This is a genomic window from Streptomyces sp. A18 (assembly GCF_059026065.1).
Window position 1 is genome coordinate 1 of the sequence record NZ_JBWLKL010000007.1, and the last position, 55088, is coordinate 55088.

51 protein-coding genes and 4 pseudogenes (1 of these 55 running past the window's edge) are annotated in these 55088 nt (G+C 71.6%); 26 read left to right on the forward strand and 29 right to left on the reverse strand.

All coding sequences use genetic code 11. The features are described from left to right. Together AC5P1C_RS13775 and AC5P1C_RS13780 are read left to right on the forward strand one after the other, a co-directional pair. The coding region (locus AC5P1C_RS13775; protein ID WP_493866069.1) for a polysaccharide deacetylase family protein at nt 1–901 on the forward strand (901 nt) is incomplete at its 5' end. Between the two features lie 35 nt (nt 902–936). Beyond that, nucleotides 937–1365 (forward strand): hypothetical protein, encoded by a 429-nt coding sequence (locus tag AC5P1C_RS13780; RefSeq protein ID WP_493866070.1) that lies wholly within the window; start codon nt 937–939, stop codon nt 1363–1365. A 17-nt stretch (nt 1366–1382) separates the two neighbouring features. On the opposite strand, the gene ccrA is transcribed toward AC5P1C_RS13780, so the two are convergent. Continuing rightward, a complete protein-coding gene (gene ccrA / locus AC5P1C_RS13785) occupies nt 1383–2687 on the reverse strand; it encodes a crotonyl-CoA carboxylase/reductase (RefSeq protein WP_493866071.1) in 1305 nt (434 codons plus the stop codon). 243 nt (nt 2688–2930) lie between these two features. On the opposite strand from ccrA, the gene AC5P1C_RS13790 reads away from it, so the two are divergent. After that, on the forward strand, nt 2931–3914 hold the full coding sequence (locus AC5P1C_RS13790; RefSeq protein ID WP_493866072.1) for an acyl-CoA desaturase: 984 nt from the start codon (nt 2931–2933) through the stop codon (nt 3912–3914). On the opposite strand, the gene AC5P1C_RS13795 is transcribed toward AC5P1C_RS13790, so the two are convergent. The 3 genes from AC5P1C_RS13795 to AC5P1C_RS13805 all read right to left on the reverse strand — a co-directional run bounded on the left by AC5P1C_RS13795 (nt 3856) and on the right by AC5P1C_RS13805 (nt 10818). Next, complete coding sequence (locus AC5P1C_RS13795; protein ID WP_493866073.1) at nt 3856–4878, reverse strand: alpha/beta hydrolase; 1023 nt, start codon at nt 4876–4878, stop codon at nt 3856–3858. The genes AC5P1C_RS13790 and AC5P1C_RS13795 overlap by 59 nt on opposite strands. 70 nt (nt 4879–4948) lie before the next feature. Then, nucleotides 4949–9025, reverse strand: coding sequence for an acyltransferase domain-containing protein (locus AC5P1C_RS13800; RefSeq protein WP_493866074.1), 4077 nt, complete (start codon nt 9023–9025; stop codon nt 4949–4951). Then, nucleotides 9022–10818, reverse strand: a complete 1797-nt coding sequence (locus AC5P1C_RS13805) for a fatty acyl-AMP ligase (RefSeq protein WP_493866075.1) — start codon at nt 10816–10818, stop codon at nt 9022–9024. The genes AC5P1C_RS13800 and AC5P1C_RS13805 overlap by 4 nt, the downstream gene beginning before the upstream one ends. A gap of 310 nt (nt 10819–11128) precedes the next feature. Between AC5P1C_RS13805 and AC5P1C_RS13810 the strand changes: the two genes are divergently transcribed. Then, on the forward strand, nt 11129–12568 hold the full coding sequence (locus AC5P1C_RS13810; protein ID WP_493866076.1) for an MFS transporter: 1440 nt from the start codon (nt 11129–11131) through the stop codon (nt 12566–12568). Between the two features lie 45 nt (nt 12569–12613). Next, nucleotides 12614–14071 (forward strand): FG-GAP and VCBS repeat-containing protein, encoded by a 1458-nt coding sequence (locus AC5P1C_RS13815; protein WP_493866077.1) that lies wholly within the window; start codon nt 12614–12616, stop codon nt 14069–14071. Here AC5P1C_RS13815 and AC5P1C_RS13820 read toward each other — a convergent pair. Then, a complete protein-coding gene (locus AC5P1C_RS13820) occupies nt 14068–14811 on the reverse strand; it encodes a MerR family transcriptional regulator (RefSeq protein WP_493866078.1) in 744 nt (247 codons plus the stop codon). The two genes, AC5P1C_RS13815 and AC5P1C_RS13820, sit on opposite strands and share 4 nt — an antisense overlap. Before the next feature lie 124 nt (nt 14812–14935). Here AC5P1C_RS13820 and uvrA point away from each other — a divergent pair, with 124 nt between their 5' ends. Beyond that, the gene (uvrA, locus tag AC5P1C_RS13825; RefSeq protein WP_493866079.1) at nt 14936–17503 is read left to right on the forward strand and encodes an excinuclease ABC subunit UvrA; all 2568 of its coding nucleotides are present in this window, start codon (nt 14936–14938) and stop codon (nt 17501–17503) included. Here the strand turns inward: uvrA and AC5P1C_RS13830 are convergent. Further along, nucleotides 17471–18799: an AMP-binding protein gene (locus AC5P1C_RS13830; RefSeq protein WP_493866080.1), complete on the reverse strand. Its 1329-nt coding sequence runs from the start codon at nt 18797–18799 to the stop codon at nt 17471–17473. The genes uvrA and AC5P1C_RS13830 overlap by 33 nt on opposite strands. A 165-nt stretch (nt 18800–18964) precedes the next feature. On the opposite strand from AC5P1C_RS13830, the gene AC5P1C_RS13835 reads away from it, so the two are divergent. The 5 genes from AC5P1C_RS13835 to AC5P1C_RS13855 all read left to right on the forward strand — a co-directional run bounded on the left by AC5P1C_RS13835 (nt 18965) and on the right by AC5P1C_RS13855 (nt 23275). Continuing rightward, a complete protein-coding gene (locus AC5P1C_RS13835) occupies nt 18965–20278 on the forward strand; it encodes a lipase family protein (RefSeq protein ID WP_493866081.1) in 1314 nt (437 codons plus the stop codon). 138 nt (nt 20279–20416) lie between these two features. Beyond that, nucleotides 20417–21694: a PucR family transcriptional regulator gene (locus tag AC5P1C_RS13840; protein WP_493866082.1), complete on the forward strand. Its 1278-nt coding sequence runs from the start codon at nt 20417–20419 to the stop codon at nt 21692–21694. Nucleotides 21695–21870: 176 nt separating this feature from the next. Further along, nucleotides 21871–22506 carry a hypothetical protein gene (locus tag AC5P1C_RS13845; RefSeq protein WP_493866083.1) on the forward strand — a complete coding sequence of 212 codons (636 nt, stop codon included), beginning with the start codon at nt 21871–21873 and terminating at the stop codon, nt 22504–22506. Between the two features lie 5 nt (nt 22507–22511). Then, nucleotides 22512–22958, forward strand: a complete 447-nt coding sequence (locus AC5P1C_RS13850; RefSeq protein ID WP_493866084.1) for a hypothetical protein — start codon at nt 22512–22514, stop codon at nt 22956–22958. Nucleotides 22959–23083: 125 nt separating this feature from the next. Next, nucleotides 23084–23275 carry a DUF5999 family protein gene (locus AC5P1C_RS13855; RefSeq protein WP_493866085.1) on the forward strand — a complete coding sequence of 64 codons (192 nt, stop codon included), beginning with the start codon at nt 23084–23086 and terminating at the stop codon, nt 23273–23275. Between the two features lie 14 nt (nt 23276–23289). On the opposite strand, the gene AC5P1C_RS13860 is transcribed toward AC5P1C_RS13855, so the two are convergent. The 3 genes from AC5P1C_RS13860 to AC5P1C_RS13870 all read right to left on the reverse strand — a co-directional run bounded on the left by AC5P1C_RS13860 (nt 23290) and on the right by AC5P1C_RS13870 (nt 25271). After that, on the reverse strand, nt 23290–23901 hold the full coding sequence (locus tag AC5P1C_RS13860) for a DUF2867 domain-containing protein (RefSeq protein ID WP_493866086.1): 612 nt from the start codon (nt 23899–23901) through the stop codon (nt 23290–23292). 50 nt (nt 23902–23951) lie between these two features. Then, nucleotides 23952–24563 (reverse strand): TetR/AcrR family transcriptional regulator, encoded by a 612-nt coding sequence (locus AC5P1C_RS13865; RefSeq protein ID WP_493866087.1) that lies wholly within the window; start codon nt 24561–24563, stop codon nt 23952–23954. A 96-nt stretch (nt 24564–24659) separates the two neighbouring features. Further along, nucleotides 24660–25271 (reverse strand): TetR/AcrR family transcriptional regulator, encoded by a 612-nt coding sequence (locus AC5P1C_RS13870; RefSeq protein ID WP_493866088.1) that lies wholly within the window; start codon nt 25269–25271, stop codon nt 24660–24662. Nucleotides 25272–25407: 136 nt separating this feature from the next. Between AC5P1C_RS13870 and AC5P1C_RS13875 the strand changes: the two genes are divergently transcribed. Further along, a complete protein-coding gene (locus AC5P1C_RS13875; protein ID WP_493866337.1) occupies nt 25408–26880 on the forward strand; it encodes a cytochrome P450 in 1473 nt (490 codons plus the stop codon). 90 nt (nt 26881–26970) lie between these two features. Then, a complete protein-coding gene (locus tag AC5P1C_RS13880; RefSeq protein WP_493866089.1) occupies nt 26971–27273 on the forward strand; it encodes a hypothetical protein in 303 nt (100 codons plus the stop codon). 131 nt (nt 27274–27404) lie between these two features. Here the strand turns inward: AC5P1C_RS13880 and AC5P1C_RS13885 are convergent. Both AC5P1C_RS13885 and AC5P1C_RS13890 read right to left on the reverse strand, forming a co-directional pair. Next, nucleotides 27405–27629: pseudogene (locus AC5P1C_RS13885) on the reverse strand (hypothetical protein); the annotation flags it as partial. 65 nt (nt 27630–27694) lie between these two features. Beyond that, nucleotides 27695–28264: a TetR/AcrR family transcriptional regulator gene (locus tag AC5P1C_RS13890; protein ID WP_493866338.1), complete on the reverse strand. Its 570-nt coding sequence runs from the start codon at nt 28262–28264 to the stop codon at nt 27695–27697. Nucleotides 28265–28479: 215 nt separating this feature from the next. Between AC5P1C_RS13890 and AC5P1C_RS13895 the strand changes: the two genes are divergently transcribed. Continuing rightward, the gene (locus AC5P1C_RS13895) at nt 28480–29937 is read left to right on the forward strand and encodes a purine-cytosine permease family protein (RefSeq protein WP_493866090.1); all 1458 of its coding nucleotides are present in this window, start codon (nt 28480–28482) and stop codon (nt 29935–29937) included. A gap of 62 nt (nt 29938–29999) precedes the next feature. Continuing rightward, nucleotides 30000–31652, forward strand: a complete 1653-nt coding sequence (locus tag AC5P1C_RS13900; RefSeq protein WP_493866091.1) for an amidohydrolase — start codon at nt 30000–30002, stop codon at nt 31650–31652. A gap of 21 nt (nt 31653–31673) precedes the next feature. Here the strand turns inward: AC5P1C_RS13900 and AC5P1C_RS13905 are convergent. The 9 genes and pseudogenes from AC5P1C_RS13905 to AC5P1C_RS13945 all read right to left on the reverse strand — a co-directional run. After that, nucleotides 31674–32341 (reverse strand): annotated as a pseudogene (locus AC5P1C_RS13905) (glycosyltransferase); the annotation flags it as partial. Further along, nucleotides 32305–32415, reverse strand: a pseudogene (locus AC5P1C_RS13910) (MerR family DNA-binding transcriptional regulator); the annotation flags it as partial. The pseudogenes AC5P1C_RS13910 and AC5P1C_RS13905, both read right to left, overlap by 37 nt. A 72-nt stretch (nt 32416–32487) precedes the next feature. Then, nucleotides 32488–34377: a DUF2264 domain-containing protein gene (locus tag AC5P1C_RS13915; RefSeq protein WP_493866092.1), complete on the reverse strand. Its 1890-nt coding sequence runs from the start codon at nt 34375–34377 to the stop codon at nt 32488–32490. Then, on the reverse strand, nt 34374–35390 hold the full coding sequence (locus AC5P1C_RS13920; RefSeq protein WP_493866093.1) for a hydroxyacid dehydrogenase: 1017 nt from the start codon (nt 35388–35390) through the stop codon (nt 34374–34376). The genes AC5P1C_RS13915 and AC5P1C_RS13920 overlap by 4 nt, the downstream gene beginning before the upstream one ends. A gap of 104 nt (nt 35391–35494) precedes the next feature. Next, the gene (locus AC5P1C_RS13925; RefSeq protein ID WP_493866094.1) at nt 35495–36358 is read right to left on the reverse strand and encodes a carbohydrate ABC transporter permease; all 864 of its coding nucleotides are present in this window, start codon (nt 36356–36358) and stop codon (nt 35495–35497) included. Further along, nucleotides 36355–37326 carry a carbohydrate ABC transporter permease gene (locus AC5P1C_RS13930; RefSeq protein ID WP_493866095.1) on the reverse strand — a complete coding sequence of 324 codons (972 nt, stop codon included), beginning with the start codon at nt 37324–37326 and terminating at the stop codon, nt 36355–36357. The genes AC5P1C_RS13925 and AC5P1C_RS13930 overlap by 4 nt, the downstream gene beginning before the upstream one ends. A gap of 22 nt (nt 37327–37348) precedes the next feature. Next, the gene (locus tag AC5P1C_RS13935; RefSeq protein WP_493866096.1) at nt 37349–38680 is read right to left on the reverse strand and encodes an ABC transporter substrate-binding protein; all 1332 of its coding nucleotides are present in this window, start codon (nt 38678–38680) and stop codon (nt 37349–37351) included. Nucleotides 38681–38771: 91 nt separating this feature from the next. Then, entirely contained in the window at nt 38772–39866 is a 1095-nt protein-coding gene (locus AC5P1C_RS13940) for a substrate-binding domain-containing protein (protein WP_493866097.1), read from the reverse strand. Between the two features lie 129 nt (nt 39867–39995). Further along, nucleotides 39996–41504 carry a membrane-associated oxidoreductase gene (locus AC5P1C_RS13945; protein ID WP_493866098.1) on the reverse strand — a complete coding sequence of 503 codons (1509 nt, stop codon included), beginning with the start codon at nt 41502–41504 and terminating at the stop codon, nt 39996–39998. A gap of 132 nt (nt 41505–41636) precedes the next feature. Here AC5P1C_RS13945 and rpmF point away from each other — a divergent pair, with 132 nt between their 5' ends. After that, nucleotides 41637–41807 carry a 50S ribosomal protein L32 gene (rpmF, locus tag AC5P1C_RS13950; protein WP_351156907.1) on the forward strand — a complete coding sequence of 57 codons (171 nt, stop codon included), beginning with the start codon at nt 41637–41639 and terminating at the stop codon, nt 41805–41807. A 42-nt stretch (nt 41808–41849) separates the two neighbouring features. Here rpmF and AC5P1C_RS13955 read toward each other — a convergent pair whose 3' ends face one another. From AC5P1C_RS13955 to AC5P1C_RS13965, 3 genes are all read right to left on the reverse strand, one after another. Continuing rightward, nucleotides 41850–42086: a hypothetical protein gene (locus AC5P1C_RS13955; protein WP_493866099.1), complete on the reverse strand. Its 237-nt coding sequence runs from the start codon at nt 42084–42086 to the stop codon at nt 41850–41852. A 7-nt stretch (nt 42087–42093) separates the two neighbouring features. Beyond that, the gene (locus AC5P1C_RS13960; protein WP_493866339.1) at nt 42094–42738 is read right to left on the reverse strand and encodes a TNT domain-containing protein; all 645 of its coding nucleotides are present in this window, start codon (nt 42736–42738) and stop codon (nt 42094–42096) included. Nucleotides 42739–43030: 292 nt separating this feature from the next. Continuing rightward, complete coding sequence (locus AC5P1C_RS13965; protein WP_493866100.1) at nt 43031–43417, reverse strand: STAS domain-containing protein; 387 nt, start codon at nt 43415–43417, stop codon at nt 43031–43033. 410 nt (nt 43418–43827) lie between these two features. Here AC5P1C_RS13965 and AC5P1C_RS13970 point away from each other — a divergent pair, with 410 nt between their 5' ends. The 6 genes and pseudogenes from AC5P1C_RS13970 to AC5P1C_RS13995 all read left to right on the forward strand — a co-directional run bounded on the left by AC5P1C_RS13970 (nt 43828) and on the right by AC5P1C_RS13995 (nt 47844). Beyond that, nucleotides 43828–44331 carry a transporter substrate-binding domain-containing protein gene (locus tag AC5P1C_RS13970; RefSeq protein ID WP_493866101.1) on the forward strand — a complete coding sequence of 168 codons (504 nt, stop codon included), beginning with the start codon at nt 43828–43830 and terminating at the stop codon, nt 44329–44331. Between the two features lie 406 nt (nt 44332–44737). Next, entirely contained in the window at nt 44738–45916 is a 1179-nt protein-coding gene (locus tag AC5P1C_RS13975) for a lactonase family protein (protein ID WP_493866102.1), read from the forward strand. 71 nt (nt 45917–45987) lie between these two features. Then, nucleotides 45988–46154 (forward strand): annotated as a pseudogene (locus tag AC5P1C_RS13980) (alpha-amylase family glycosyl hydrolase); the annotation flags it as partial. After that, nucleotides 46140–46310 carry a hypothetical protein gene (locus tag AC5P1C_RS13985; protein WP_493866355.1) on the forward strand — a complete coding sequence of 57 codons (171 nt, stop codon included), beginning with the start codon at nt 46140–46142 and terminating at the stop codon, nt 46308–46310. The pseudogene AC5P1C_RS13980 and the gene AC5P1C_RS13985, both read left to right, overlap by 15 nt. 53 nt (nt 46311–46363) lie before the next feature. Continuing rightward, entirely contained in the window at nt 46364–47032 is a 669-nt protein-coding gene (locus AC5P1C_RS13990; RefSeq protein ID WP_493866103.1) for a TetR/AcrR family transcriptional regulator, read from the forward strand. Nucleotides 47033–47049: 17 nt separating this feature from the next. Next, entirely contained in the window at nt 47050–47844 is a 795-nt protein-coding gene (locus AC5P1C_RS13995; protein WP_493866104.1) for an SDR family NAD(P)-dependent oxidoreductase, read from the forward strand. Nucleotides 47845–47864: 20 nt separating this feature from the next. On the opposite strand, the gene AC5P1C_RS14000 is transcribed toward AC5P1C_RS13995, so the two are convergent. Together AC5P1C_RS14000 and AC5P1C_RS14005 are read right to left on the reverse strand one after the other, a co-directional pair. Then, the gene (locus AC5P1C_RS14000; protein ID WP_493866105.1) at nt 47865–48446 is read right to left on the reverse strand and encodes an isochorismatase family protein; all 582 of its coding nucleotides are present in this window, start codon (nt 48444–48446) and stop codon (nt 47865–47867) included. Further along, nucleotides 48439–49701, reverse strand: a complete 1263-nt coding sequence (locus AC5P1C_RS14005; protein ID WP_493866106.1) for an amidohydrolase family protein — start codon at nt 49699–49701, stop codon at nt 48439–48441. The genes AC5P1C_RS14000 and AC5P1C_RS14005 overlap by 8 nt, the downstream gene beginning before the upstream one ends. Nucleotides 49702–49820: 119 nt before the next feature. On the opposite strand from AC5P1C_RS14005, the gene AC5P1C_RS14010 reads away from it, so the two are divergent. Further along, a complete protein-coding gene (locus AC5P1C_RS14010; RefSeq protein WP_493866107.1) occupies nt 49821–50111 on the forward strand; it encodes a YkvA family protein in 291 nt (96 codons plus the stop codon). Here AC5P1C_RS14010 and AC5P1C_RS14015 read toward each other — a convergent pair. From AC5P1C_RS14015 to AC5P1C_RS14025, 3 genes are all read right to left on the reverse strand, one after another. Beyond that, nucleotides 50082–50801 carry a DUF2470 domain-containing protein gene (locus AC5P1C_RS14015; RefSeq protein WP_493866108.1) on the reverse strand — a complete coding sequence of 240 codons (720 nt, stop codon included), beginning with the start codon at nt 50799–50801 and terminating at the stop codon, nt 50082–50084. The genes AC5P1C_RS14010 and AC5P1C_RS14015 overlap by 30 nt on opposite strands. A gap of 156 nt (nt 50802–50957) precedes the next feature. Beyond that, nucleotides 50958–51587, reverse strand: a complete 630-nt coding sequence (locus tag AC5P1C_RS14020; RefSeq protein ID WP_493866109.1) for an MBL fold metallo-hydrolase — start codon at nt 51585–51587, stop codon at nt 50958–50960. Further along, the gene (locus AC5P1C_RS14025; protein ID WP_493866110.1) at nt 51587–52672 is read right to left on the reverse strand and encodes an S-(hydroxymethyl)mycothiol dehydrogenase; all 1086 of its coding nucleotides are present in this window, start codon (nt 52670–52672) and stop codon (nt 51587–51589) included. Before AC5P1C_RS14025 ends, AC5P1C_RS14020 begins: the two co-directional genes overlap by 1 nt. 190 nt (nt 52673–52862) lie before the next feature. Between AC5P1C_RS14025 and AC5P1C_RS14030 the strand changes: the two genes are divergently transcribed. Genes AC5P1C_RS14030 through AC5P1C_RS14040 form a run of 3 tightly spaced genes read left to right on the forward strand, consistent with a single transcriptional unit; the run spans nt 52863 to nt 54753 of the window. Next, complete coding sequence (locus tag AC5P1C_RS14030) at nt 52863–53654, forward strand: ABC transporter permease (protein WP_493866111.1); 792 nt, start codon at nt 52863–52865, stop codon at nt 53652–53654. A gap of 12 nt (nt 53655–53666) precedes the next feature. Continuing rightward, entirely contained in the window at nt 53667–54212 is a 546-nt protein-coding gene (locus AC5P1C_RS14035; protein ID WP_493866112.1) for a hypothetical protein, read from the forward strand. 49 nt (nt 54213–54261) lie between these two features. Then, nucleotides 54262–54753: a glutathione peroxidase gene (locus AC5P1C_RS14040; protein WP_493866113.1), complete on the forward strand. Its 492-nt coding sequence runs from the start codon at nt 54262–54264 to the stop codon at nt 54751–54753. 122 nt (nt 54754–54875) lie between these two features. Here AC5P1C_RS14040 and AC5P1C_RS14045 read toward each other — a convergent pair whose 3' ends face one another. Further along, nucleotides 54876–55088, reverse strand: the final stretch of a protein-coding gene (locus AC5P1C_RS14045) for an NAD(P)H-binding protein (protein WP_493866114.1). The gene runs 615 nt beyond the window's last position; the window shows 213 of its 828 coding nt (coding positions 616–828); the start codon falls outside the window, past its right edge — the gene reads right to left on this strand; its stop codon occupies nt 54876–54878.

Here is a 55088-nt window from a genome sequence, read left to right on the forward strand (position 1 = left end):
GAAGATGACGTTCTTCCTGTCCGGGCTCTATCTCCTGCCGGAGTCGAAGAAGCGGCTCTACAAGCCGCCGAACAATAGGGTCGGCGCCTCCGACATCGGCTATCTCACCGACGACCACATCAAGGAGACGCTGAAGTACGTCCGCCAGGCCTGGCTCGAGGGCCATGAGATCGGCACGCACTTCAACGGGCACTTCTGCACCGGCACCGGCAGCGTCGCCAACTGGACGCCCGCGCAATGGCACAGCGAGATCGACCAGGCCGCCTCCTTCGTCAAGGAATGGCGCACGAACACCGGCTGGACCGATCTGCCGTCGCTGCCCTTCGACTACGACAAGGAACTCGTCGGCGGCCGTACGCCCTGCCTCCTCGGCCAGAACAATCTGCTGCCCGTCGCCCGCGAGCGGGGCTGGCGCTACGACTCGTCGTCACCCGGCGGATCACAGCGGTGGCCGGAGAAGCGCCTGGGGGTGTGGGACCTGCCGCTCCAGCAGATCCCGTTCCCCGGGCACTCCTTCGAGGTCCTGTCCATGGACTACAACGTCCTGGCCAACCAGTCGAAGAACTCGACGCGGGCACCCTCGTACAACTATCCCGGCTGGCGCACCCAGGCCACCCAGTCATACCTCGCCGGCTTCCGGCGCGCGTACGAGACGAACCGTGCGCCCTTCTTCATCGGCAACCACTTCGAGGAGTGGAACGGCGGCATCTACATGGACGCCGTCGAGGAAGCCCTCAAGGCGATGGCCGGGAAGAAGGACGTGCGCCTGGTCTCCTTCCGGCAGTTCGTCGACTGGCTCGACGTCCAGGACCCGGCCGTCCTCGCCAGGCTGCGCGGGCTCGAGGTGGGCCAGGCGCCCGCGGGCGGCTGGAAGAGCTTTCTCGGCAAAGCGACTCAGTGACAGGTCAACAGAGAGATGGAGAAAAGAAGTTGAGCGTGAACCGGTTGAACCTGAAGTGCGCATCGGTGAAGTACCTGTCCGTGACGGGCGTCGTGGCCCTCGCCGTCCTTGCGGGCCCCGCGGCGGCAGGCGCCGGCGCCGTGAGCCCGCACGGCCCGCAGACACCCGGGGCCGCCGCGAGCGCGGCCCCGCGTCCGACACTGACGGCGAAGGCGACCGTGGGCAGCGTGCGCGCCTGGCAGCAGTTCCGCGTCTACGGAGTCAGCCACCACATGCGGACCGGCACGCGCGTGACGCTGCAGCAGAAGCAGGGCAAGCGGTGGGTGTCGCTCCCCGCGTCGGTGAACACCACGCGCGCGGCCACGTACAACATGCGGGTCAAGCTCGGCCTCAAGGGCCGCAATTCCCTGCGCATCGTCGGCGGCGGCGCCATCTCGCCCGTCGTCACCGTGACGGTCCGCTGAACCGTGCGGTCACGCCCTCACAGCGCGCGTCGACGCGTCAACGCCTCACCCTGGACGTCCCTCTTCCCCAGTCCGGTACGGGGCGCGAGCGCCAGGACGCCGACCTTCCCGGTGTGCCGGTTGCGCTGGACGAGGCGGGCGGCTTCCGCGGTGTCCTGGAGGTCGTACGTCACCGACAGGGCGGGCCGGATGTGGCCGAGGTCCAGGAGGCGGGCCACCGCGGCCTGTTCCTGGAGGTTGGCTCCGTGGCTGCCGATGACACGCTTGAGGCGCATCCAGAGGTAGCGGTTGTCGAACTCGTGGAGATAGCCGGTGCTCGATCCGCAGGTGACGACGGCGCCACCCCGGCGGACCACGAACACGGAGACGCCGAAGGTCGCCCGGCCGACATGCTCGAACACGATGTGCGGGTCCTCCCCCACCGCGGCGCGGATCCGCTTGCCGAGCTTCTTGCCGACCGCCGCCGGATCGTCCGGGGCGTCGCCGGTCAGACCGACCTCGGCTCGGTTGATCACCGCATGGCAGCCGTAGGCGCGGGCGCGTTCCGCCTTCTCCTCGCTGCCGACCACGCCCACCGCGATGCCGCCGCCGTTGCGCACGAGCTGCGCGGCGTACGCGCCGAGGCCGCCCGCGGCGCCCCAGATCAGCACGATGTCGCCCTGCGTCATGCGCGCGCCGCGGTCGCTGACCAGCATGCGATAGGCGGTGCCCGCGCACAGCGGGTTGCCTGCCGCCTCTTCCCAGGTCAACTGGTCGGACTTGGGAAGCAGTTGACTGGCGCGGGCCACGCAGTAGTGGGCGAGGCCGCCGAAGTTGGTCTCGAAGCCCCAGGCAAGCTGGGAGTCGCCGAGCATGCCGTCGGCGTGGGTCGCCGGTTCCTCGTCGTCGACGTAGGCGGGGGTGACCACGACCTCGTCGCCGATGCTCCAGCGGCGCACCCCGGCACCCGTACGGACGACGACCCCGGCCGCGTCCGAACCGACCACGTGATACGGCTGATCGTGCCGCGCCGCCCATCCGCCTTTCGCACCGAAGTGCCGCAGAAAGGCAAAGGTGGATATCGGCTCGAACATCGCCGACCACACGGTGTTGTAGTTGATCCCGCTCGCCATGACGGCCACCAGGACTTCGTCCGGGGCGAGTTCCGGCATCGGCACGGAACTCACGTGAAGTGTCTTACGGACGTCTTTGTCCGCCACCCCCGTGAAACTCTCCACATCTTCTTTCCTCAGATGCGCGGCGGTGAATTCGGCGGGTACGGGAAGCCGGCGCAACTCGTCCGCGCCGGCTCCCGTGACGACTGCCTCTGCGAGCACATCCATGACGCTCCTCCTTCGGCACAGCTGGACAACGATGTGGGTTCGCGCGGTGCGGATTCGTGCATTGCGGATTCGTACAGTGCGGTCCCATACAGTGCTGCGGAACACCCTCCCCCACAAGCCGATCGGCTCCAATCCACCAGGATCGCCAATCGATCCGTCGTACGGTCATCACTTTCCGAGTAGAGGCCTTTCCCTTTCCCTCGCTAATGTCCGGCTCATCCGCACGGAAAGGTGAGTGGACCCATGGCAGAAGAAGGCACGAACGCCGCTCGGGGCGAACGGATGGGCACGGCTGACCGGGTCGTGGTGGGGGTGTTCGTCGGCATCCCCTTTGTCGCGGTGATCGCCTCCGTCGTCGTGCTGTGGGGCTGGGGCGTCACCTGGCACGACCTGGTGATCGGCGCGGTGATGTACGCCGTCGCCGTGCACGGCATCACGATCGGCTACCACCGCCTGTTCACGCACAAGGCGTTCAAGGCAGCCCGCCCCCTCAAGATCGCCCTCGCGGTGGCCGGGACGATGGCCGTCGAGGGCGACGCGATCACGTGGTGTGCCGATCACCGCCGCCATCACCGGTTCGCGGACCGGCCTGGAGACCCGCACTCCCCCTGGCGGTTCGGGACCTCCGTGCGCGCCCTGCTCAAGGGCATGGTCTGGGCGCACGTGGGCTGGACCTTCAACAACGACAAGACGGACCAGCGCAAGTACGTCCCCGACCTCCTCGCCGACCGTGACCTGGTCCTGGTGGCGCGCTGGCAGCCGCTGATCGTGCTGTTCTCGTTCGGCGCGCCCGCGGTGGTGGGAGGTCTCTGGGGTGAGGGCGCCTGGGACTCCGGAGCCGCCTGGTCCGCCTTCTTCTGGGCGGGCCTCGTGCGCATCGGTCTGCTCCATCACGTCACCTGGTCGATCAACTCGATCTGCCACATCAGCGGTGACCGGCCCTTCCGGGTCCGGGACCGCTCCGGGAACGTGTGGTGGCTCGCCCCGCTCTCCGGAGGCGAGTCCTGGCACAACCTCCACCACGCCGACCCGACCTCCGCCCGGCACGGGGTGCTGCGCGGCCAGCTCGACTCCAGCGCCCGCCTCATACGCCTCTTCGAACTCGCCTCGTGGGCAAGCTCGGTGCGGTGGCCGGACGAGCGGCGCATCGCCCGCCTCTCCGCCGACGTCAGGACGCCCCCGCGGGAAGCCCAAGGCCCGCCGCCAGCGTCGGCCAGGAAGCCTTGAACTCCCGCTGCCAGGACGGCCAGGCGTGCGAGCCGCCACCGTAGAAGTGCACGGTCGCCGGGACACCGGCCCGGTCCAACTGCCGGGCGAAACCGTGCGCTTGGCCCCACAGGGTGCCCTCCAGAACCGCCCCTTCGAGGTTGCCGAAGTCGCTGCTGGGGATGCCGCTGCCCTGGGAGACGTAGAGCCGGGTTCCCGCGAGGTGCCCGGCCAGGGCCGCCGGGTTGTGGCGGTTCCAGTTCTCGCGGTGCAGGAAGGGGCTGCCCCACAGGGCCGAGGGGAGCTGGAGCTCCCGGGCGACGATGGCGTTCATCACCGTCGGCATGCCCAGGGCCGTCGTGTCCAGGACGCCGCTGTACGAAGCGGCCGCGCCGAAGGTGCCGGGGTGCCGGGCGGCGAACGCCATGGCGCCGTAGCCGCCGGTGGAGACTCCGGCGACGGCGCGGGTGCCGTTCGCGCGGTAGGTGTCGCGGAGCAGGCCCGTCAACTCCTCGACCTGGAAGGCCTCGTAGTCGGGGGCCGAGGGGCTGCCGTGGTTCCACCAGTCGGTGGGGATGCCGGTGGGACCCGACGCCGGGATGACGGTGATGACGTCCTTGTCGGCCAGGAACTCCTCGACGTCCGTCTCGCGGGTCCAGGAGGTGTAGTCGTCGTGCGCGCCCTGGAGGAGGTAGAGCACGGGCCAGGTGCGGTCCGGCAGTTCCTTGAAGCGGGTCGGCAGGATGACGCGCACCGGGAGCTCTTTGCCCACGGCGGGTGAGGCGATGGTGAGGTCGACGGTGCGGGAGTCGAGCCACTTCTCGCCGACGACCCGCGGGCCTTCGGCGGCTCGGGCCGCCGTCGACGACACGGTGGGCGACCCGAGGGCGGTGGAGGTGCCCAGGGCGCCGCCGGTGGCGAGGAGGGCGGTGACCGCGGCGATGGCGGCGAGTTTCCTGCGGGGCCTGCGGTGCTTCTGCGGCATGGTGGTCCTCTCTTTTCGGCAGGAGTGCGTGCGGGCGCGGCGTGCTGGGCACGGCGTGCGGGCGTGCGGATCAGGCGTCGGGCAGGTCGCGGTTCAGGAGCCCCGCGAGCGTGTCCACCACCGGAGGGTCGAGCAGGGAGAGATGGTGGCCCGGCAGCGGCGTGACCGTGAGGTCGGTGCAGTGGACGTCCCAGCCGAGGCTCGCGTCGTCCCGCTCGTAGCGGACGTCGCGCACGGTGTGCGGGGCCGGTTCGGTCGCCCGGTAGAGGAGGGTCCGGCCGGTGTATGGGCCGGGCGTGTGGCGTTCGCCGCTGCGCAGGTCGAGGGCCGAGGTGCGCTGGTGGTCGAGGATGGCCTGGGGCAGGTCGACGGCCTGCTCGAGCAGCTTCATGACGAGGGCGATCTGCTCGGCGTCGTCCCGGCGCGCCAACTCCTCGTAAGGCAGCGGGAGCTGGGTGCGGTAGGTGCGCGCCATGTGCGCGGCGAAATCGGCGTACCGGCGGTGGGCTTCCTCTACCGGGGTCAGGCCCGGTGGCAAGGGCAGGGGCAGTACGGAGTCGAGCAGGACCAGGGCGCTGACCGTGCCGTGCGGCGTGAGGAGCCGCGCGGCCTCCTGGGCCAGCAGGCCGCCGTAGGACCAACCACCCAGCATCCAGGGCCCGTTGGGAGATGTCGCACGCACGCGTTCCGCGAAGATCTCCGCACGCGGCCCGACGTCCTCCGGGGCGGCCAGCCGGTCGAATCCGTGGACGGGGCGGGTGCCTGCCAGCCGTTCGGCGAGGCGTGCGTACACCTCCGAGGTGCCGCCCGCCGCGTGGGCCAGGAAGAGGGGGGTGCCGTGGCCCGTGTCGGCGAGGACGCGGAAGGGCCCGCCCGTGCGCCGACCCCGGGATTTTCGGGGAGCTTCGCCTCGCCCCCGCCCGTCGGGGCGGCGGTCCGGCAGCAGCTCCGCGACCCCCCTCGGCGTCGCCTGCCGCAGCAGCACCCCGGGCTCCACATCGACCCCGAACTCCCGCTCCACAGCGGTCCGGATGCGTGCCGCGGTGAGCGAGTCGAGGCCCAGGTCGGTGAGGGGAGTGTCGGCGTCGATGCGGTCGGGGGTGTAGCCCATGACGTCGGCCACGCAGCCGCGGAGGCGGTCGAGGGGACCCATGGCGTCCGTGGCGCTCGGCAGGTGACGTGGCTCCTCGCGCGGGCCCGGCGCCTCCCCCACCCAGAAGCGGCGGTGGCGCCAGGCCGGTGGCGGGATGTCGGTGATGCGCGCGCCCGGATGCAGGCGCCGGCGGGGCGCCGTGAGGCCCACGCCTCGTACGAGCAGAGAGGCCAGGGACGTACGGAAGATCAGCGCGTCGTCGGTGTCGCGGCGCAGGGTCGGCAGGATCAGCGATCCGTCGGCGCCCGCGTCCCGCAGCGTCTCGGTCAGCGGGTGCAACTGCGTGGGATGCGGGGCCACTTCGACGAACAGCCGGTGGCCGTCGTCCACGGCGGCGCGCACCGCCTGCCGGAAGCGGACCGGGCGCCGCAGGTTCGCCACCCAGTAGTCGACGTCGCAGGGCGCCTGGTCGCGCGGGTCGGCGAGGACCGTGGAGTAGCGGCGGCAGCCGGGCCGCGCGTGCCGCACGGTGCCGAGTTCCCGGGCGAGCTCGGCGAGCAGGGGGTCGACGTCGGGCGAGTGCCCCGCGCCGGTGACGCGCAGGGATCGGGCGAAGCCGCCCTCCCGGGTGACGTGCTCGATGAGGGCGCGCACATCGTCGGCGGAACCGGTGACCACGCTCTGCGCGGGCGACGCGTGGACGGCGACCTGGAGCGTGCGGAGGTCGGCGGCAAGCGCCTCGACGTGTTCGCCGGGGCGGTCCACCACGGCCATGGCGCCACCCGTGAGCCCGGCCAGAAGCCGCGATCGGATCGCGACGACGCGTGCGCCGGTGGCCGCGTCGAGGGCGCCGCAGGCGACGGCCGCGGCGATCTCCCCCATGGAGTGGCCGATCACGGCGGCGGGTTCGAGGCCGTACGACATCCACAGTTCGGCGAGGGCGACCTGGATCCCGTAGAGGGCGGGCATGACCACCGCGGGCGATGTCAGATCGGCGCCGGGATCCATGCAGTCCCGCAGGGAGATGCCCGCGTGCTCGCGCAGCAGTGGCTCCAGGCGGTCGACGGCGGCTGCGAACTCCGGTTCCGCGGCAAGGAGTTCGCAGCCCATGCCGGCCCACTGCGACCCGTATCCGGAGAACACCCACACGGCCCCGGGACAGGCCCCGGGCTCCGACGCGCCGACCATCACCCGCCCGTCCGGCTCCCGCCCGGCCAGGTGAGCCAGCGCCGTGGTCAGCTCCTCCCGGCCGCGGGCGACGACCGCGGCCCTGTGTCGGCCCCGGCCCACGCGGCCCGCCAGGGTGCGGGCCAGGTCCGCCGGGCGGACGGAGCGGCCGTCGGGCCCTGTCAGCCACTGGGCCAACTCGCCCGCGTACGCGCGTACGCGGTCCTCGGTGACGCCGTCGAGCAGGGCGATGGCGGGGGCGGTTGCCGCGGGGCGTGGGCCGTGCGGCATGCGGTGTTCCCCCAGGACCACGTGGGCGTTCGTGCCTCCGAAGCCGAACGCCGAGACGCCCGCCCGTGCGGTGCCCGAGTAACGGGGCCACGGCTCGGGGCCCGTGACGACGCGCAGGCCCAGTGCGTCGAGGTCGGTGTGCGGACCCGGTGCGGTGAAGTGCGGGTGGGGCGGGATCTCGTCGTGGTGCAGGGCGAGGACCGTCTTGATGAGCCCGGCGATGCCCGCCGCGGCTTCCAGGTGGCCGATGTTGGTCTTCACCGAGCCGATGAGCAGCGGCTGGTCACCGGCGCGCCCACATCCCGCGCCGAGCGCGGCCGAGAGCGCGGAGGCCTCGATCGGGTCGCCCAGAGCGGTGCCCGTGCCGTGAGCCTCGACGTAGTCCACGGTCGCGGGACCGGTGTCGTGGCACTGGGCCAGGAGCGTGCGTTGGGCCTCCGCGCTGGGGGCCGTGAGGCCGTTCGAGCGGCCGTCCGAGTTGACGGCGGTGGCCTCGATGACGGCGAGCACGCGGTCGCCGTCGCGCTCGGCGTCGTCAAGGCGCTTGAGGACCACGACGCCGCAGCCCTCGCCGCGCACCATGCCGTCGGCCGATGCGTCGAAGGCCTTGCAGCGGCCGTCGGCGGCCAGCGCCCCCGCGCGCTGGAAGCCGAGTGTCACCGCGGGTGAAAGCAGCAGGTTCACCCCGGCGGCGAGCGCCATGTCGCTCTCGCCCGCTCCCAGGCTGCGTACCGCGTGGTGCACGGCGACCAGCGATGAGGAGCACGCCGTGTCGACCGCCATGCTCGGCCCGCGCAGGTCCAGGAGGTAGGAGAGACGGTTCGCGGCGATGCTCAGGGCCGCGCCCGGCGGTGTCCAGGCACCGACCGACTCCGGGTCCGCGGTGGTGAGATGGGCGTACTCGTTGCCACTGATGCCGACGAAGACCCCGGTACGGGTGCCCGCGAGGGACGGCGCGGGCAGTGCCGCGTGGTCGACGGCCTCCCTGGCGACCTCCAGGAGCATGCGCTGCTGGGGATCCATGGCGGTCGCCTCGTCCGCGCCGATGCCGAAGAACTCGGCGTCGAAGCCCGCGACGCCGTCGATGTCCCCGACCCCGCTCCCGAGGAAGCCGCCGTGCCTGCTGATGTCGACCGGCAGGCTCGTCCCCTGCCGCACGAAGGGTGCCCAGCGGTCGTCGCCGACGGTGCCCACGGCGTCGCGGCCCTCGCTCAGGAGCCGCCAGAAGGCGGCGGGCGAGGTGACGTGGCCGGGCAGCCGGCAGCCGATGCCGATGACCGCGACCGGCGTGTCGCCTTCCGTGGACGGCGGGCCGGCACGCGTCACGGGGGACGGCGCGCCGCCGTGCTCCGGTTCGCCGCGCGCCACCCGCTCCGAGAGCGCGCCGATCGTCGACGCCTCCCAGAGCAGCGTCGCGGGCAGCCGGGTGCCCGCCAGGTCGCTGAGGCGCGCCGTCAGGACGACCGCGTCACGGGAGGTGAGGCCGAGTTCCGCGAGCGGGCGGTCGTCGGCGATGTCCTCGGCCGCGAGGCCGTACCAGGCGCTCAGGCTCTCGACGATCGCGGCGCGAATTTCCGCATGGCCCGCCGCCCTCATCGCGCGCCGCCCTTGCCGCCCTGGCCCCCCTCGCCGCCCCGGCCCCCCTCGCCGAAGGCGCCGAGCAGATGGCGCGCCCGACCCGCCGCTCTGGCCACCTTGCCGCTGCTCGTCCTGGGCAGCGAGCCCGGCGGGATGAGGAGGAGTTCGGCGAGGCGCAGTCCGTGCCGGGCCCGGACGGCGGCCGTGGCGGTGCGCAGGGCGGCGAGCAGGTCCTGCTCCGTGGGCTCCGCGCCGCGCCGGTGCTCGGCGACCACGACCAGGACGTCGGTCTCCGTCCCCGTCCAGGGCACGCAGAACGCGGCGATCCGGTCGCGGCGCACGAGGTCGACGGCCGACTGCACGGTCTCCTCGATGTCCTGGGGGTAGTGGTTCCGGCCGTCCACGATGATCAGGTCCTTGAGCCGCCCGGTGACGTACAGCCTGCCTTCGTGGAGTGCGCCGAGATCCCCCGTGCGCAGCCAGCCCGCGTCCGAGGTGGTGGCGTCGGGTGGGCGGACGCCGAACACCTCCTCAGAGAGCCCGTTGCGCTTCCAGTAGCAGAGGCCGACGTTGGGGCCGCGGAGCAGGATCTCGCCGACCTCGCCCGGCTGCTTCGAGGCGCCGGTCGCCGGGTCGGCGATGCGCAGCTCCTGCCCTTCCGGGGTGCCGCAGGCGACCAGGTGGGTTGCTTCCCGGTCCGCCGACTCCCGCTGGACGAGCCTGCCTTCGGACAGGGCGAGCGGATCGCACGCCAGGACCTTGGGCGGCGCGGCGAACGTGTCGGTAGTCACGAACACCGTGGCCTCGGCGAGTCCGTACGCCGGGCAGTGCGCGGCGGGCGCGAGTCCCGCGTCGGCGAACGCGTCGCGGAAGCGGTCGATCGTGCCGGGGCGCACGGGTTCGCTGCCGTTGATGAGGACCTTGACGCGGTCGAGGCGCAGTTCGGCCGCCTCGTCCCTGTCGATCCTGCTCGCGCAGTAGTCGTAGGCGAAGTTGGGGGCCGCGCTGATCGTGCCGGGATACGCGGCGAGCAGCCGCAGCCAGCGCACCGGGTGCTCCAGGAAGGCGACCGGATCCATCAGGACCGAGGGAAAGCCGCCCACGACGGGCGCGGCCACACTCAGGACGAGGCCCATGTCGTGGAAGAGCGGCAGCCAGCCGACCGTCGTGTTGCTCGCCGCGTCGGCCGCGAAGGCGTCGATGGCCTGGCGGGCGTTGGCCACCACGTTGGCGTGGCTGATCACGACGCCCGCCGGGCTTCGGGTGGAGCCGGAGGTGTACTGGAGGTAGGCGATGTCGTCCGGTTCGAGCCGCTCGGGCAGAGCGACCGGGGTCATCTCGCCGGGACGGTCGACCAGGACGACCGGCACCGGGGGAAGCCCCTGATCGGCCATGAACCGCCCGACCCCGGCGGCGGCACCCGTGTCGGACAGTACGCACGCGGGCTCGCAGTCGGCGAGCACGGCCGCCAACCTGCCGTCGTGCCCCGGGAGTTCGGGGCCGAACAGCGGTACCGCGATCACCCCCGCGTAGAGACAGCCGAGGAAAGCCGCCGTGTAGTCGAGGCCCTGCGGGAGCAGCAGGGCGGCCCGTTCGCCGGGGCCCGCGACGGCCGCGACCCGCCCGGCGATCGCACGGGCGCGTACGTCGAGGCCCTGCCAGCCGAGGGTGTGGTGCAGGCCGGGGGAGGTCGGTTCGGGGAACTCCACGTAGGTGAGGGCGCGTTGGTGCGGACGGCTCGCGGCCCAGTGCGCCAAGTGGTCGGTCAGCAGCGGGCCTTCCGGCGGCTGGAGGTTCTGCGGTCGTGACATGGCGGCTCCAACTGGACTGCGCGGGGGACCGGGACAGGCGTCGCGGGGACCAGGACAGGCGTCGCGGGTGCCCGGGACGAGTGGTGCGGGGAACGGAACGAGCGGTGTGCGGACCGGAACGAGCGGTGCACCAGGTTCCGCCCGGATGTGACCCGTGAGTAAGACGGCTTGCTGACAGATCGTCTGACACCCTCTGTCACTCGGCTGACAAGCCCCCAGGCCGGATTCGGCGTCGCGGGCAGCAGCGGCACCCCTCGTGGCCCCGGAGAATCCGGCAGCGGAACCGCATCGCGATCGAGGGGAGCCGCACGTGGGCCGGGCCAGGCTGACCGCTCTTCTGGCGCTGCTCGCCCTGGCCGGTTTCATCACGACGCTCGACAACACCGTCATCAACGTCGCGCTGCCCACGGTCCAGCGCGACCTCGGCCTGACCGTCACGGACTTGGAGTGGGTGGCCACCAGCTACGTACTGAGCTTCGGCTCGCTCCTCCCGGCCGGGGGCCGGCTCACGGATCTGCTCGGCCGACGGGCGATCCTCGCCGCGGGGGTCGTCGTCTTCACCGCGGCCTCGCTGGCGGCCGCCCTCGCCGACAGCGGCGGAACGCTCATCGCGGCGCGCACGGTGCAGGGCGTGGGTGCGGCGCTCGTGATCCCGGCCTCGCTCGCGGTGGTCGCCGCCGATCTGCCCGCCCGCAGGCGCGCCATGGCGGTGGGCCTGTGGACCGCGGCGCTCGCGGTGGCGCTCGCGCTCGGTCCCGTGGTGGGCGGGTTCGTCACCGAACGGTGGGACTGGAGCTGGGTGTTCCTCCTCAACGTCCCGTTCGGTGTCCTCGCCCTGCTCCTGGTGCCCGCCGTCCCCCGGGCCGTCACTCGCGTGCGGCGCGGCCTGCTGCCGCTCCTCGACCTGCCGGGCGTCGCACTGTCCACGACCTCGCTCTTCCTCCTCACGTACGGCCTGGTCAGGGGCGGGGAGCACAGCTTCAGCACACCACCCGTGCCGCTCTGCCTCTGGCTCTCGGCAGCCACGGGAATCGCGTTCCTCGTCGTCGAGTCGCGGACGTTTCTGCCGCTGGTGGACCTGCGGCTGCTGCGCAGCCGTTCGCTGAGCGGGGGCGCGGCGGCACAGGTGCTGTGGGGCATCGGCGTCAACGGCGTGTTCTTCTTCACCGCGCTCTACCTCCAGCGGGTGCTCGGCTTCTCCCCCACCAAGGCGGGTCTCGCCTTTCTGCCGCTGGCCGGTGCGCTGCTCGTGACGACGCCGTTCGCCGAGCGCGCGGCCAAGGCGGTGGGGGCGCACTGGTCGATCTCCGGAGGGCTCGTCCTCGTCGCGGGTGGCCTGGTCTGGGTGTCGGGGACCGGGCTCCACGCGCAGTACTGGGACCTGCAGCCGGGGCTGCTCCTGATCGGCGCGGGCTCGGCCCTGACGACTCCGCTGACGGTACGCTCCGTCGCCGATGTGCCCGCGACGCGCACCGGCATGGCTTCGGGCCTGGTGAGCGCGGCCCGTGAGATCTCCGGCGTCTTCGGGGTCGTCCTGGTCGGCGTGGTCCTGACCCGCACGGAACGCACGGCGCTGCGCGACGGCGCCGACCCGCGCAGCGCCTTCCTTGACGGCTACGACACGGGGCTTCAACTGGCGGCGCTCTGCGTCCTGTTGGGTGCCGTCGTCACCGCCGCCACGCTGCGGCGGCCCGCGCGGCACCGGCGTCCTGCCGGGAGGCGTCCCGTCCGCGCGGGCGTAACGGAGTGATCTCGTCCCTGGAACCGGGGAGGACCCATCAGGTGTAGTGGCCACATGAAGTACGAAGGGGCAGCTGATCGCCGCCAGGGCTTCCGGTGGCGAGGAGCTCGCGGTCTCCTCGCCACCGCGCTGGTGATGGGCACCGTCACGGGCGCGCGGAACCACGTGGTCGATCCGCCGATCCCGGACAGCGCCTGCCAGGCGTCCGGGGTGGCGCCGTCCACCACGTCAGGAGCCGTCGGCCGGGTGGGCACGCCCGCCCCCGACCTGGACGGCGACGGCCACCCCGATCCGGTACTTGACGTACCGGCAGGAAACGGAGACGTCTACCAGACCGGACGGATCGCCGTACTGCGCGGCTCGGCGCAAGGACCGCGGCCCGACCACCCGACGGTGTTCACCCCCAGGGACTTCCGGCTGCCCGAACACGACGGCATGACCGACGGCCCCTCCGGCCCCACCGTCGCCGACCTGGACGGCGACGGCCACCTCGACCTGGTCGCCGGGGCGAGTGCGCATGTGCAGTGGGGCGGCCCGCACGGCCCGGACCCCGATCACCGGTCCGCCCGCATCCGGCTGCCGCACGTCGGCAAGGGCCAGCCCGTGCGGATCAGCGAAGCCAATGACATCTACGACGCCCCGCCGGTGGCCGGGGACTTCGACGGCGACGGCCACACCGATCTGGCCACCTACCGCACCGGCCTGCACAAGCGGCACCTTGTCGTGCTGCACGGCCCGTTCACGCGCACCGGAGCACCCGCGCGGACCGGCGAGCGCGCCGACCCGGACCCACGGGGTGCCGACGCCGTGGTCGGGCTGCGGCTGATCGCGGCGGAGGTCACCGGCGACGACGCCACCGACCTGCTCGTGTACAAACCCGGGGATCCGGGCAAGCCCCTGCTGCTCGACGGCGGTGCCCGCACCGCGACCGGCCTGGTCGAGGAACCCGAACCGCTGCCGCGGGGCGAGAGCGTCGCCATCGGCGACTTCGACGGCGACCGCAGGCCCGACATCGCGCTCGGCGACAGCGGCATCCCCGACGACGAGGAGCTGGAACCGGCCGACCGCAGGGGCCTGGTGACCATCCGCTACGGCAAGGCGACCGAAGCCCCCGCCGTCATCGAGGGCGGCGCCCGCAAGGGCGGCTTCGGCATCGGTCTGGTCGCCGCGGACCTGAACGGCGACGGCTGCGACGATCTCGCCGTCCGCAGCGCGGGCGACCGCGAGGGCGCGACCGGCAGCGTCGACGTCCTGCGCGGCGGCTCCTCCCCCGGCCTGGGCTCCAACCCCTGGCGTCACCTGTCACGCTCCCGCCACGTGCCGGACCCCGATCCCGTCAATCCGCAGCACTGGTCGGGCCTGCCCGTGGGCGCGGCCGATCTCGACGGCGACCACCGCGACGAACTGGTCCTGTCCACCGCCTATCAGCCGGACTTCGGCCGGGACTGGTGGATCACCGACGGCGCGGGAAGGGACATGGTGTCCTTCGACGCCGGGGACCTGGCGCGCTAGGCCCTGTCCGGCGCGTCCGTCACGTACCGGTGCAGTCGGCCGGATGCCGCCAGCATGGCGGTGGCGCGCGCCGTGACGCCCGCGAGGCGTTGCGCGATGGCCGCACGGAGCGCGTCGGGGCTGCCCGTCTCGCGCAGGCCTTCGAGTACGGCGTGGATCTGGGGCAGGGGGTAGTGACCCTGCCGGAGGATGCTGACGATGCGGGCGTCGCGTACGTCGGCGGGGCTGAACCAGCGGTAGTGGGTGCCCGGTTCGCGCTCGGGTGCCAGGAGGCCCGCCGATTCCCACACCCTCAGCGCCGAGGTGCGCACGCCGAGGCGGGCGGCCACCTCGCCGATGCGCAGGCGCTGCGGCGCGTCGGGGGAGGCGTCGGGCTGCGGGGTGTCGTCCGGGGCCTCCTTCGCGACGGCTTCCAGCGCCTCGCCCGCGGCCCGGAGGGAGAGCCGCTGCTCGTGCAGTGCGACGTGCCCTGCGTCGATGAGGGTGAGCGCCAGCGGGATGTCGTCCGCGTGGACGGCCCGCATGATCGCCTGTGCGGTGTCGGGGCCGTACGCGGGCAGGAGCGCGCGGTAGGTGAGCAGGGCGTCGCGGTGGCGTGTGTCGAACCTGCGGTATCCGGCGGGCGAGCGCGGGGTGGGCGGCAGGATGCCCGCGTCGGCGTAGTTGCGGATCTGCTGGGTGGAGACACCGGCGGCGCGCGCCAGATCGACGGGGCGCAGTGCCGTCCCTGCTCGGCTCATGAAGAGATCTCTCCTGACTTCGGTCGGTCCTCCGAGTTGAAGGTTAACCGCCAGGAATCCCGGAGTATGCGGGGGACTCTCGCGCAAAAGTCTCAACGGGCACTTCAATGGAACACTTGAAGGCATGGATGCCAGCAACGCCACTGCCGATTCGATCCGCATCAAGGGCGCGCGCCTGCACAACCTCAAGAACGTCTCTCTCGCCGTCCCCAAGAATCAGTTCGTCGTCCTGACCGGCCTCTCCGGCTCCGGCAAGTCCACGATCGCCTTCGACACCCTGCACCGGGAGGGCCAGCGGCAGTATCTGGAGTCGCTCGGCCTGGTCACCACCTTCGTCAGCAAGCCCGCGGTCGACTCGATCACCGGGCTCTCGCCGTCGATCAGCGTCGACCAGCATCTGACCAACCGCAGCCCCCGGTCGACGGTCGGTACGGTCACCGAGGTCTTCACGTATCTGCGCCTGCTGTGGGCGCGCATCGGCCACCGCCCGTGCCCGGCCTGCGGGCAGGACGTCCCGCCCGCGTACCACGTGAGCGGCGACGAGCTCTGGGACGACGAGCCGTCCGGCACGGAACCCGCCGACGGCGCCTCGCCGGAAGAGCAGCCCGCGCTCCCCTGCCCGCACTGCGGGGCGCCCGTCCCGGGCATGGTGATGGGGACGTTCTCCTTCAACAAGCCCGCCGGTGCCTGCGCGACCTGCACCGGCATCGGCACCGTCTTCCAGGCAGATGTACGGCGTCTGGTCGACGACGGTCTGAGCGTCGCCGGGGGCGCCGTGCGCGGCTGGCTCCCCGTGCTGACCGCGCGCAACATCCCGATCCTGCGCGCCGCCGGTGAGCACTACGGCTTCCCCTTCGACCCGGACGTGCCCGTACGTGAACTGGGCGATGTCCAGCGGGCCTTGCTCCTGTACGGCGTGGTGAGCGAGGAGTTCCGTGAGCACTTCCCCGATGCCGCACCGCCGACGGCGGTCAGCCGCGGCCGCTTCGAGGGCGTGGTCACGGCGATGCTGCGGCGCTACGCCGAGCGCATCGATGACGCCGCCTACCGCGAGAAGACGGAGAAGTTCCTCGTCAACGACGTCTGTCCGGACTGCGAAGGCACCCGCCTGCGCCCGGAGAGCCGGCGGGTCACCGTCGCCGGGCTGACCATCGTCGACGCGTCACACCTGCCGCTCGACGAACTGGCCGAGTGGATCGACGGCCTGCGGGCGCGGGTCACGGATGACGGGGCCTGGCAGGTCACCGAGCCCATCGTGGACGACCTGCGCGAGCGCGTGCGCCGCCTGGTGGACGTGGGTGTCGGCTATCTGACCCTGGAGCGGGCCACCCCCAGCCTGTCGGCGGGCGAGACCCAGCGCCTGCGCCTGTCCTCGCTGCTCGGCTCGGGCCTCACCGGCGTCCTGTACGTCCTGGACGAACCGACCATCGGGCTGCACCCCGCGGACACCGCACGCCTGGTCGACGTCCTGCGCCGACTGCGCGACCTGGGCAACACGGTCCTGGTCGTCGAGCACGACCTCGACGTGCTGCGCGCGGCCGACCACGTCATCGACGTCGGGCCCGGCGCGGGCCGCGCGGGCGGGCACATCGTGGCCGCCGGTTCTCCGGACGAGGTGGCGGCGACCACCGGCTCGGTCACCGGCGACCATCTGTCCGGTCGCCTGGCGATGCCGCTTCCCGCGCTCCGCGCGCCCGCGTCCGGCGCCGAGTTGGTCATCCGCGGGGCACGGGCGCACAACCTCAGGAACGTCACCGCGCGGCTGCCGCTCGGGCGGCTCGTGGCGGTGAGCGGCCCCTCGGGCTCGGGCAAGTCATCCCTGGTGCTCGACATCCTGGGCCGTGCCGCGCGGCAGCGTTTCCACGGGGCGAGCGACGCGCCGGGCCCCCATGACGGGATCGAGGGCTGGGAGCACGTCGACAAGGTCGTGACCATCGACCAGCAGGCGATCAGCCGGGTGCCGCGGTCGAACGCGGCGACGTACTCGGACGCGTTCACTCCGATCCGCGAGGCGTTCGCCGCGAGCGCCGACGCGCGTCAACGGGGGCTCACCGCAGGGCACTTCTCCTTCAACGTGGCGGGGGGCCGCTGCGAGAGATGCACGGGTGCGGGCGTGCTGACGGTGCAGATGCACTTCCTGCCCGCCGTGGAGGTGCGCTGCCCCGCCTGCCGCGGCCGCCGCTTCCAGCGCGATGTGCTCGCCGCTCGATACGGCGGCCACGACATCGCGCAGGTCCTCGACATGACCGTCGACGAGGCGCTCTCACTGTTCGCCGCCGTGCCGGGAGCGGCGACGCGACTCCAGCGGATGTCGGACGTCGGCCTCGGCTACCTCCAGCTCGGCCAGCCCGCGACCACGCTCTCCGGCGGCGAGGCCCAACGCGTCAAGCTGGCCAAGGAGTTGGGCCGCCGCGCCACCGGGCGCACCCTGTACCTCCTGGACGAGCCCACCACCGGTCTGCACGCCGCCGACACGGCACGCCTGCTGGGCGTGCTGCAGCGCCTGGTCGACGCGGGCAACACCGTCGTCACCATCGAGCACAACCTCGACGTCATCCGTGCCGCCGACTGGGTCGTCGACCTGGGCCCCGAGGGCGGCGCGGCGGGCGGTGAGATCGTGGCCGAGGGCACTCCGAAGGAGATCGCGCGGGCGAGCGGGTCAAGGACGGGGGCGTTCCTGGACGGGGTGTGACGCGACGTCGGAGGTGCCGCGGAAGCCGTCGTCGGCGGCGCCGATGACGGTCACGAAGCCGTCCGGGCCGAGCACCGCCACGTCGCCCGTGCGAAGCCACCCACCCGGCAGCAGCCCCCTGCCCGTCTCCGCCGGGCCTGCCCAGTAGCCCTCGCAGACCTGTGGCCCGCGCACCAGGAGTTCACCGGCACGTCCTGGCGGCAACTCGACCGCCGGGGCGCCCTCCTGGCCGATGCGGACCTCGGTTCCGGGCAGGGGGAGGCCGGACGTGCCGGGGCGGGCGTTGGCGCCGCGCGGATTGGCGAGGACTGCGCCCGCCGCCTCCGGGATGCCGTAACCCTCGACGAGCACCGCGTCGACGGAGTCCCGGATGCGGTCGGCTGTCTCGGCGTCCAGGGTGTCGGTCAGCCAGGTCCGCACGGTGGCGAGGGCCTCCAGCTCGTGGGTGGGGCGCTGGAGAAGGAGTCGGCAGTAGGCGGGTTCGGCCGCCAGGAGGGTCGCCTTGCGGCGGCGTGCCGTACGCAGGAGCAGCAGCGGATCCGGGGTCGGCAGCAGGACGGCGCGCGTTCCGGTGAGCAGCGGCGCGGTCAGGCCGAACAGCGCCCCGCGCGGACGCCACAGCGGCGTGACGACCAGAGCGGTCTCCCGGCCGTCTCGCAACTGCGGGTGCCACAGGGCCTGTTGGTAAGCCGCCGCGACCAGGTTCGCGTGCGTGAGCATGACCGCCGGCCCGTCGGCGCCGCCGTACGCGAGGACGGCGAGATCACCTGCCTTCGGCCCGCCATCGCCCGGCACGGGCCGGACCGGCTTGCGTAAACGGCCGCGCGGCCCCGGCCACTCCCCGTCGACAGGGACGGTGACGACATCGCGGACGCGGGTGTCTGCGCGCACGGCACCGATCCGTTCCCTCGCGGAGTCGTCGGCGATGACCAACGCCACGCCCGATTCAGCCAGTTGATGTCTCAGCACCTGCCGCGGAGCCCCCGGATCGATCGCCACCACGACCGCTCCGAGCCGCAGCACCGCGTGCCACGCGATCGCGAACCAGGGGCAGTTGACCAGCACCAGCGCAACCCGGTCACCTTGCCGGACGCCCAGCGTCCGCAACGTATCGGCGCAGGCGCCCACCGCGCGGTGCAGCCCCCTGAACCCGGAGCGGCCTCCATGCCGCCGGGCCGCCGTGTCGAGCAGATCGGGGAGCGTGACGTCGGGGACATGCAGGCGGTGCGGCACGCCTGCGGCGTAGAAGCGGAGCCACGGTCGTGGGTCCGGGGCCGTCACCTGGGGCTCGGTCATGACCTGATCGTGGCGCAGGAGGGCGGACAGCCACTTGTCCCCCACGCACAGTTCCGGCCGCGCGGGCTGTGGCTGCACTGACTATCAACGCCCGGTTACCGCTCCGTAACTTCACAGCGTGCACAGCAGTCCCCCTTGATCCCCCGTCGAAACGAAGGAGCACCCGTGCGCAGGCCAAGAGCGAAACGCAAGAAGAGGCTGCTCGCGCTGACCACGGCCGCCGTCCTGGCGGGCCTGGGCCTGGGCGTGCCGACCCTGACCGCGGGCGCCGCGGCGGCCCCGGAGGCGTCGGCGGCGTGCGACGCCCCGGACGAGCGGATCTACGAGGTGCCCGGTTCCGTCCCGGGCGATCCCGGCAGCGTCATCGCCTGCCGGACGACCGAACTCCCCCACGTGCCGGGCAACATCCCGATGCACGCCTGGAAGGTCCAGTACAGCTCGCAGGACAACACGGGCAAGCCTGTCGCGGTCTCCGGCACGGTCGCCGTGCCGGACACGCAGTGGAAGGGGCGGGGCAGCCGTCCCGTCGTGGCCTTCAACCCCGGCACGCTGGGCCTCGGTTCGCAGTGCGCGTTCTCCAAGCAGCTCGCGGGCGCCTTTCAGGACGAGTACGAGGGCGAGAACATCGCGGCGCTCCTGAAGGCCGGTTACGCCGTCGCCGCGACGGACGGCGCGGGCTATCTGGACGGCCAGACCCATCCGTACGTGTCCGGCCTCGACGCCGGACACGCGCTCCTCGACATCGCGCGCACGGCACCCGAGATCCCCGGCAGCGGTCTGGACCCGAAGACGAAGGTCGGCCTGTGGGGCTATTCCGAAGGCGGTGCGGCCAGCCTGTGGGCGGCGCAGCTCGCTGCCTCGTACGCACCTGAACTCGATGTCGTCGGCGACGCGTCCGGCGGCGTACCGGGCGACTTGAAGGTGGTCGCCGATGCGCTCAACGGCAGCCCCTTCGCGGGCTTCATGGTCGACGCCGTGCTCGGCCTGTCCTCGGCGCATCCCCAGATGCCGTTCGAGGCGCTCATGAACGACCAGGGCAAGGAAACCCTCGAGAAGGCCAGGTCGCACTGTCTGCTCGGCACGATCTCGACCCTCGCGGGCCAGAAGATCGAGGACAACACGAAGGACCGGCTGAGCCTCGAACAGCTCTACGCGCTCAAGGGCCCGGACGGCAGGACGTGGGGCGAGGTCGTCGACGCGCAGAAGCTCGGTGCCGGCATCGGCCGCGCGGGCTCCGGCGCCACGTACGAGATCGACTTCCCCGTCCTGCAGTACCGCGGCGCCCTGGAGGAGGTCATCCCGATCGAGACCGAGGACGCGACGCGCAAGGCGTACTGCAAGGCGAACATCACCACCCAGTGGAAGGTCTATCCGGGCGAGCACCTGACGACCGACCAACTGGCGAAGGACGACACGGTCAAGTGGCTCGGCGACCGGTTCGAGGGCAAGCCGGAGTCCGGCAACTGTCTGCTGCCATAGCCGAGTTCACCCGCGCTGCCTCTTGTCACCAGGGTGACAAGAGGCAGCATCATGTCTGTCCGTCCTTGATGGGCCGCCGCCCACCCGCGGCGGTATCTTCACCAAACCTTTGTCCCCCGCGCGCAGAGGGAGCACTCCATGGTGAACGGTTCGACGCTGCCCGCCGGTATACCCCCGGCAGGCGCCCCCGCATCCGCGGGCACCCCGGCAGAGGAGTCGTCCGCCGCGTTCAGGGCCTTTCCCTCGGGCCTGCACGATCACGTGAGACCGTTTCTCGACGACATCACATCGGAGGTGGTGCGGGCCATCCGCACGGAGATCCCGGAGTACGCGCGCCCGACGGACGACACGTACATGCATGTCGTGAACCGGGGTGTGGAGCAGGCCCTTGAGGGGTTCCTGGCCCGGATGGCCCACCCGGACACCGACTGGGAGTCGGTGAAGGCCACCTACCAGAACATCGGCAGGGGCGAGGCGGACGAGGGCCGCAGCCTGGACTCCTTCCAGTCGGCGCTGCGCCTGGGCGCGCGCGTCACCTGGCGGCGGGTCAACGCCCTGGTCGACGCGGACCTGTTGCCCCGCCATGTCCTCGCCGCGTTCGGCGAGGCACTCTTCCTGCACCTGGACGAGATGGCCGCGGCGACGACGGCCGGGTACACCGAGGCCAGGCTGCACGCGGCGGGCGAGCTGCAGCAGCGCAGGGCCCGCCTCATCGACCTGCTCACCGCCGATCCTCCGGCGTCCGCGGAGGCCATCGCCGATCTCGCGCAGACCGCCCAGTGGACCGTCCCGCGCGAGGTGGCCGTCGTCGTCGTCGACCAGGCCCTCACCCCGGAGACGGTCAGGCCCATCGTGCCCCCGGAGTTCCTCGCCCGCTTCTCCGAGCAGCCCGGCTGCATCGTGGTGCCCGACCCGGAGGGTCCGGGGCGGGCCCGCTCGATCGCCGCCGCGCTGCAGGGACTGCGCGCGGTGATCGGTCCGACGGTCGCGCTGCACGAGGGGGCGCGCTCGCTGCGCTGGGCGCTCGACGCCCTGGAGCTGTCCCGGCGCGGCATCCTGCCCCGCGCGGGCCTGCTGCACTGCGCCGACCATCTGGCGACGCTGCTTCTCTTCCACGACGAGGCGCTGATCGACGCGCTCGCGCAGCGGCATCTGCTGCCGCTGAAAGAGATCCGCTCACCGCAGCGGGAGCGCCTCGCCGAGACCCTGCTGTGCTGGCTGCGGTGCGGGCACAACGCGAGCGAGGTGGCCACGCGCCTCGCCGTGCACCCGCAGACCGTCCGCTACCGCCTGCGGCAGCTGGACGAGGTGTTCGGCGACCGGCTGCACGATCCGGTGGCGCAGTTCGAGATGCAGCTCGCACTGCACGCGCTGAGCCTGCGACCGGTTGCCGCCGAGGTGAGCGCGGTGCGATGAACCGGGCGCCGTGAACCGGGTGCCGTGAACCGGGAGCGGTGAACCGGCACTCGGCGGTCGATCGGCCAGGGCACTTGGTACGTCACCCGGACGCGCCGCGAAGGCGGCCGTCCGCGGCCGTTATCGCGCCGTAATGTCCCCTTCGCCCCAACTCCCAGGCGAAGGAGAGTCCTTACGTGCGTGCCCGTCTCATGGCCGTACCCGTCGTAACCGCTGCACCCGCCGTACCGACCACGAAGCGGACCCCCCGCATCCCCCGGCGGATCCTCCCCCGCCTCGTGGTCCTCCTCCTGCTCCCCCTGCTCACCACCCTCAGCGGCACCCTGCTCGCCCCGGCACACGCCCACACGGACGCGCTGGTGCACAGCGCGCCGTCCGCCACCAGGCTCCTCGCGCCGCCGCCCTCACCTGATGAGCCGTGCAGCAGCAAGGACCCCGCGGTCTGCCTGATCCGGCAGATGAGCCCGGAGGAACGGGAGCGGGCGCGCGAGGTGCGGCTGCGCTACCACCGGCTCCTGGACACGATGGAGCGCGTGGCGGACCGCATGCACGAGGAAGGCCGCTCCGACGAGGAGATCGCCCGCGTCCTCGTCGACATGCGCAACGAGGCCAAGGACATCACCCGCGCCGGGATGAGCCCCGAGGAGGTGCAGGCGCTGGAGCAGCGGAACATGGAGAAGTACGGCAACCCACTGGGCCCGACGGCGGACCAGCAGTTCGCCAAGTACGGCAGCTGGGCCAAGGTCATCGAGGCGGCGACCCGCACCAGCGCCGCCGTCGACAAGGAACTCGGCATCCCGCCGCGCGTCTGACCTCCATGCTGCTTCAGGATTACGACCACCACGGCCGGACGTGGGCCCTCGACCCCCGAACGGGTCTCCTCGCCCCCGCGTCCGGCCGCTGCCACGGCTTCGCCCACGTGGGCGAGGAGGCACCGGCGGCCCTGTACGCCGACCCGTCCGACGGCGAACCGACACTCTGGATCCAGTACGGCCAACACCGCTGGGACTGCCGGACAGTGACGGTCCGTCATTCCAGTGCACCGGACGGAAGCCGCCGCTTCACGGTCGAGGATGCGTGGGGAACGGCCCTCGAACTCCGCTACCCCGCACCGGATCCCGGCCCCTTCGACCCCACGTACGACTGGATCGACGCGGAGGCCGACGACTTCTTCCTCTGGGCCGCGGGCCGCCTGACGGACGCGGACACCACGTCCCGTACCACACTCCTGGCGCACTTCCGGGCCGGTTTCCTCCCCACCTGACGGCGCAAGTAGCCTCTCCAAGCGATGAGTTGAGGCGTTTGCCAGAGTCTTAACTCACACTAGGAGAAACCAAAAGAAATCCCGGGCCGCGCGCAAGGTTCGCGACCCCCATCCGGAGGTACACCATGTGCGCCCACCAGCCCCCTTGCCCGCCCGCCGCAAGCGCCGATCACCTCGCGGCCCGGATCGTCTCCGCCCATCCCGAACAGGGCTGGAGCCTGCTGTGCAACGGCACGATCGTCTTCGACGACACCGGCGAACTGCTGCCGGACGGACGCGTGGTGGCGGTGACGCGGCCGCTCACCATGGCGGCCTGAGTGCCTGCGGAGCCTCACGACTGAGGGGTACGCACCGGCGGCTGCCCCTCGGCTCCCTTTCGCCACTCACGCTCGATGGCCCGCATCAGCGCCGGGTACACGATCACGTACCGGAAGGGCTTGATCGCGGCCATGTAGGCGGCGCCGAACCACCCGTTCGACTTGACGAGAACCGCCATCTGCCCGCGGTATCCGCCGTTGCCGTCCTGGACCCAGCTCATGTGCATGACCGTGTGCACGGTCTTGTTGGCCATCTCCGCGGCCCACTCGTCCTTCAGCAGATAGAGCGACGTAAAGGGGAAGCCGACGGTCTGCGGACCCGTCGGAGCGGCCCGCAGATCTTCCGGCATCCGATCCCTGAGCGAGGGCACGCGCGAGCCGATGCCAGTCTTCGGGCGGTCGAGGCCGAGCACCGCGCCGATCTTCCACCGGGCGGCCCAGACGAAGCGGACGGCCGGCGACGCGCCCTGCGGGAAGTCCCCTCCGACGGTCTGCGCCACCAGCCTGGGGAGTTCATCGGGGCCACCCGGCGTGGGCAGTGCCCAGACGTCCTCCACCTGGAAGTCGCGGGTGAGTTCGTGGATCCGCCAAGGGCGTGACGTGTGCGCGGTCTTCGGCAGTTTCATTCCTGAACCTCCGTATCGATGTGCGCCGTCGGCGAGGAGACGCCGACGCTCTACTCCCCGGCCGCGTAAGGCCTGGGCGGCAGGCCGAGCAGCCCCCGGACCGCCCTGTCGATCAGTTCGACGTCGTGCGGGACGTGCCCGGCCAGGCTGCTCACCAGGCCTTCGAGGGTGCCGATGTAGGCGAGCGCGACCTCCTGGGGAGGCGGGCCGGGCGGGATCGCGCCACTGCCCTGTGCGGCGGCGATCCGCCGGGCGCACTCGGTGACGAGCCGGTCGATGACTTCGGCGAGTGCGCGGCCAACGGCATGGTCCTGCCCGGAGAACTCGACCGACAGCGCCCTCATCACCCGGGCCACGTCACGGCGGCAGTAGACGGCGTGCCCCCGCGCCATCACGAGCAGCGCGTCGACGGGGTCGGGCTCATCGGCGGCAGGGCCACCCACCTCCGCGTTCCAGGTCTCCTCGACCCATCTCACGACGGCCAGCGCCAGCTCTTCCTTGTTGGCGAACAGGTGGTACAGGGCGCCACGGGTGTAGCCCGCCTCGGTCGCCACCCGCTCCAGCGCCAAGTTGCCGTACCCGTACGTGGAAAGGCCGCGTGCCGCCGACTCCAGCAGGGCGCTCCGGGTCCGGGCACGCCGGTCCGCCTGCTTCTCGCGCACGCCTTGCGGTCGCCCCGTCATCGCCGACCTGTTTCACATACAGACATGTATGTAGGTTACTTGGGGGCCGCGTGCCACCGCCCGAGGGGGGTCACCTCACGGCGCGATCGCGCCGAGCAACGCACGCGCGCACAGGTCACGCACCTGTGCGCGCGGCAGCAGTTCCGGCTCCTCGAGCCACTCCAGGCAGACGGTCACCATGAAGGCGAGCCAGCCGCGCACGGCCAGGCGCAGGGTGGGCAGTTCGTGGGCGGTGGACGCCGTTTCGGGGTCAGCCGCCAGGGCTTGCAGGATCTGGTCCTCGTGGGCCGCAAGGCCTTCGCGGTAGATCCTGCGGACCGTGGCGTCACCCGTCTCCTCCGCGCGGTGGAACGCGCGGAAGCCTTCGGCGTGCGACTCGACGTACGCGAGGAACGTGTCGAGGCCCGTGCCGATCTGATCGCGCACCGGGACGCCGGGCACGGCTGCCGTCAGCCGCAGCATCCGCTCGCTCTCGCGCCGCACAACGGCGGCGAAGAAGTCGCTCTTGGTCGGAAAGTAGTGGTACAGCAGGCCCCGGGAGACTCCTGCGATCTCCGCCACCCGCTCGACCCACACGTCGTCGTACGGATTCTGCGCGAAGAGCCGCGCACCTGCCGAGAGCAGCTGCTCCCTGCGCTCCTCTGTGCTGAGCCTGCGGCGGGTGCGCTCCTGCGGGTTCGCGACCATGCGAGCACCTTACTTGACGTGGATTCAATAGCGGGACCAGACTGGGAGCGCTTATTGAATCCACGTACAACAGGCTCAACGGGTCTGCGGCACAAGGGAGATGGCACACATGGCGCAGGTGTCGCAGACATCGCAGATGGCGGAGGGTGCTGAGCCGGCCGGGTCCGCCGCGCCTTCCGGGCCCCCCAAAGGGTTCCGCAGCGCCGAGCTCGGGTGGCCGCGCCTCGACCTCATCCCGCATCCGCCGCGCCGCCTGCCCCTGATCGGCGACGTCCTGGGTGCCAACGTCCGCACTCCGGTACAGGACTCGATGAAGCTCGGCGGCAGTCTGGGGCCCATCTTCCGCCGCAAGGCCTTCGGCAAGGAGATCGTCTTCGTCTGGGGCGCCGAACTCGCGGCCGAGCTGGCCGACGAGTCGCGGTTCGCCAAGCACGTGGGCCTCGGCGTCGCCAATCTGCGGCCCGTGGCCGGGGACGGCCTGTTCACCGCGTACAACCACGAGCCCAACTGGCAGCTGGCGCACGACATCCTCGCGCCCGGCTTCAGCCGCGACGCGATGGCCGGCTACCACCCGCTGATGCTGGACGTCGCCCGGCAGCTGACCGCCCGCTGGGACGACCGCGAGTCGGCGGGCCGGTCCGTGGACGTGCCCGGCGACATGACGAAGCTGACCCTGGAGACGATCGCCCGCACCGGCTTCGGGCACGACTTCGGCTCCTTCGAGCGGTCCCGGCCGCACCCCTTCGTGTCGGCCATGGTCGGCACGCTCTCCTATGCCCAGCGCCGCAACGTCGTGCCGCCCGCGCTCGCCCCGTTGCTCCTGCGCGGCGCCACCCGGCGCAACGCCGCCGACATGGCCTACCTCAACCGCACCGTCGACGACGTGGTCGCCGCCCGCCGCGCCACATCGGGCCCCGGCGCAGGCGACCTGCTCGACCGGATGCTGGAGGTCGCCCACCCCGACACCGGTGAGCGGCTCTCCGCCGAGAACATCCGCCGTCAGGTCATCACCTTCCTGGTCGCCGGGCACGAGACGACCTCGGGCGCCCTGTCGTTCGCGCTGCACTACCTCTCGCGCTCCCCCGAAGTGCTGGCCCGTGCGCAGGCGGAGGTCGACGAGGTCTGGGGTGCCGCGGAGGAACCCGCGTACGAGCAGGTCGCCAAGCTCCGCTATCTGCGCCGGGTGCTCGACGAGTCGCTGCGGCTGTGGCCGACCGCGCCCGGGTTCTCCCGCCAGGCCCGGCACGACACGACGATCGGCGGCGTGCACCCCGTGCGCGAAGGTGCCTGGGCGCTCGTCCTCGCCACGCTGCTGCACCGCGATCCTGCCGCCTGGGGCGAGCGGCCCGAGGCGTTCGACCCCGACCGGTTCACCCCCGCGGCGGTACGCGCGCGTCCCGCCCATGTCTTCAAGCCGTTCGGCACGGGAGCGCGGGCCTGCATAGGCCGTCAGTTCGCGCTGCACGAGGCGACCTTGGTGCTCGGGCTGCTGCTGCGCCGCTACGACCTGCACGCCGACCCCGGCTACCGCCTGCGGGTCGCCGAGCGCCTCACCCTCATGCCCGAAGGCCTCACTCTGCGGCTCACTCGCCGCGCCACGGCCGCGTAGGGGCTCGATTGTCAGACCCGTGCGCAAGAGTGGAGGGTCCACCGGTGCGAGCCATCGGACCGTCCGACCCCGCGCAGAGGAGCTCTCGACATGACCAGCACGCCGACCCCCGAACTGGCCGCCGCCCAGGCCTGCTTGCGGCTGCTGCACACCGCACGTGCCGCACTGTCCGGTCCCTCACCGGCTGCGGCGGCCTCGCTGCTCGCGGGCCCCATCGCGGAGGCGGACGAAGCGCTGCGCCGCGCGGGCCTGACGGGCAACGAGGCCGAGCTCCTGAACAGGATCTACGACCTCGAGCCCGACCGCCCTGATCCCCGTGGGCGCCCCGCTCCGGCGAGTTCGGCCGGTTCTGCTAGTTCGGCTAGTTCGGCCTCCGTTAGTTCGGCTCCTTAGGCCTCCGTCGACCTTGTCGATCCCGTCGATCCCGTCGGCCCCAACGGTCCTGTTGGCCCCGTCGGCTCCGTCTGTCCCGTTGCTGCCGTTGCTGCCGTTGCTGCCGTTGATCTCGCCGGCCCCTTCGGCTTCCAGGTGAACTTGTCGCCGCCCACCCAGCGCACCAGGTCCGGGTCGTCCACGTCGTGCACGACGACACCCGCCTGAGCGGCCACCTCCAGGACGTCGACGAGTTCCCTGGCCTCGCCGACCACCTCGCCGTCGAGCTCCACGATGCGGAAGGGCGGTCGGCCGGGGTTGACGCCAAGGACCGTGATCCGAGGGTTCGCCATATAGAGGTTCGCGCTTTCGGTCATGTCTGGAGGCTTCCACGCTCCGGCTCCGTCATGACCATCCCGACCTGCCCGTTCGGCCGCTCGGGCTACGCGCCGGTCGGCTCGGGGCGCCCGACGAGCCGCTCGGCCGCCGAGCGCGCCGAGGCGACGGCACCCCGGCGGTCCGCGCCACGCTGCCCCAGGACGACACGCGTACTCAGGCCGTCCAGGAGGGCGAGAAGTTCACCGGCACGGCCCGCGGCGTCGTCCACCGCGAAGGCCTCCTGAGCCGCGCCCTGGGTGAGCAGTGCCTCCAGATCCGCCTGCCAGCCGCTGTCGAGGTCGTCCTGGGCCGCGCGGAGGGGTTCGTTCGCACCGGCACGCGCCCACAGCTCGATCCACAGCATCCAGCGCGGGTCTCGGGGCCCCGTGGGCAGGTACATCCGCAGGAACCGGTCGAGCTTGCGTGCGGGAGCCGCCCGCCCCGCGAGCAGCGCGCGGCGCTCCTCGGTGAGCGCGGCCTCGCTCCAGCTGAGCGCCTCCAGGAGCAGGCGGTCCTTGCTGCCGAAGTAGTACAGGATGTGGCCGCCGCTGGTGCCGAGGCGCTCGGCGAGCGCGGACATGGTGAGCGCGGCGAGGCCGTTCTCGGCGATCGCCGTCATCGCCTCCTCCAGCATCCGGTCCCGCGCGACCTGCCCGTCCCGCCGTCGTGCCACGCCTGCTCCCGTTCCGGTCCCCGCGTCCTGCTCCGTCCCGCCGACCCTATCCCCGGTGAACGCGGCCGATTTCCCGCAGGGTCTTGACGGCTCCCCGACTCGTGGCGCATTTTGAATGCCGTTCTAGGTCATAGAACGGCATTCAAAGTCTGGGTGCCGGAGAGTGAGGTGCCCGCATGGCGCAACAGGCCCCGGATTCGGCCGGGACGGAAACAGGGACGACCGCAGGTACGACACGAATAGGCACCGGCGTCACCAGCGACGAGGTCTTCCGCGTCGAGACCCACGGCATCGATCCGATACCTGACGAGGACCGGCACGGCAGCGCCAAGGATCTCTTCTGGCTCTGGTTCGGCTCGAATCTGACCTTCACCTACGTCATCAACGGCGCCCTCGCCGTCAGCTTCGGCCTCAGTTTCTGGCAGGCCACCGCCGTGGTCTTGATCGGCGGACTCTCCTTCTTCGCCATCAGCGCGGCAGGACTGAGCGGCATCCGCACCGGCACGGCGACCCTCGTCATATCCCGCGCCGCCTTCGGCGTCCTCGGGAACCTCCCCGCCGGGCTGCTCAACTGGGTGGTCTCCATCGGCTACACCATCGTCAACACCGTGGTCGGCACGCTCGCCCTCGAAGCCCTCTTCACCGACCTCGGATGGGCGGGCGGGGACGCGGCGCGCGCCCTGGCGCTGGCGGTCACCCTCGCGATGACCTTCGCCGTAGCCATGTGGGGGCACGCCACCGTGCAGCTCGCCGAGCGCTGGATGGCGTACGTGCTCGCCGCCGGCTTCGGGGTGCTGCTCGTCTTCGTACTGCCCGACGCCGACCTCGGTGCGGCAACGGGCGGTGGCGCGGGCTTCTCGGGCTGGACGCTCGCGTTCGTGGTGATGCTCGCCGGGCCGTTCTCGTATCTGCCGATGCCCGCCGACTACACCCGCTATCTGCCGCGCGGCACCTCCCTGCGCTCGATCACCGTCACCGGCGCGCTCGGCGGCCTCGTCTCGTCCGTGGCGCTGGGTGTCGCGGGGGTCGCGGCCGCCACGCAGGCCGACATGACGGACACGGTCGCGGGGGTGGAGAAGCTGCTTCCGGGGTGGTTCCAGCCGGTGTTCCTGCTGCTCGTGCTCGGCGGCTCGGTCACCAACTCGATCCTCACGCTCTACTCCTCCAGCCTCAACCTCCAGGTGCTCGGCATCCCTTGGAGCCGCGCGAAGGCCATCGTCATCAGCGTCGCCGTGACGGCGCTCGGCTCGCTCGGTGCCCTGTTCCTGACCGACTTCACGGAGTCGCTGCTCAGCTTCCTCTCCCTCCTGATCATCGTGTTCGCGCCGTGGGGCGGGGTGTTCCTCGCCGACATGCTGCTGCGCCGCTGCCACTACGACACCGCGGCCCTGCACACGACCGGGCGGGGCGGTGCCTACTGGTACCGGGCCGGATTCCACCCTGCCGGGATGGCCGCCCTCGTCACCGGAATGGCCTTCGCCGCACTGACCTGCGACTCCGAGCTGTGGACGGGCCCGCTGGTCGCGCCGCTCGGGGGCGGCGACCTCACCCTGCTCGGGTCGGCCGTCGCCGGGGTCACCTACTGGGCGCTCGCCCGCCGCGGCGTTCGCACGTCCCTGCCCGCCTCACCCTGAACATCCCTAACCACCACATGCACCACCCGTACCACCCGAACCGCTCCAGGAGTTCACCCCTCATGACCAGCACCACCCCCAGGCCCGCGGATCTCGTCCTGCGCGACGCCCGCATCCACACCGTCGACCCCGAACTCCCCTCGGCCGAGGCCCTCGCCGTCCTGGACGGGCGCATCGCCTGGCTCGGACCCGACACGGAAACCGCCTCCTGGATCGGCAAGGGAACACAGGTCGTCGACGGCGGCGGGCGCCTGGTCCTGCCCGGCTTCATCGACGCCCACAACCACGTGCGCCTCGGCTCCGACGACGCCTGCGTGCAGCTTTCCGGCGCCCGCACCCTCGACGAGATCCACGACCGCATCCGCGCCTGGCACACCGAGAATCCGGGCGCCGACTGGATCGAGGCCGAGGCGTTCGACTACTCCGCGATCCCCGGCGGCCGCATGCCGAACGCCGCCGACCTGGACGCCGTCACCGGCGACACACCGGCCTTCGTCCTGAGCTACGACGTGCACACCGCCTGGCTCAACTCCGCAGCCCTGCGCCGTCTCGGCGTCGACCGCGACCGTACGTCGCTGCCGTTCGGCCGCGCCGAGACCGACCCGGCGACCGGCGAACCCACGGGATTCATCAAGGACTTCGCGATCAAGGGGCTCTCCCGCGACGGCCACCGGGCGCTGCGCGCGCTCGGTCTGCCGTGGGCGTCGCCCGACCGGCAGTACGGCCGCCTCGCCAAGAGCCTGGACGACGCGATCGGCTTCGGCATCACCACGGTCGTCGAACCGCAGAACTCCCTGGACGACCTGGAGCTCTTCACCCGCGCCCGCGAGGAGGGGCGGCTGCGCTCACGCATCGTCGCCGCGCTCTTCCATCCGCGCGGCACGACCGATGCCGACCTGGACGACTTCGCCGCCGCCGCACGGCGGTTCGCGGATGACCGGATGCGCGTCGGGCCGCTCAAGCTCTACATCGACGATGTCGTCGAGCCGCGCACGGCCGCGCTCCTGGAGCCGTACTCCGGATGCGGGCGGCACCGCGGCGACACGTTCTACCCCCCTCACGAGTTCGCGGAGCTCCTCGCGAAGCTGGACGCCCGCGGCTTCCAGTGCTTCGTGCACGCCACCGGCGACCGGGGCATCCGCACGGTCCTGGACGCCGTCGAGCACGCCCGCACCCTCAACGGCCCGCGCGAGGCCCGCCACCAGATCGTCCACGTCGAGTGCCTGGACCCCGCCGACACCCCGCGCTTCGCCGAACTCGGCGTCGTGGCCTGCATGCAGCCGCGCCACTGCGCACCCGAGATCGCGGGCCCCGGCCAGGACTGGGCCGAGAACATCGGCGCCGACCGGTGGCACAAGGCCTGGCCGATGCGGAGCCTGCACGAGGCGGGGGCAGTGCTCGCGCTGTCCAGCGACTGGAACGTCGCAGAGATGGACCCGATGGCGGGCATCTACACGGCCCTCACGCGCCGCCCCCTCGGCGGCGGCGAAGCCTGGCAGCCCGAGGAGACGCTCGACATCGAGACGGCCGTGCACGGCTACACGATGGGCTCCGCCTACGCCAACTTCCTCGAGGACGACCGCGGTTCGCTGACCGTCGGCAAGCTGGCGGACTTCGTCGTCCTGTCGCGGGACATCCTGCGCGTACGTCCCGAGGACATTCCGGGGACGAAGGCCGATGTCGTGGTGGTGGGCGGGGTGGTGACGGTGGGCTAGCCGGGCGCGTGCGGACCAGCCCAACCGCTCGACCGCCTTGAGGACATGACCGGCGCCGTCCTCCACGCCCATCCGGCGGGCGACGGCACCGGCGGCCTCCTTGTACGCGGCCTCGCACACCGCGCGGCCCAGCTGCTCGGCGAGGCGCTCCGCCGTGAGTTCCTCGAACGGGATGGGCGCGCCGGCCGCACCGAGACGGGCGAGCCGCGCGGCCCAGAACGGCTGGTCCGCCATGACGGGTACGGGGACCGCGGACACCCCGGCCCGCAGCCCTGCCGCCGTGGTGCCCGCGCCCGCGTGATGGACCACGGCGGCCATGCGCGGGAGAGGAGCGCGTGAGGCACTTCGTCGACGTTGAGGATGTCGTCGCCGTGCGCCATCAGCCCCGCCCGCCCCTCCTGCAGCACTCCCCGCAGCCCGGCCCGGCGCAGCGCGGAGACGGCCAGCTCGCTCAGCCGGGCGCCCTCCCCTGCGGCCATGCTGCCGAACCCGATGAAGACGGGCGGCGGCCCGGCCCGCAGGAAGTCCTCGAAGGCGGCGGGCAGCGGGGTGTCCGGGTCATGGTGCGGCCACCAGTTGCCGACGACGTCGAGGCCCTCGCGCCAGTCCGCGGGCCGGGGCACCACGGCCGTGCTGAACCCGTGCAGGACAGGCCACCCGGACTTCGCTCGCTGGGCACGAGCAGCCCGGACCGGTCGTAGTGATGCAGAGTACGGACGGTGATCCCCGCGAACCCGGAGACCTGCCCCACGGTGTACCTCATGGACCTCGCCTTTCGTCGCGCCAAGCCTGCAGCCTGACGCGACGTGAGGGTCAAGTCACCCGGGCGCGACGATCAGCCGTGCTCGACCACCGGCGGATCAAAGGCGATCCGTGTCACGGAGCCGTCGTCCGCCCACCGCACCTCGACGGTCTCCGCGGTCGCGCTCACCACGGACGCCACATCCGCCGATGAGGTGGGGTGCGGCACACCGGTGAGGGTGGCCAGAGCGGCATACACGGCCGTGCCCTCCGTCTCCGCAGTGAGCCGTGGCATGCGGGCCCACCGGGTGAAGGCCGTGCCCTGGGGTGCGCGCTGTTCGTCCTGGCCGGTCCAGCCGTGCAGGGGGTGGAGCGCGGAGAGCAGGTCCTCTTCCGGCCCCGTCGCCCAGCCGGTGTGGGTGACACGGGCGCCGTGCGGTGCGCCGACGACGCGGTGCACGCGCAGTTCGTGGCGGCCCTTGGCCACGGTGACGCTCTCCACGCGCAGCCCCGGCACCATGGGCGGCCCGCTCACGAAGGCGGGAACGTGCCGGGAGGCGGCCCAGCCCCACCCCTCGCCCTGCCCCGCGCCCAGCGGTTGGATGCGGCAGCGGGCACTGCGCACCCCGGCCACCTCCACCGTGATGTGGTTGTCCGCGGTGTTGCCGCGCGCCGTGGGTCCGGTCCTCGTGGAGTAGGCCTGGCGCGCGTAGAGCGGGTCCTCGTGGGCCGCGGACTGGGCCTCGTGCGGGCGGGCGTGGTCGCTGCCGTGGTTGTGCAGTCGTACGATCCCGTCCGCGCGGGTGCTCTGCACGAGCAGTCCGGGTGCGGGCAGCGCGACGACCTGGTCGCGGCTCTCGCTGGGGGCGGGTTCCTCCGGTTCGGCCCACAGGGGGTGGGTGGCCGGGGCGAGGAGACCGACGAACGCCTTCGAAGCCCAGTACGGGGACGCGGGTCCCGAGTAGGACTGCAGCGTCGCGTCGTGCGGGCCGTGCCAGCCGAGGCCGAGCAGGCCGTCGGCACCCACGGAGCCGCGGTCGAGGAAGTAGCGCAGTGATCCGCTGAGGACGCGGCGCGAGGTGCCGGGGGTGAGGGGCGTGTGGCCGGTGACCGCGCCGAGGGCCACGGACGCCCCCGCGGCGAAGCGGTAGGTCAGGGAGCGGCCGAAGTGGATCGGGGCGCCGTCGCCCCCGAAGAGGAGCCCGAAGCTCTCCAGGTGCTCGTGCAGGCGAGCGCCGTGCCGATCCAACTGACCCTGATCACCGCCCAGTTGTGCGTCGAGCGTCGGGTACAGGTGCAGGGCCCAGCCGTTGTAGTGATCGAAGGCGCGGCCGTCTCCGTCGGCGTACCAGCCCTGGCCGCGGTACCAGGTCTCCAGGAGGTCGAGCGCCCGTCGGCGCGCCCTGGCCGTCTCCGCGTCGCCGCGGCCCACCGACTCCAGGAATCCGGCCACGGTGTAGGGGAAGAGGTACCAGTTGTTGGGCGCGGGGACGTGGCGTATCGCGCCGCGCAGCCACTCCACGGCACGGTCCTGTACGTCGGTGTCGAGCCGGTCCCACAGCCAGGGGCGGGTCAGCCGCAGGCCGAGGGCGACGGACGCGGATTCGACCATGGGCTGGCCCTGGACGTGGTGGTCGAGGATCAGCGGCCACGACTCGGCGTCGTCGCGGCCCGGCGTACGGGTGCCCGCCGCGAGCCCTTCCGCGTACCGGTCGAGCCAGCCGTGCGGGTCCTTGCCATCGGCGCCCGCCACGCGGAACGCCGCGGCGAGGAGCGTGCGGGCGTATCCCTCCAGGCCGTCCGACCGTACGCCCGAGGCGGAGGGCCGCCCCGGCAGGTCGAGCAGGGCGCCGCGCGGGGTGGCCCACTGCCAGGCGGCACCCAGGAGGCCGTCGGCGACTGCCTCCCAGTGCTCGCGGGTGTAGCCGGTGTACGGGCTCAACTGCCGGTTCTCCTCGGGCAGTGACAGTCCGGGGATACTCATGCGAGGTAGGCCAGCCTTTCGCGTCGTACGGCATGGGCGAAGCCGTCGCCCGCGGCCCAGCGGCCGAGTTCGGCGACGGCGAGATCGGCGAGGCGCTCCCATTCGTTGCCCTGTGAACCGGCGAGATGGGGGGTGATCGTGACGTTGTCGCACTCCCACAGCGGGTGGTCGGGGGGCAGGACTTCGGGGTCGGTGACGTCGAGGACGGCGCGGACGCGGCCGGCCAGCGCGGCTTCGGTGAGGGCGTCCTGGTCGAGCACCGCGCCGCGTGCCGTGTTGATGAGCACCGCGTCGTGGCGCATCGCGGCGATCAGTTCGCGGCCGACCAGGCCGCGGGTGGCGGGCAGCAGCGGTGTGTGGACGCTGACGACATCGCTGCTCGCGAAGAGCTCGGCGATGCCGACCGGCCGTACGCCAAGGGCGAGGGCCTCCTCGTCGGAGACGTACGGGTCGTGCAGCAGGATCTGGAGGTCGTACGGGTGCAGGAGTTCGATGACACGGCGGCCGATCATCGAGGCGGAGAGGATGCCGACCGTGCGGCCGTAGTTGCCGACGCCGTGCGACAGGCCGAGCCACTCGTCACGGCGCCGGGTGGCCTTGAACTCCCGTGCGCGCTCAAGGACTTGCTTGCCGGTGAGCAGGATCATGGCAACGGCGTACTCGGCGACGGGCACGGCGTTGGCCGCGGCGGCCGACGACACCTCGATGCCGCGCTCCCAGCACTCCGGGGTGATGTGGCCGCGTACCGACCCCGCGGTGTGCACGACCGCCCGCAGGCGGGGCGCGGCCGCGAGCGCGGCGGCATCCAGCGGCGGGCAGCCCCAGCCGGTGACCAGGACCTCCACGTCCCGGAGCACGGAGCGTGCCTCCCGCGTGGTGAAGTCGTCCAGGACCGTGCCAGGGACCAGATCGCAGACCCGGCCGATGGCGGCCAGGGCGTCGGGGCCGAGCACGGCCGTCGCCGCGTCCCGGGCCATGGCGAGCGCGGCACGCGGCCGGCGGCTGCCGTTCATCAACACATTCCCTTTCACATGGTTCACGTGGTTCACGTGGTTCACGTGGTTCACGTGGTTCACGTGGTTCACGTGGTTCACGTGGTTCACATGGTCCGCACGGCTCACTTGACCGAGCCCGCGGTGAGACCCGACTTCCAGAAGCGTTGCAGCAGAATGAAGGCGAGGATCAGCGGCAGGACCGCGAGGAGCGAACCAATGATCACCACGGGGTAGTACTCGGGCGAGACGGTGGCGGAGCTGTTCCAGGTGTAGAGGCCGAGGCTGACCGGGTACAGCTTCTCGTCCGAGAGCATCACCATCGGCAGGAAGAAGTTGTTCCAGATGGCGGTGAGCTGAAAGAGGAACACCGTGACCAGGCCGGGCCCCAGCATGCGCAGCGAGACCCGCAGGTAGGTGGTGAGCTCCCCCGCGCCGTCCACCCGGGCCGCTTCGAGCACTTCGTCGGGCACATACCCCTGGCTGAAGATCCGCCCGAGGTAGACGCCGAACGGGTTGAAGAGGACGGGGATGAACACCGCCCAGAAGGTGTCGACGACACCCGTGGCCGATGCCATCAGGTACAGCGGCAGTGCGAGCACCGTCTGCGGCACCATCACCGCGGCGAGCACCAGACCGAAGACCTTCTCCTTGTGCCGGAAGCGGTACTTGTCGAAGGCGTAGCCGCAGGCGACGCTCACCAGTGCGCTGATCGCGGCGCCCAGGACGGCGTACAGGAGGCTGTTGGTGTACCAGCGGCCGTAGAGCCCGCCGTCCATCGCGAACAGGTCGCGGAGGTTCTGTACGAAGGAGAAGTCGGACAGGGAGAAGAAGTTGCTGCTGAACAGCGCGTCCCGGTTCTTGGACGCGGCGAGCACCAGCCACAGGACGGGCAGCAGGGTGTAGAGCACCGCGATGCCGACCACGGTGTTCACGACGGCGCGGCCCAGGAGGCGGGGGCGGTGCGCGGTGAGGGTGTCGGCGCTCATCGTGCGGCCTCCTTCTGGGAGCGGTTCGTCCAGCGGGTGACGCCGTAGGAGAGGGCGACCGTGCACAGGAGCAGGATCACCGAGGCGGCGGCGGCCAGGCCGTAGTTGTTGCGGGTGAAGGCCGCGTCGTAGATGTACATGCTGGGCGAGAAGCGCGAGTTGATCATCGGGGACGACTGGCTGAGCAGCATGGGTTCGGTGAACAGCTGCATCGCCCAGATCAGGGTGAACATGGCGACCATCAGGATCGATGAGCGCACCAGGGGCGCCTTGACCTGGAGTGCGGTGCGCACGGGTCCCGCGCCGTCGACGACGGCGGCCTCGATCACTTCTCGGGGCACGGCCTGCAGGGCGGCGTAGAAGATCACCATGTTGTAGCCGAGGTTGCTCCACAGGGCGATGTTCACGATCGACGGGAGCACGGTGTGCACGCCGAGGAGGTCGATGGTGATGTCGCCCTTGTCGAGCAGGTCGATGACCGGGCTGAGCCCCGGCGTGTAGAGGTAGAGCCAGATGAGGGCCGCGATGATGCCGGGCACCGCGTGCGGCAGGAAGAGCCCCAACTGGGCCCAGGCGCGCAGCCGTACGACGCCCGAGTCGAGCAGCAGGGCGAGGGCGAGGGCGCCGATCACCATCAGCGGGATATAGATCAGGCAGTAGAGGGCGACCAGGCCGAGGCTGCCGAGGAAGGTCGGGTCGGTGAGGACGGCCGTGTAGCTGCGCAGGCCCACGAAGACCGTGCGTTCGGGGCCGAAGCCCAGGCCCGGCTGGTCGTCGCTGAAGAAGCTCAGCCAGACCGCGGTGCCGACGGGTATCAGGAAGACCGTCACCAACAGGATCAGGAACGGGGTCATCAGGACGCCGCACGCCATGTGTTCACGGCGCCGCGCCCGCGTGCGGGCGCGGCGGTCGGGGACGGGGGCGTCGGCGGTGCGGGTGGCGCGGGCCGGGGGCGCGGTCGTGGTCATCGGGGGTCACCTGCCTTTCTGCTCATGTGCTGTGCTCGGAGGTCGTAAGGCCCAGCGCCCTGAGGTCCGGCATGGTGCCGTCGTGCGCGGCGCGCACGGCGTCGATGAGCGAGCCCTGGCCGCCGCCGGCGCGGGCGAAGCCGTCCTGCATGACCTTCTGGGTGGCGGTCATCCGCGGCCCCCAGACCCAGCCGTCGCGGATCGTCTCGGCCTGTTCCTGGAAGAGGCGGTAGATGTCCTGGCCGGAGTAGTAGGCCCGGTCGAAGGCCTTCCGGCCCACGGGGACCAGGTCGGGGACGGCCGGGTACTGGCTGCTCGCGCCGCTGGAGAGGCGGGCGCGCAGGGCGTCGGGGTGCGCGACCTGCCACTCGATGAACTCCATGGCGGCTTCGGGGTGCCGGCTGTCCTTGGTGACGGCGAAGGTGGATCCGCCGTGGGTGCCGACGACGGGGTTGCCGGGGTCCCACTGCGGGAGCGGGGCGAGTGCCCACAGGCCCTTCTGGCCCGGCCGTGCGTTCATCTGCGAGCCGGCGTCCCAGGCGCCGCTGAGCCGGGCAAGGACCAGGCCCTCGCTGAGCTGGGAGTCGTAGTGCCTGCTCTCGGAGGCGTTGACGAAGAGCAGATCGTCGTCGATGAGCCGCTGCCAGTACGCCGCGACCTTCCGGGTCGGGCGGTCCGTGAGCGAGACGTTCCAGGCGCCGTCGCGGGTGTCGAACCACTGGGCGCCCGCCTGCCAGGCCCACGCGGCGAACTGGGTGCCGCCGTCGGTGGGGAAGAGCGCGATGCGCCGGTCGCGCGCCTTGTCGCGCACGGTGCGGGCGGCCTCGGTGAACTCGTCCCAGGTGCGCGGGACTTCGATGCCGTACGTGTCGAACAGGTCGGTGCGGTAGTGCAGCACCATCGGCTCGACGTCGAGCGGGACGCTGAAGACCCGCTTCTCGAAGGTGGTGAGGCCGAGCGCCTGTGGCAGCAGCTTGGCGCGCAGCCGGTCGGTCATCAGGGAGGTGATGTCCCGGGCGACGCCGTCGATGGCGAAGCCGGGGACCTGGGGGTACTCAAGGGTGGCGACGTCCGGGGCGTTCCCGGCTCGGGCTGCGTTGCTGAGTTTGGCGTATCCGCCCATGGCCCCCGAGGGGATCTGCTGGAACTCGACCTGGATGCGGTCGTGGGTCTCGTTGAACGCGTCGACCACTTCCTGGCTTCCGCGCAGCGCGGACCAGAAGGTGATGCGTGTGGTGCCGCCCCTGCCGCGCGACGTCCGGCCCGTGCTGCCCGAACAGGCGCTGAGTGCACCTGCCATGGGAACGGCGGCTGTCACGGCGAGCAGGGACCGGCGGCTCGGTCGACCAGGCATGGGTGCCTCCCGCGGCTCTTGTTCGGGACACGGGAATCCTGATCGCGTGAACGATGCCGGTCAATAGACCGATCAAAAGAAACTGAAGCGGTCAAACGATCCGTGCGTGCGTGGCGGATCCGCGGACCTTGAGCTCCGGCAGAAGCTCCACCCGCTGCGGCGTCCCCGCGCCCTGCCCCGCCAACTCGTCGAGCCTGCGCAGCAGTAGACCGGCCGCCGTCCGTCCCACCTCGTGCTTCGGCGGGGCCACGGCGGTGAGGGGAGTGCTGCCGAGCGCGGCCACCACATCGTCGTACGCCACCACGGAGCAGTCCTGCGGAACCCGCACCCCGCGCTCCATGAGCTGCGACACGAGCATCAGCGCGTCGACGTCGCCGTGCAGCACGGCGCCCGTCGCCCCGCGCTCCCGCAGCCGCGCCGCGAGGTCGAGCGGCTCGCGCACGCGGCCGGGACCGGCGCCCTCGGCGCTGAGCATCACGCTCCAGTCCTCGATCTCGGGCCGTGCGGCGGCGATATCGGCGAAGGCGGCACGCAGCGCGCGGGCCGTCGGGCTGTCGTCGCGTGCGGCCAGGACGATCCGCCGGTGGCCGAGCTGGACGAGGTGGTCGACGGCGAGGTGGATGCCGTACCAGTGGTCGGTGCAGACCGAGTCCATGGCGTGCAACGCACTGCCCGCGCGCGGCCGCCGCTCCATCAGGACCGTGGGCACACCCGAGGCGGCGAGCCAGGCGTAGTCCGCTTCCTCCTCGGCCGACGTGCGCCAGCGCGGAGCAATGAGGAGACCCCGCACATCCTCGGCCAACACCCGCTCGACCAGGGGCCGTTCGGCGCCCTCCACCTGCGGTGCGATGTGCAGCGCGACCCGTATCCCGGCCTCGTTCAGGACGCCTCGGGCCCCGTGCATCGTCTCGTACAGGTAGGTGTGCCGCTCGGGCACCATCAGCGCCACGGCCCCGGCGCCCGTCATCGGCTCGGCAGGCGCGGCGCTGCGCTCCACGGACCCGACCGACCGCGCCACCCCGTGCCCCCGCCTCAACTTGCCCTCCCGGGCGAGGTCTTCGACGTCCCGGCGCACGGTGATCACCGAGACCTCGAGATCGTCGGCGAGGTCACTCAGCCGCACCTCGCCCCGCGACTCCACGACCGCGAGTATCCGCTGCCGCCTGACATCCCTCGGCTCCCGCATACTGCCGACCCCCTCGCGACGTACCCATCAGGTGTTCGTTTGAGCGTTTCGCTGGAGGATATCGATCAATGGCCCGCCCATGTCCAGGTCGGCGATGTTCGTCGGGCGCGGCTCGTCATGAGCGGCCCATCACTGGCGGCTGAGCGAGCGTGTGATGCCTGCCGCGACGGTGGTGACAAGGACCCAGCCCGTGGCGACCAGCAGGTACGCGAGCCACTGGTACCAGCCGTCCGGCGCGAAGGCCGACTCCTGACCGAAGCCGATGATCGGCAGGAGCAGATCGAGGGTGTAGAAGACGGGGTTGAATTCGGGCGCCTCGTCGGACTTCAGCGGGCGCGGATGGTGGAGGCCGAAGGCGAGCGCCCCGGTGAGCAGCAGGACGAGCAGCCATCCGGCGGCGCGCATCGGCCGGAATCCGTAGCCGACCGTCACGTCCTGGAGATGGCCCCAGATCCTGGCGTACGGGGGCAGGGTGCGCCGGTGGCGGCGGAGCTTGGCCAGTTGCACGGTGCGGGCCGCGGCCTCGTCGCCGACCGTGCGGTACGCGGTGGCCAACTGCTCGTAGCCCTGCGGGAGATAGCCCGCCGCCTCACGCTCGAGCAGCGGCAGTCGCTGTTCGGCGGGCAGGTGCGGGGCGATCCTCTGGTACGTGAGGCCATCGAGCTTGACCTCGCCCGGCCACACCTCCGGAGGGACGTGCAGCAGGTCGAGCTGGGAGCGGCGCAGGTTCACGGCGCCGTGGATCGGAGCGGCCTCGCGCAGCCACAGCTCGCCGACGACACAGCTGCTGGCGCGCAGCGCCGTCCCACCGGGGCGGGAGAGGCGGGCGTAGGCCAGATTGACGTGCCGCGGGATTCTGGCGCCGCTCAGGTTGAGCGTGCCGCGGGCGCGCAGCCGCATGGCCCGCAGATCGGTGCCGACCGACAGGGTCTCGGCGTACAGGGCGACGTCACCGGGAGCGTTCAACACGGCGCTGTCGAGATTGACCTGCCCGGCGACGGTCGCACCGTTCAGCCGGACCTGGCCGTGGGCCACCAGGCCGACCGCCCATACATCGGCTCCTATCACGGCGTGATTCAGCTGCAGCACCGCTTCCGCCGCCCCTTCCGGATCTGGCGAGTCCGGCGCGGGCGGCTCGTCGGGGGCGGTCGGGGTGCCGAGCTCCGCCCCATTGGCGAAGAAGGTGCCGGCGATCTGCGCGCCCGCGAGCCGGACGGGACCGGCTATGCGGCAGCAGCTGATCCGCAGGACCAGCTCGACGCGGAGGTCCCCGGCCCTGAGACCCGGAAGGACCGAGTCGCTGAGCACCAGTGCGCGGACCTGGGCACCGTAGAGGTTCGGCGTCCCGTCGAAGTGGCAGGACCGCAGCCGTACGGGATGCTCGACCGTCCCGTACAAGAGGTCGAGGCAGCCGGTGATCCGCGCGCCGGTCAGCTTCATGCCCGCCGTCTCGCCGTCCCGCGTCGGCCCGTTGAGCAGCAGCGCCCGCAGTACCTCGGCGCGCACCGTCCGCTCGGGCCCCCAGGAGGCACCGGCCCCGGGGTCCTCGTCGTGGCTCTCGCGGAAGTCGACGCCCTCGCCGAGGGGAAACGCCTGCCAGACGCGGTGCTCCGCCGGTGTCAGGTCGGTGATCTCCATCGGCCGGATGCTGTCGCGGGCGCGATCGGGCTGTCAACCACGGGCTTGGGTCCGCCGACGCGGAGACCATTCGAAATGGGATCCATTTTCATATAGCCTCGACGTCGCACCGCCGAGAAAGGACCCGCACCCATGGCCGTACCCAAGCGGAAGATGTCCCGCAGCAACACCCGTCACCGCCGGGCGCAGTGGAAGGCCAGCACCCCGCAGCTCGTGCCGATCACTGTCGACGGCTCCGCGTACCTGGTGCCCCAGCGACTGGCCAAGGCGTACGAGCGCGGGCTGCTGCGCCCCGAGGGCTGAGAGACACGGCCGCCGCCGGGTGGGCATACGGCCCTCGCGCTCTCACAGCAGCAGCCGCAGCAGATGCTCGCAGGCCTCCCCCTCGTCCGCGTGCCGGGCGAGGGGGTGGTGCGTTCCGCGTTCGTACGTTCCGGTCTCCCACGCCTCGCCGTCCCCGGTTCTCCGCAGGTAGACGAAGTCGGGGGGCGTGGGAACCGGTTCGTGGACGCCCTCGATCCAGTAGTAGCCGTCGGCGACACCGGCTTCGGTCAGTGCGGCAGGCAGCCCACGGACGTCCATCGGCGCGCTAGTCGTTCGCGGGCTCGAGGTAGCCGTGGTCGAGCAGCCACTTCACGTTCAGGCGCTGCCCCTCCCCCGGGTCAAGGAACACCGCGTCGAGCTTGATCTGCTGGCCGCCGCCGGGCTGCGCGAACCACGGGGCGATGCCGCCCTGCCAGACGTAGAACGGCTTGTTCACCTCGTAGACGCGGTAGTCGCAGGCGACCGCGGCGTCACGGGTGTTGAGGTTCTGCGGAGGCAGTGCGCGCTCGGCGTACGAGTCGCCCGCGGGGGCCAGGAACGAGCCGTACTCCGATCCGAACCGGTCGAGGAGTTCACCCTTCTCCAGCTCCTCGGGGTGCTTGTCGACCTGGCCGTTGACCGTCTCGAAGCCGTCGTTCGGCGGGTACTTCCAGCTGCCCGTGTCGGCGGGGCCCTCCCAGTACTTCTTCAGGAAGGACGCCGGCGAGAGACCGCCCGTGCGCTTCCACCCCTTGAGCAGCGGGCCGACCGGCTCCTGCCACTTCTTGGGGAGCCACTTGGGGCCGAGGCGGGCGTCCTTGTGGAACTCGCCGGTGCAGGGTTCGTGCGGTGCCGAAGGCGACGACGATCCCGCCGGCGACGGCGCCGGCTTCTGCTCCTCCGCCGCTGTCGCGGTGGGTGCGACCGCCATCGCGGTCGCCACGCCGAGCGCGGCCAGGACGGTACGGATCCGGATCACAGAACTGCGGTCCACTCAGCGACTCCTCGCGTATCCACGGGAAACGAAAACAGCTCGCACACCGTATCCGAGCAGTGGCTCTCAGTGGTCAACTTCCGTCACGGCGAGCCGGAACCGGCCATCGGATCCCGGCGCCGACAGAGGGCGGTACCGGCGGTGCACCGCAGCTCGGGGCGGGCGGCTGCGGGGGTGGCCGCAGAGGAGGGCCGGGGCGAGGCCGGCGAAGAGGAGAACGGCCCCTGCTCTAGGCTGGTCTGTTCAGGTTTCCCTCACAGTCGTCCGTCGCGTCCAGGGCGGCGGGCATGCCGTCCAGGACGGTGAAACTGTGGTCGAGCCGCGTGATGCGCAGCACGCGCCAGACGCGCGGACCGCTGCGCACCAGGCGCAGGGAACACCGCCTCGCGACGGCCAGGGCCTTGATCCGGACCAGCAGCCGCAGACCGCCGGCGTCCAGAAACGTCACCTGCCGCAGGTCCACGACCACATCAGCGCCTGGCCGGTCCAGTAACTCCGCTACGCACGGCGCGAGTTCCAGATCCGCCCAGGCGTCCAGCTCACCGTGGAACGTCAGAATGATCGATTCGCCGACCACGCGGTGGTGCAGCGCAAAGCCCGGGTCGGGCGTGCCCATGGTTCACCCCCCAACTTCACTCCACCCCGCATACGAAGAGTAACGACAACGCGAGCGACGCGACCTTGAGATCGGCGCCAAACGCCGCCCGGGTCCGGGGCGGCACCGCGATTGGCATCTACATCTTGCCCGCTCAGGGCCAGTTCATACCTCGGGGGGCTATCGTCGGCCACCTCGCGGCGCGCATTCAGGGCAAGTTGGCCGCAGTTACTCTGCGTATTCGCCGCGCTCTTTCCCGCGCTGCCTGCGCCATCGATTCGCCTGTTCGTCCTCCGAACGGCCCTCGGGGGCGCCGCAGATGTCCGGATCGTGTCGTTGTGGCCGCTGAACACGTGTGGGACGTCGGCTGTTCTGCGGGGTTTCCGGGCGGGGCCCGCCCGGCAGGCCGGCACGGCGAGGGGGAAGACCGGATGAGGCGTTGCAGGCAGACCGCGGCGGCCCTGGTCGCCCTGGTCCTGACCGGCGCCGCCGGGTGCGGCGGGTCGGACGGCGGGCAGGGCGATGACGGGTTGACCATCGCTGTCCGCGATGACCTTCCGGGCATCGGGCTCCGGGGCCCCGACGGCGTGTACCGCGGCCTGGACATCGACGTCGCCACCTATGTCGCCGGGCAGTTGGGCGTGCCGAAGGACCGGATCGCCTGGAAGGCGACCGTCCCGGCCGAGCGCGAGAACCTGCTGGTGCGCGGGGACGTGGACCTCGTGGTCGCCAGCTATTCGATCACCGAGCAGCACAAGCGGAAGGTCTCCTGCGCCGGGCCGTACTTCCTCGCCCACCAAGACCTGCTCGTCCGCGCCGAGGACACGTCCATCAAGGGTGCGAAGGACCTGAACTCCCGGAAGCTCTGCTCGGTCACCGGGTCCACGTCGGCGCAGAACGTGAAGGACGAACTCGCGCCCGATGCCGACCTGTAGGAGTTCAGCTCGCCCACGGAGTGTCTGACCGGCCTGGAGAACGAGGTCGTCGACGCCCTCACCAACGACGACGCGATTCTGGCCGGATTCGCCGCCCAACGCGCGCACCGCGGCAAGTTCAGGCTCGTCGGCCATGCGTAACCTGCTGCTCACCGCCCTCGCCTCCCGCACCGAATCCTGGGTGAGGCGCAGCAGGAAGAGCACCGGCGCAGCGGTCACCGCGAGCCCCGCGGGGAGAACTCCCCTCACCTGATCGACACTGGCTCGACACCGGCTCGACGCCAGTCGGCGTTGCACAGAACGCAACTCCCGTTGTGCCTCTTGTCCTCGGAGTTTCCGGGCGCCACTGTGTCTGCCACGTATGTCACCACCGACGCATGAGTCACGAACGGACATGGAGGCAGGCATGACCGGTGAGAACGACGGGCAGCGTACGGCAGGCGACTGGGGACGGCGGGGTTTCATCGGAGCGCTCGCCGCCACTGCCGTCGCCGCGTCCGCGCCTGCCGCAGTCGCCTCGGCGTCCGCCCCGGCCCCGGGATGGCCGCCGTACCGCGCCCGCCCGCTCTACCTCGGCACCTACACCAGCCGGCCGGACGGCGGCACCGGCATCGGTCTGGCCACCTACGACGAAGCGACGGGGCACATCACCGGCACCGGCACGCTGACCGGCGTACCCGATCCCTCCTACCTCTGCCTCCATCCCTCGGGTCGGACTCTCTACGCCGTCAATGAGCGCGAGCAGGGCGGCGTGACCGCGATCAGGCTCTCCGCCGAGGGACCGGAAGTCCTGGGCGCGCGCGACACCGGCGGCGCGGGTCCCTGCCAACTGTCCGTGCACCCGAGCGGGCGCTGGCTGCTCAGCGCCAACTATGTCTCCGGGAACGTGGCCCTCCACCCGGTCCAACGCTCCGGCGCACTGGGCGAGTTGAGCGACCTCGTCACTCACTCCAGCCCGCCTCCCGGTCCCGGTCAGGACGGGCCGCACGCCCACCAGATCGTGACCAGCCCGGACGGCGGTCATCTCCTCGCCGTCGACCTGGGCAACGACACCGTCTACAGCTACCGTCTCGACGCGAAGAAGGGGAAGCTCACCCAGGTCTCGTACGCCACGCTGCGACCGGGCGCGGGGCCGCGCCACCTCACCTTCCACCCCTCCGGACGCTTCGCGTATCTGGCCAACGAGCTCGACAACACCGTGGTCGTCTGCGCGTACGACCCCGCGAGCGGGCGGCTGACTCCCGGCTCTCCGCAGACCACCGGCACGGGCGAGGGCACCAGCTATCCGGCGCAGTTGCTCGTCACGCGCGAGGGCTCCTTCGCCTTCCTCGCCAACCGCGGGCACAACAGCCTCACGCGGTACGCGATCGAGGCGGGCGGCGCCCGGCTGCGGCTGCTCGACACGGTCCCCGTCGGCGGCGACTTCCCCCGGCACATCGCCTTCTCGCCGTCGCAGCGGCTGCTGTTCGCGGCCAACCAGAAGTCGAGCTCGGTGAGCGTCTTCCAGGTCGGCAAGACAGGCCGACTGCGCCTGGCGGGAAAGCCGTTCGCCGCCCCGATCGCGGTATGTGCGCTGCCGTTGTAGGCGTTGGCAGTCGGAACGGGTACTCCGCCCGTCTCCGCCACGTACGAAGGAAAGGCCGCGTCCGCCCCAGGACTTCGTTCCGCCCCGCCCCCGCCTGGCTCTCCGACGCCGTCTTCCACCAGATCTATCCGCAGTCCTTCGCCGACTCCGACGGCGACGGCATCGGTGACTTCAACGGCATCACCGCGCATCTGGACCCCTGGCCTGGCTGGGGGGCAACGCCGTGGTGATCAACCCCCGCAGCGCACCGGCCGCGTTCACCACCGATGCCGCAGGCGGGACGGGCCCGCTGGCCCTGGAGGCGCAGGGGGTGGAGGCCGGGAGCGGGGTCGTCACGGCGCGCGGGTTCGGGTACGGCGTCTTCGATCTGCGTCCGACACCCCCTTCCGCTTAAGTCCCGACGGGACAGGTGTCCCATTGGGACATCACGGGTGTACAGTCGAAGACGTGAACGACAAGGTGACGGAATCCGGCTCAGGGTCCGGCGAGGACCGCAGGCAGCGCAAGGCCCGGCAGACCCGGGAGGCGCTCGCCGACGCGGCCATCGACCTGATCCTGGAGCACGGCCTCGCGGCCGTCACCGTGGAGGCCGTCGCCGAGCGCGCCGACGTCACGCGCCGCACCTTCAGCCGCCACTTCAGCAGCAAGGAGGCGGCGGCGCTCGACTTCACGCGCGCCGACGGCGACCGCATCAACGCGGCCCTGCGCACCCGCCCCGCCGACGAGCCCCCGCTGGCGGCCTACCGCGCGGCCGTGCGGGAGTGGCTCACCGACCCGGAGGCTCCGGGCCTGCACCGCCGGTCCCGGACACGGGCGCTCCTGGCGCTCGTCGACACGGAACCGGCACTGTTCGCCGCGTACGAACGCGTCCGGGTCGACGCCCAGGACGAGTCCGTCCGCATCATCGCCGACCGGCTCGGCACCGACCCCGCCCGGGACCAGCGCCCGGCCGTCGTCGTCGGCGCCGCCGCCGGAGTGCTGACCGCCGCCCTGCGCAGCTGGGCGCGCGGCGGGCACGCCGAAGGAAGAGACGACGCAGACCTCACCGCGCACGTGGAGCGGGCCTACGCCGTTCTGACCGGGGAGGCAGCACTCGCGGCCCCCCACATCGCATGAGGAAAGTGAAGAGCACCATGAGCACCACCCCCACTCCGTCCGCCGCCTCGGTCCCCGACTACGCCACCGAGTTCGCGGGCAAGACCGCCCTGATCACCGGTGCCGCCTCCGGCATCGGCCTGGCCACCGCCCGCCGCCTGGGCGCCGGCGGGGCGAACGTCGTCATCGCCGACCACAACGCCGAGGGTGCGGAGAAGGCCGCCGCGCAGCTCCTCGCGGAGGGCGTCAAGGCCGCCGCGGTCGCCGTGGACGTCACCGAGCCCGCGTCGGTCGAGGCCGCCGTGCGGTTCGCTGTCGACACGTTCGGCGGGCTCGACCTCGCGGTCAACAACGCGGGCATCGGCGGGGAGAGCAAGCCGACGGGCGCGTACGACATCGATGTCTACAACCGCGTCATCCGCACGAACCTCGACGGCGTCTTCTACTCGATGCGCTATGAGCTCCCGGTCCTGGAGGCCGCGGGCGCGGGCGCCATCGTGAACGTCGCCTCGATACTCGGCTCCGTCGGCTTCGCGGGCTCCCCCGCCTACGTCGCCGCCAAGCACGGAGTCGTCGGCCTGACCAAGACCGCCGCCGCCGAGTACGCGGCGAAGGGCATCCGCGTGAACGCGGTCGGCCCCGGCTTCATCGAGACGCCGCTCCTGCAGAACATGGACAAGGAGGCGTACGACGCCCTCGTCTCCCTGCACCCGGCGGGCCGCCTCGGCCGCTCCGAGGAGGTGGCCGACCTGATCGTGTTCCTGCTCTCGGAGCGGGCCTCGTTCATCCACGGCAGCTACCACCTGGTGGACGGCGCGTACACCGCCCGCTGATCCCCTCGCCGCCACCCCGCCTACGGCTTGGTGAAGTCGACGTCCTGGGCCCTCGCGACGATCTCCACCTCGTCGCCGAGGGCCCATTCGGCGACCCGGGACACCATCGCCGCCGGGACCGTGTCGCTGATGCCTTCGGCGGCCGGGATGTCGTACGTCGCGTGCGCGTCGTGCGGCAGGACGACACGGAAGCCCAGTTCAAGGGCCGTGCGCGCGGTCGCGAGCACGCACATCTCGGACTGCACCCCACAGACTGCGAGGTCGCGCACGCCCGCATCGGCGAGCAGTTTCGCGAGTCCGGTCTCCTCGAAGCCGTCGTCGACGGTCTTGCGCAGGACCTGTTCGCCCCGGTCGGCGTGCACGGGAAAGTGGATCTCCCAGCCGGGGGTGCCGGGTTCGTCGACGGCTCCCTGCTCGCCGTCGTTCTGGAGCTGGACGACGACGGCGCCCGCGGCGCGGGCCCGCGTGATCAGGTCGGTCGTCCGGTCGAGGACGCGGGCCGCGTCGGGCACGGCGCCTTCGCCGGTGACGAAGGCGTACTGCAGGTCGACGACGATCAGCGCCTGGACGGGCTCGGTGGGACCTGCCGATGACTCACTCATGGTCCACCATCTTGCCGTTCGCCATGATCAGCCGTACGTCGCCCAGGGCCGCCACGTCCTTGAGCGGATCTCCGTGCACCGCGATGAGGTCGGCGCGGTATCCGGCGGCCAGGCGTCCGACGTGGTCGGCGATGCCCAGGGCGTCGGCGGCCTCCGTGGTCGCCATGTCGATGACGCGGTCGGGTTCGACGCCCAAGTGCTGGTAGAAGCCCAGGCTCTGGGCCAGGCCGTCGCAGCCCGCCCGCTGGACCCCGGCGTCCGTCCCGGCGATCAGCCGCGCCCCGCGCTCCGCCATCGTGCGGACCTGGTCGAACATCGCCTTGGCCCGTTCCTCTCCGAAGAACATGGGCAGCATCCGCCAGTTCGGGCTGACGGTGGGGCAGATCCGGATGCCTTTGGCGACGATGGCCTCCAGGACGTCCTCGCGCAGGCCGAGGCCCTTGCGGGTCATCCAGGTGCAGTGCTCGATGGTGTCGACGCCCGCCATCACGGCGGCGACGATCCCGGCGGTGCCGTGCGCGTGGGCGGCGACCGGCAGCCCTGCCCGGCGCGCCTCGCGCACGACGACGCGGATCTCGGGGGCGCCGAACTGGGCCTGCCAGGTGGCGGGGCCACCCCGGGTGAGACCGCCGCCGGTGGCCATGACCTTGATGACGTCGGCGCCGAGCTCGGCGTTGCGCCGCACCAGGGCGCGGATCTCGCTCTCACCCTCGACCTCACCGCCCAGGAACCAGCAGTGGCCGCCTTTCGTGGTCAGCGGCGTCGTGGCGGCGACGATCCGCGGGCCCGGGACCCGGGACGCGGCGATCTCGTCGCGCAGGCACAGGGTGAGACGGTTCCGGTCCCCCAGGTCGCGCACGGTGGTGACGCCGCTGCACAGGAACTGCAGCGCTCGCTCCTCCATCGCCGCCATGAGGGTGGTGTCGCTGTGCGCGTCCAGGACCGCGACGGGATCCTTGCTCGCGTCGAAGACCAGGTGGACATGGGCGTCGATGAGTCCGGGCAGCACCGTGGCGTCGGGCAGTGCGATGCGCTGCGACACGCCATGTGCCAGGGGCTCGACCTCGGTCCGGACGCCCGCGGCGACGATGTCGGTGCCCTGTGTCAGTACGGCGCCGTCCGTGACGCACTGGCCACGCGGCCCGGTCAGAACCCGCCCTGCCGTGAGCAGCGTCTGGCTCGTCTGGCTCATCTCTGCCTTTCCGGGAAGGAGTTGGAGGAGCTGGCGGTGGTGCCGTCCTCCATCGTCCGTCATGACGGGGCAGAGTGTCCGTCACAGCAAGGCAGGAGCGCTGTTCGCGCGGCGTCCGGCGGGTACCCATAGCCTGGGCCGAGTGCCCGCGCAGGACGTCGCAGAACGGAGGTCAGGGTCTGATGAGCACGGAAGTCACGGTCCTCCTTGTTGCCGGCGCGATCCTGGTGGTCGCGATGCTCGCGGTCGCGATCGCGCTGCTCGTACGTCTGGTCCGCGCGCGCCGCACGCTGCGCGCGGCGGGGCTGCCGGTGGAACGCCAGTGGGTGTTCTGGGGCGCGGTCGCCTATCTCGTGCTGCCGGCGGATCTGCTGCCCGATCCGGTGCTTCTCGATGACATCGGGGTGCTCGTGCTCGCGCTGCGGTCCATGAGGTCGGCGAATTCAGGCGTCGGGGGACGTGGGGCGCAGTAGCGGGCGGCGCAGGTGCCGGGCTTTGGTCAGCAGGACGTGCATGCGTTCGGTCACCTGGGCAAGGTCCTCGACGGGCTCGTCGAAGGCGAGCCGGACGTCCGCCTGACTGCGGGCCTTCTCGAGGCGCAGGGTGAGGGCGTAGCGGTCGATGGCGAGCGGGCGTACGCGCACCACTCCGTGCAGGCTGTCGGCGCACACGAGCCGGGTCAGCTGCTCGACGGCGTCCTCGTGGGCGTCGGCGAGGTGGGTGAGCAGCCGCGCCTCGGCCTCGGCCAGCGGATCGGGGGCGGCCAGGGCGAGTTCGTCGAGGTCGATGCCGATGCGACCGCCCGTGGAGTCGTGCAGCACGGCGCAGGTCGGCGCGAAGATGAATCCCTCCCCGTCGGGTACGAGTGATCCCGAGAGCCACAGACGTGCCCGGATCCGATCCCTGACCGGCACGGGGGCGACGTCGGCGAACTCCACCAGGGTGGAGGGCTCGCCGCGCGGTGCGCAGATCATCGCCGTGGCCAGCGCGCTGTCGGGGGGCGGTGACAGCAGGAGAATGCCCTCCGGCGTGACGCTGTGCGCCCCGACGAGTTCATCCCTGCCGATCTCCGTGGTCACCGCGCAGGACCACGCGGTGGTGAGCAGTGAGCGAGCGCGTGCCGCTGCGGTGGGCACGGACGTGCTGGCGTGACGGACACCCATCCTTGAAACCTCCATTAGGTAAGCCTTGCCTAACTTATCGGAGATCGTGGAACAGGGCCAGTACGCGAACGGCCCCGCGCGGTGAACCACGCGGGGCCATTCGGGTGCTCCGGGCCGGGCCCCGGTCACGTACGTCAGTTGGTGTCGTCGACGCGGTCAGTGACCGCGGGCGATCCACTCCTCCAGGTGCGGCGCCTCCGCGCCCACCGTGGTGCTGTCGCCGTGCCCGGTCCGCACCACCGTCTCCGGGGGCAGCGTGAGCAGCCGGTCCCTGATCGAGTCGACGATCGTCGGGAAGTCGCTGAACGACCGGCCCGTCGCTCCAGGACCGCCCGCGAAGAGCGTGTCGCCGGTGAAGACCGCGCCGAGCGCGGGCGCGTAGAGACTGACGGCGCCCAGGCAGTGGCCCGGGGTGTGCATGACCCTCAACTCCGTGCCGGCCACGGTGAGTTCCTGTCCGTCGGACAGCTCGCCGTCGGGGGCGCGGTCGGGGTGGGTCTGCTTCCACAGCTCCGCGTCGGCGGGGTGCAGCAGGATCGGCGCGCCGGTACGGGCGGCGAGCGCCGGTGCCGCGTCGATGTGGTCGTCGTGCGCGTGCGTGCACACGATCGCGACGACCCGGCGCTCCCCGACCGCGGCCGCGATGGCGTCCGCGTCGTGTGCGGCGTCGATGACGACGACCTCGCTGTCGTCACCCACGATCCATACGTTGTTGTCGACGTCCCAGGTGCCCCCGTCGAGGGAGAACGTGCCCGAGGTGACCAAGTGGTCGATGCGCGCCGCCATCAGAGGACCACCACCGAACGCAGGACGTCCCCGTGGTGCATGCGCTCGAACGCCTTCTCCACGTCCCCGAGCGCGATCGTCTCCGTGACGAAGGCGTCCAGGTCGAGACGGCCCTGCCGGTAGAGGTCGATGAGCATCGGGAAGTCGCGCGATGGCAGACAGTCTCCGTACCAGCTCGACTTGAGCGCGCCGCCGCGCCCGAAGACGTCAAGGAGCGGCAGGTCGATGCGCATCTCCGGCGTCGGCACGCCGACCAGGGCGACCGTGCCCGCCAGGTCGCGGGCGTAGAAGGCCTGTTCGTACGTCTCCGGGCGACCGACCGCCTCGATGACGACGTCGGCTCCATTGCCGTCGGTCAGCTCGCGGATGGCTTCGATCGGGTCGGCCGCGCGGGAGTTGACGGTGTGCGTGGCCCCCAGGCCCTCGGCCGTCCGCAGCTTCTTGTCGTCGATGTCGACGGCGATGATCTTCGCGGCTCCGGCGAGCCGCGCGCCCACGACCGCCGCGTTGCCGACGCCTCCACAACCGATGACGGCGACCGAGTCGCCGCGTCCCACGTTGCCCGTGTTGATGGCCGCGCCGATACCGGCCATGACACCGCAGCCCAGGAGCCCCGCCGCCGCGGGGGACGCGGCCGGGTCGACCTTGGTGCACTGACCGGCGGCGACGAGGGTCTTCTCGGCGAAGGCTCCGATGCCGAGCGCGGGCGAGAGCTCCGTGCCGTCCGTGAGGGTCATCTTCTGCTTCGCGTTGTGCGTGGCGAAGCAGTACTGGGGACGTCCGCGCTGACACGCACGGCACTGGCCGCACACGGCACGCCAGTTGAGGATCACGAAGTCGCCGGGCACGACCTCCGTGACGCCTTCGCCGACCGACTCGACGACGCCCGCCGCCTCATGGCCGAGGAGGAAGGGGAAGTCGTCGTTGATGCCGCCCTCGCGGTAGTGCAGGTCCGTATGGCAGACGCCGCAGGCCTGCACCTTCACCACGGCCTCCCCGGGCCCCGGGTCCGGCACGACGATCGTCTCGATCCGTACCGGCTCGCCCTTCGCGCGCGCGATCACGCCCTGTACCTGCTGCGCCATGAGGTCAGCCCTTCTTTCTTCCGGTCCAGCGTCCGGCATTGCTGCTCGTCCGGCATCACATGTTCTTCCCGCATCCTCACAGACCGGGCCCGCCCGCGACGACCCCGGACGCACGAGTTCCGATCATCGATTCCACCGTCCGCCCCGTCCGCCTCTGATCCGCGGGACGCGCCCGGCCTAAGGTGGGCGCGTGCGCGATCTCGCTGCTGGGGCCCTGCTTCCGGTCAACGCCACGCTCGGTGTGGCACTCCTCGTCCTGCTGCTAGCCGCCGCCACGACCGCCGCCGTGTTCCGCCTCTCCCCCGACGGGTCGTACGGCAGGGCGCGGGAGATCCTGGTGGCCGGAGTGCGGGCGGCAGTCCAGTTGGGCGTGGTGTCCCTGGTGATCGGCTGGGTGATCCACCACGTCGTGGCGCTCTTCGCCTTCCTGCTCCTGATGTTCGCCGTCGCCGCGCGCACCGCCGGGCGCCGCATCACCGCCAACGGCAGCTGGTGGTGGGCCGCGCTGCCGATCGCGGGCCCCGTGGTGCCGGTGGTGACCTGCCTGGTCCTGGCCGGCCTCCTTCCGGTGCGCGGCATCGCCATGATCCCCGTGACCGGCATCCTGATCGGCGGCGCCCTGACGGCGACGGTGCTCGGCGGGCGCCGGGCCCTCGATGAACTCCAAGCCCGCAAGGGCGAGTTCGAGGCGGGCCTGGCCCTCGGCCTGCTCGACCGGGACGCCCGCCTGGAGGTGATCCGGCCCTCCGCGTCGGACGCCCTGCTCCCGGGGCTCGACCAGACCCGCACGGTGGGCCTGGTCACGCTGCCCGGAGCCTTCGTCGGCATGCTCCTGGGCGGCGCGTCACCGGCCCTCGCGGGCGCGGTGCAACTGTTCGTCCTGATCGCCCTGATGGCGGTCCAGGCGATCGCGGTGGCCGTGACGGTCGAACTGGTCGCCTGCGGACGTCTGAACCGGACGGGGGCAACTATCTTGGAGTGACGAGGGGGAACCATGTCGCTTGCAGACCAACTGCCCGCACTGATCGGCGTCGTAGTGGGTTCCGTGGGTTCGTACGCTGCCCAGAGCCTGACCGAACGGCGGAAGTGGAAGATACAGAAGCTGGAGCGGTGGGACGAGAAGCGGTTCGAGACGTACAGCCGCTACGGAAACGTCCTCAAGGTGCAGCTCCGGATCGCCCAGCGCATCGGTGCGGCCCTGGGGTACGCGGACGTGACCGACCCGTTGGAGCCGGAGCGCGGGTTCGCCGACCTGGCCGAGGCCGAGTCCCATCGCGCGGCCGAGTGGGAATCGATGCTGCTGGTGGGAGACGGCCCCACGATCGCGGCGGCCCGGAAGTGGCATGAAGCCGTGTGGACCATCGAGCTCCTCGTGCGGGAAGGCGTCAGCGAACCGACCGACTGGAGCAGGGCGCATCAGATCGCCAGTGCCGCACGCGACCAGTTCTATGAGAGGGCACGCGACGATCTCGGCATCGGCGGGGCTCCCCCGCCCTCGGGAGAGTGGCCGCGCCAGTGGCGCGCGGAGCTGTCCACGTAGACCGAACCGTCGACGTGAGGAGCGTCGTCCGGAGCGTAGGCTCCGGACCATGTCTGTCTACGACGCAGTAAAGATCGAAACCCTGCAGGGCGGCCCGGCGGACCTGGGCCAGTACCTGGGCAAGTCCGTCCTGATCGTCAATGTCGCCTCCAAGTGCGGCCTCACCCCGCAGTACGCGGGCCTGGAGCGCCTCCACGAGCAGTACGCGGCCCGTGGCTTCACCGTCCTCGGCGTGCCCTGCAACCAGTTCATGGGCCAGGAGCCCGGTACGTCGGACGAGATCGCCGAGTTCTGTTCGGCGACGTACGGCGTGACGTTCCCGATGACCGAGAAGGTCGACGTGAACGGCGACAACCGGCACGCGCTGTACGACAACCTCGTGGGCACGGCGGATGCCGAGGGGCACACCGGCGACATCCGCTGGAACTTCGAGAAGTTCCTGACGAACGCGGACGGCGACGTGGTGGCCCGGTTCGGCCCGAAGACCGAGCCCGACGCCCCTGAGGTCGTCGCCGTGATCGAGGCGAACCTGCCGAAGTAACCCAGGCACACCGACAAGGCGCGGTATGCGACCGCGGCCGGGCGTGGAGGTGCCGGGAACGAGCGGACCGGACCGGGCATCCACGCTCGGCCGCGCGGCTGAGCGGCGGGCTTAGAGGGGGCCTATTTGAAGGCGGTCGCGTTCCGTGCCACCCACTCGGCGAACCTACGGGGCGGGCGCCCGAGGACCCGCTCGACGTCGGGGCTCACCCGCTGTTCCTCGGCGGACGGAGTGCCCAGGATGGCGAGGGTGGCGTCCACCACCTGAGCGGGCATGAACCGCACCATCTGCGCCCGCGCCTCCGCCCGGCTCTGCGGGACGAAGCGCACCGCCTC

Excerpts from the sequence above, each read along its gene's own strand:
- ccrA (WP_493866071.1), bottom strand. The coding sequence starts at position 2,687 with ATGGATGTGCTCGCAGAGGCAGTCGTCACGGGAGCCGGCGCGGACGAG.
- AC5P1C_RS13790 (WP_493866072.1), top strand. The coding sequence starts at position 2,931 with ATGGCAGAAGAAGGCACGAACGCCGCTCGGGGCGAACGGATGGGCACG.
- AC5P1C_RS13795 (WP_493866073.1), bottom strand. The coding sequence starts at position 4,878 with ATGCCGCAGAAGCACCGCAGGCCCCGCAGGAAACTCGCCGCCATCGCC.
- AC5P1C_RS13800 (WP_493866074.1), bottom strand. The coding sequence starts at position 9,025 with ATGAGGGCGGCGGGCCATGCGGAAATTCGCGCCGCGATCGTCGAGAGC.
- AC5P1C_RS13805 (WP_493866075.1), bottom strand. The coding sequence starts at position 10,818 with ATGTCACGACCGCAGAACCTCCAGCCGCCGGAAGGCCCGCTGCTGACC.
- AC5P1C_RS13815 (WP_493866077.1), top strand. The coding sequence starts at position 12,614 with ATGAAGTACGAAGGGGCAGCTGATCGCCGCCAGGGCTTCCGGTGGCGA.
- AC5P1C_RS13820 (WP_493866078.1), bottom strand. The coding sequence starts at position 14,811 with ATGAGCCGAGCAGGGACGGCACTGCGCCCCGTCGATCTGGCGCGCGCC.
- uvrA (WP_493866079.1), top strand. The coding sequence starts at position 14,936 with ATGGATGCCAGCAACGCCACTGCCGATTCGATCCGCATCAAGGGCGCG.
- AC5P1C_RS13830 (WP_493866080.1), bottom strand. The coding sequence starts at position 18,799 with ATGACCGAGCCCCAGGTGACGGCCCCGGACCCACGACCGTGGCTCCGC.
- AC5P1C_RS13840 (WP_493866082.1), top strand. The coding sequence starts at position 20,417 with ATGGTGAACGGTTCGACGCTGCCCGCCGGTATACCCCCGGCAGGCGCC.
- AC5P1C_RS13850 (WP_493866084.1), top strand. The coding sequence starts at position 22,512 with ATGCTGCTTCAGGATTACGACCACCACGGCCGGACGTGGGCCCTCGAC.
- AC5P1C_RS13855 (WP_493866085.1), top strand. The coding sequence starts at position 23,084 with ATGTGCGCCCACCAGCCCCCTTGCCCGCCCGCCGCAAGCGCCGATCAC.
- AC5P1C_RS13860 (WP_493866086.1), bottom strand. The coding sequence starts at position 23,901 with ATGAAACTGCCGAAGACCGCGCACACGTCACGCCCTTGGCGGATCCAC.
- AC5P1C_RS13870 (WP_493866088.1), bottom strand. The coding sequence starts at position 25,271 with ATGGTCGCGAACCCGCAGGAGCGCACCCGCCGCAGGCTCAGCACAGAG.
- AC5P1C_RS13875 (WP_493866337.1), top strand. The coding sequence starts at position 25,408 with ATGGCGGAGGGTGCTGAGCCGGCCGGGTCCGCCGCGCCTTCCGGGCCC.
- AC5P1C_RS13880 (WP_493866089.1), top strand. The coding sequence starts at position 26,971 with ATGACCAGCACGCCGACCCCCGAACTGGCCGCCGCCCAGGCCTGCTTG.
- AC5P1C_RS13890 (WP_493866338.1), bottom strand. The coding sequence starts at position 28,264 with ATGCTGGAGGAGGCGATGACGGCGATCGCCGAGAACGGCCTCGCCGCG.
- AC5P1C_RS13895 (WP_493866090.1), top strand. The coding sequence starts at position 28,480 with ATGGCGCAACAGGCCCCGGATTCGGCCGGGACGGAAACAGGGACGACC.
- AC5P1C_RS13900 (WP_493866091.1), top strand. The coding sequence starts at position 30,000 with ATGACCAGCACCACCCCCAGGCCCGCGGATCTCGTCCTGCGCGACGCC.
- AC5P1C_RS13915 (WP_493866092.1), bottom strand. The coding sequence starts at position 34,377 with ATGAGTATCCCCGGACTGTCACTGCCCGAGGAGAACCGGCAGTTGAGC.
- AC5P1C_RS13920 (WP_493866093.1), bottom strand. The coding sequence starts at position 35,390 with ATGAACGGCAGCCGCCGGCCGCGTGCCGCGCTCGCCATGGCCCGGGAC.
- AC5P1C_RS13925 (WP_493866094.1), bottom strand. The coding sequence starts at position 36,358 with ATGAGCGCCGACACCCTCACCGCGCACCGCCCCCGCCTCCTGGGCCGC.
- AC5P1C_RS13930 (WP_493866095.1), bottom strand. The coding sequence starts at position 37,326 with ATGACCACGACCGCGCCCCCGGCCCGCGCCACCCGCACCGCCGACGCC.
- AC5P1C_RS13935 (WP_493866096.1), bottom strand. The coding sequence starts at position 38,680 with ATGCCTGGTCGACCGAGCCGCCGGTCCCTGCTCGCCGTGACAGCCGCC.
- AC5P1C_RS13940 (WP_493866097.1), bottom strand. The coding sequence starts at position 39,866 with ATGCGGGAGCCGAGGGATGTCAGGCGGCAGCGGATACTCGCGGTCGTG.
- AC5P1C_RS13945 (WP_493866098.1), bottom strand. The coding sequence starts at position 41,504 with ATGGAGATCACCGACCTGACACCGGCGGAGCACCGCGTCTGGCAGGCG.
- rpmF (WP_351156907.1), top strand. The coding sequence starts at position 41,637 with ATGGCCGTACCCAAGCGGAAGATGTCCCGCAGCAACACCCGTCACCGC.
- AC5P1C_RS13955 (WP_493866099.1), bottom strand. The coding sequence starts at position 42,086 with ATGGACGTCCGTGGGCTGCCTGCCGCACTGACCGAAGCCGGTGTCGCC.
- AC5P1C_RS13960 (WP_493866339.1), bottom strand. The coding sequence starts at position 42,738 with ATGGCGGTCGCACCCACCGCGACAGCGGCGGAGGAGCAGAAGCCGGCG.
- AC5P1C_RS13965 (WP_493866100.1), bottom strand. The coding sequence starts at position 43,417 with ATGGGCACGCCCGACCCGGGCTTTGCGCTGCACCACCGCGTGGTCGGC.
- AC5P1C_RS13970 (WP_493866101.1), top strand. The coding sequence starts at position 43,828 with ATGAGGCGTTGCAGGCAGACCGCGGCGGCCCTGGTCGCCCTGGTCCTG.
- AC5P1C_RS13975 (WP_493866102.1), top strand. The coding sequence starts at position 44,738 with ATGACCGGTGAGAACGACGGGCAGCGTACGGCAGGCGACTGGGGACGG.
- AC5P1C_RS13995 (WP_493866104.1), top strand. The coding sequence starts at position 47,050 with ATGAGCACCACCCCCACTCCGTCCGCCGCCTCGGTCCCCGACTACGCC.
- AC5P1C_RS14000 (WP_493866105.1), bottom strand. The coding sequence starts at position 48,446 with ATGAGTGAGTCATCGGCAGGTCCCACCGAGCCCGTCCAGGCGCTGATC.
- AC5P1C_RS14005 (WP_493866106.1), bottom strand. The coding sequence starts at position 49,701 with ATGACGGACGATGGAGGACGGCACCACCGCCAGCTCCTCCAACTCCTT.
- AC5P1C_RS14010 (WP_493866107.1), top strand. The coding sequence starts at position 49,821 with ATGAGCACGGAAGTCACGGTCCTCCTTGTTGCCGGCGCGATCCTGGTG.
- AC5P1C_RS14015 (WP_493866108.1), bottom strand. The coding sequence starts at position 50,801 with ATGGGTGTCCGTCACGCCAGCACGTCCGTGCCCACCGCAGCGGCACGC.
- AC5P1C_RS14020 (WP_493866109.1), bottom strand. The coding sequence starts at position 51,587 with ATGGCGGCGCGCATCGACCACTTGGTCACCTCGGGCACGTTCTCCCTC.
- AC5P1C_RS14025 (WP_493866110.1), bottom strand. The coding sequence starts at position 52,672 with ATGGCGCAGCAGGTACAGGGCGTGATCGCGCGCGCGAAGGGCGAGCCG.
- AC5P1C_RS14035 (WP_493866112.1), top strand. The coding sequence starts at position 53,667 with ATGTCGCTTGCAGACCAACTGCCCGCACTGATCGGCGTCGTAGTGGGT.
- AC5P1C_RS14040 (WP_493866113.1), top strand. The coding sequence starts at position 54,262 with ATGTCTGTCTACGACGCAGTAAAGATCGAAACCCTGCAGGGCGGCCCG.